Genomic DNA, 57104 nt, shown 5'->3' on the forward strand with positions numbered 1-57104 from the left:
GCAAGCCGGGGCGAGGTCGCAAGCCGGGGCGTGGTCGCAAGCCGGGGCGTGGTCGCAAGCCGGGGCGTGGTCGCAAGCCGGGGCGTGGTCGCGGCCTAGAGCTGGCAGGTGGCCCGGCGGCCCGCGTGTGGCGTGAACTGGGAGCCGCAGCGCGACAGGTGGCCAGAGGGAAAGCAGCAGGTAGCCGGTTTGGCAAACCTAGGCGCCAGCGGCCTGGCTGAGGGGCTGGACTGGCCGCCGGCAGACAGCGCGAGGTGCTCCGAGCACCCCGTTCCTGGACAGGCGGCCCAGGACGACCGTCCTAGGCAGGCGGCCCCGCGCACGCCGATCCCAGGCAAGCGGTCCGGCGAGTGCGGGCGTGGCAGGAGGGGGGGAGGGTGGGGCGGAACCTAGGGGAGTTCCTTGGCGATGACTTTGGAGAGCTCGCGGAGGGCTTTGCCACGGTGGCTGATCGCGTCTTTTTCGGGTGGGGAGAGTTCGGCGTTGGTGCGGTCCTGGCCGTCGCCGAGGAAGACGGGGTCGTAGCCGAAGCCGCCGGCGCCGCGGCGGGCGCGGAGGATCTGGCCGCGCTGTTTGCCTTCGACCAGGTGTTCGCGGCCGTTGGGGAGGACCAGGGCGGCGGCGCAGACGAAGGCGCCGCCGCGCTGCTCGTCGGAAACGTCGGAGATCTGGGCCAGCAGCAGGTCGAGGTTGGCGGGGTCGTCGCCGTGGCGGCCGGACCAACGAGCGCTGAACACGCCGGGCATGCCGTTGAGAGCGTCGACCGCGATGCCGGAGTCGTCGGCGACCGTGGGCAGGCCGGTGCGCTTGGCGCCCTCGCGGGCCTTGATCAGGGCATTTTCGCCGAAGGTCAGGCCGGTTTCGGGGACGTCCGGGTAATCCTCGAAGTCGGTCAGGCCGATCAGCTGGATGCGGTCGGTGCCCAGGGCCTGGTCGAGGATGCGCTGGAGCTCGGCAAGCTTCTTCTTGTTGGCCGTGGCCAGCAGCAGTTTGGCGCTCATGCGGCCAGCGCCTTCCGCTGGGCGGCGGCCAACTCGGCGCAACCGAGGACGCCGAGGTCGAGCAGGGCGTCCATCTGGTCGCGGCGGAACACGCCGTTTTCCCCGGTGCCCTGCACCTCGACGAAGTCGCCGTCGCCGGTGCACACCACGTTCATGTCGACCTCGGCGGCGACGTCTTCCAGATACATCAGGTCGAGGCGGGGCTCGCCGTCGACGATGCCGACGCTGACCGCCTGGATCGAGCGGTGCATGACCTTTTCCACCTTGCCGGCCAGCGACTTGCGGTCGGCCAACCAATTGACCGAGTCGTGGAGCGCGACGTAGGCCCCGGTGATGGCGGCCGTGCGGGTGCCGCCGTCGGCCTGGAGCACGTCGCAGTCGAGCACGATCGAGTTCTCGCCGAGCGCCTTGAGGTCGATGCAGGCCCGCAGGCTGCGACCGATCAGCCGGGAGATCTCGTGGGTGCGGCCGCCGACCTTGCCCTTGATGCTCTCCCGGTCACCACGGGTGTTGGTGGCGCGGGGCAGCATCGAATATTCGGCGGTGACCCAGCCGAGGCCCGAGCCCTTGCGCCAGCGCGGCACCCCCTCGGTGACGCTGGCGGTGCAGAGCACCCGGGTGTTGCCGAACTCGACGAGCACCGACCCCTCCGGGTGGATGCTCCACTTCCGGCTGAGGGTGACAGGGCGTAGCTGGTCGGCCGCTCGGCCGTCGGGTCGTGCCATGGTTCAAACCTTATTGGGTGGGGCTTCGGTTTGCTCCGTCAGGTTGTGCGGCTGTGGATAAGTCAGGGACGGGGGACGGCCGGACGCAGGACCGCCTGCGGCCGCGGCCGGGCGATCGTCAGCCCGAGAGGCAACGCACCGTGTGCCCGCAGGAAGCCGTCGACCGCCTGCTGCCAGCCGAATCCCTCGGCGCGCTCGCGAGCGGCCCGGCGGCGCTCCGGCTCCGGTCGCTCCATCAGCAGGCGGATGCCCGCGGCGAACGCTTCCGGGGTGCCGGGCACGGCCACTCCCGCGCCGCCGACCACCTCGGGCAGCGCGCTGCTCTCGTTGACGACCACCGGCGTACCGCAAGCAAGGGCCTCCAGCGCCGCCAAGCCGAACGTCTCCACCGGGCCCGGTGAAACGACGACATCGGCGCTTGCCATCAGCGCCGCGACCGCGGAGCGGTCGGCGATGTGCCCGGCGAACCGCACCGGGAGCCGGGCCGCCCGGTAGGCGAGCGCCGCCCGGCGCCGGCCGTCACCGGCGACCGCGAGCACCGCCGGTACCTTGCCGTTGCGCAACGCGGCGATCGAGTCGACCGCCAGCTCGGGGCGCTTGGCCGCGGAGAGCCGGCCGCAGAACGCGACGAGCAGCTCGTCGGCGCGGGCATAACGGGCGCGGATGGCCGGGTCACGGCGGGAGGGGTGGAACTCGTCGAGGTCGACGCCGAGCGGCACCTCGACCAGGTTGGGCACGCCGAGCCGGCGGAACTCGGCGGCGGCGAACGCCGTGGTGCAGACGATCGTGTCGAAGTTCTCGGCGGTGCGCCGGTTGAGCCGGTCGGCGACGTGGTCGCGCTTGGGCATGCCCCAGACGCCGAGCAGGGCGGCCAGGCTCTCGTGCGAGACCATCACCGAGCCGACGCCGCGAGCGCGCGCCCAGCCCCCGGTCCAGCGCAGCGAGGAGCGGTCGGAGACCTCGATGCGGTCGGGTTCGAGCGAGTCGAGCAGCTGGGTGAGCTCGCTGCGGCGGGTCATCACGCGGTAGCCGCCGGTGCGCGGCAGGGGCGCGCTGGGCAGCGTGATGATGCGGCCCTGGGAGGTCTGGATGTCGGAGCGCTCACGCCCGGGAACGACGAGGATCGCCTCGTGACCCGCACGCTGGTAGCCCTCGCCCAGGTTACGCAGGGCTGTCCGGAGGCCACCGGTATGCGTCGTCACGAAGTTGGCCAAGCGGACGATGCGCATGCATCAACTCCAAGATCACGATCCGGTGGTGCAACGGCTACGCAGCCCCCGCCCCCCGGTTCAGGCCCTAGAGATCGTACCGGGCGCCAGGTCTGACTACCTCAACCGGGCCGGTAAAGGCCGCGGTGGCCGCATCCACAATAGATGCCTCAGAGAACCACGCAGGTATCAAATGGGTCAGCAAAAGCCGCCCGACATCGGCTTTGGTAGCCGCCTCGCCCGCTTCGCCGCCGGTCAGGTGCAGTCCGGGTGGATTGTCCACACCGTCGAGGTAACTCGCCTCACACAGGAAAAGGTCGGCGCCGGTGGCCAGCCGCAACAGGGCCTCGCACGGCGCGGTGTCCGACGAATAAGCGAGGACGCGGCCGGCGTGCTCCACGCGTACGCCAAAGGTCTCGATCGGATGATTGACCCGGTCCACGGTGATCGTGAACGGCCCGAGCGGGAAAGTGCCCGGCTGCAGACCGTAGAAGGTGTAGACGTCGTCGAGAGGTTCATTCTCCGAGCTGTACGCCGCCGCGATCCGCTCCGAGGCACCGAGCGGGGCGTAGACCGGAATGGGCGGGCGGGCACCGCTCGGGTCGTACCGCCGGACCACGATGTAGGTGCAGGCGTCCAGCATGTGGTCGCAGTGCAGGTGAGTCAGGATGATCGCGTCGATCGCGTTCATGTCGGTGTATCGCTGCATCGCCGACATCGAGCCGGAGCCGAAATCGATGAGAAGTCGGAAACCGCCGGCCTCGACGAGGTAGGCGGAGCAGGCCGCCTCGGGGCCGGGAAAACTGCCGGCACAGCCGAGAACGGTCAGTCGCATGCGGGTCCCTCTGGCTCACGCTGGGTCGTCCACGCCCCGCTGGACCGGTCCGTGCCAGTCTCGTCAGACCAGTCAATCACGGAGCGAAGCGTACTTCGCGACCTGCGCGGGAGATAAACGTCTGATCGATTTGTCGCTAAATCGACAACGTACATCACACCACCCGTGACCTCGGTCATTAGCGCTTTTGCCGTTACGTCCGGTGAGTCGTTCGCGTTGCACAAAGTGATGACTACTGGGACGTACGGGACGGAGGCCGTGTGACTACGGTCGAGAAGAGCCGCGACACGCGAACCGAGGCGGCGGAGATCATGCCGTTCGGCGGCTGGGAGACCGCACCGGCTCCGGCGACGCTCGGGAATCGGCGGACAGTTTTCCGCTTCCCGGCGGCCGACGATCCGGCCCCGGCACCGGCACGGCTGCTCGCGATGGCGCTCTGGTCCGCCGCGCTGGGACTGGCAGGCGTCGGCATCGGCATGCGCGTCCTGGTCAAGATCGTCAACGGCGCGGAGTTCTGGTACGTCCCGACGATGACCTTTTTCGGACTTCTGAGCGTGACGCTTGTCGTCGGATCGTTCCTGTCGATCCACCGCCGCTGGGTGCCGTGGCTGCTGTTGGCGGCAGCCACGGTCCCGCTAGCGGTCGACGTGCTGATCGCGGTCCTCTACTAAGCCCACAACTGGCCTTCGAGGGCCTCTTCCGCGTCGTTGAGAGTGCCGCCGTAGGCGCCGGTCGACAGGTATTTCCAACCGCCGTCGCAGATCACGAAGGCCACGTCGGCGCGGCGGCCGGCCTTGACCGCCTCATGCGCCACCGCGAGGGCCGCGTGCAGGATCGCCCCGCTGGAGAAACCGGCGAAGATGCCCTCCACCTCGACCAACTGCCGGGTGCGCAGGACGGCGTCGCGGGTACCCACCGAGAACCGGCGGGTGAGCACGCTCGCGTCGTACAGCTCGGGAACGTAGCCCTCGTCGATGTTGCGCAAGCCGTAGACCAGCTCGCCGTAGCGCGGCTCGGCGGCGATGATCTGGATGCCCTCGACTTTTTCCTTGAGGAAGCGGCCGGTGCCCATGAGCGTGCCGGTGGTGCCGAGGCCGGCCACGAAGTGGGTGATCGTCGGCAGGTCGTGCAGCAGCTCGGGACCGGTGGTCTCGTAGTGCGCGCGGGCGTTCGCCGGGTTGCCGTACTGGTACAGCATCTTCCAGTCGGGGTGCTCGGCGGCGATCTGCTTGGCGGTGGCCACGGCCTGGTTGGACCCACCGGCGGCGGGCGAGAAGAGGATCTCCGCGCCGTACATCCGGAGGATCTGGATGCGCTCGGCCGACACGTTCTCCGGCATGACGCAGACGAGGCGATAGCCTCGCAGTTTCGCCACCATGGCCAGCGCGATGCCGGTGTTTCCGCTGGTCGGCTCAAGGATGGTGTCGCCCGGCCGGAGATGGCCGGACTCCTCGGCCTCGCGCACCATGAACAGTGCCGCGCGGTCCTTGATGCTGCCTGTCGGATTGCGGTCTTCCAGCTTGGCCCAGAGGCGCACCGGCGGTGCCCCGTCGGGCACCGTCGGCGAGAGGCGGGGCAGGCCGACGAGCGGCGTGCCCCCACATGCGTCAAGCAGGCTCTCGAAACGAGCCATGGTGGTTAGCGCCCCAGCAGAGCGGCGGCGGCCGCGAAGCCGAGGGCACCGCCGGCGACGGCCGGCAGGATGGTGATCGAGTCACCGTCGTTGAGCTTCGCGTCGAGCGCGCCCAGGAACCGGACGTCTTCGTCGTTGATGTAGATGTTGACGAAGCGGTGCAGGTTGCCCTCGGGCGTGATCAGCCGACCCTTGAAGCCGCTGTGCTTGGCGTCCAGGTCGTCGATCAGCGCGGTGAGCGTGTCGCCGGCGCCCTCGACGATCTTCGAGCCGCCGGTGTAGCTGCGCAGAATGGTGGGAACGCGAACTTCGATTGCCATGTCGGTGAATGCTCCTGAGTAAGGGTCGAACAACGGACGAGGATCTACGCGAATGTCGTCAGCGACACTCGTAGACCACCGACACGGGGCTCTGCCCGAACATGTAGGACTGCACGCTCGCACTCACGCGTCTACCTTCGCATCCACGATGTCGACCTTTTCCTCGGTGACTACACCGTCCACGATGCGGAACGACCGGAACTCGTCGACACCCGGGTCGCGCGTGGAAACCAGCACATAGTGTGCCCCGGGCTCACCGGCGAGGTTGATGTCCGTCCGGGACGGGAAGGCCTCGGTGGCCGTGTGCGAGTGGTAGATGACGACCGGTTCCTCGTCGTTGTCGTCCATCTCGCGCCACACCCTGAGGTGTTCCATGGAGTCGAACTGGTAGAACGTCTGCGACCGGGCGGAGTTGTCCATCGGGATGAACCGGGTGGGAGCGTCACTGCCGGCCGGGCCCGCGATCACACCACAGGCCTCGTCGGGGTGGTCCCGCCGAGCGTGGGCGAAGATCGCATCAACGATCGCCCGATCGATAGTCAGCACGCTGTTCACATTACCGTGAGATTTCCGTGCTCCGAGTATGGCCGTGGCCACACTCAGTCGATCTCCGGCAGTGCGTTCAGCAGCGACTCCTGCAGATAGCCGAGGTAGGCGTAGACGCTCAGCTGGAAGACCCGGCTCGAGCCCGGATCCTGCACGACGGCCGTCTCCAACTCCTCGGACAGGTCCGTCTCGGCGGTGATGTCGAGCCGGGTGCCCATCGCGAGGCGCGCGTCGTTGATGGCGCGCAGCCACGCCTCGGCGGCCTCGCCGTCCAGGCGTACCTCACCCTCGTCGCCGTCCGGCAGGGCCGCGAGAATCGCGCCCGCCTGATCGATCTTCCCGGTCTTCAGGTCCCCCTCGGTGTAGAGGCGGAACTCGGCCGAGTCGTCGGGGCGATCCGGATAGATGTCCGGGAAGAGCCGGGACACCACCGGGTCGGTGTGGTCCATCCCGTCGGTCAGCAGGCCGACCACCTCGCCGGCGACCTTGCGCAGCACGCGCACCTCGTCAATGGCGAAGGTGGCCACGCACTGGCTGCCGTTGCGTCGGAACATCTGCCCTCTCCCGCGGATTGCTCAGGCCCGGTCAACCGTCGCCCAGAGACCGTATCCGTGCAGCTGGTTGGCGTCCATCTCCATGCGCTCCCGCGCGCCGGAGGACACCACCGCCTTGCCCTTCGTGTGCACGTCGAGCATCAGCTGCTCGGCACGCTCCTTGCTGTAGCCGAACAACTTCTGGAAAACATAGGTCACGTACGACATGAGATTGACGGGATCGTCCCAGACGATCGTCACCCATGGCCGATCATCGGCGGGGGCTTCCTCGATCTCCGGCGCCTCGAGCGGAGCGACCTGTGGCAACGCCATGCCCCCATGTTGCCACCGGTTTTGCGCGATCGGTGAACCGGAACGCCGAACCGCAGGTCAGGGCGCCGTTAGTAAGGGGCAGGAACGCGCAATAGGGTGAGGGGGTGAACTCCTTCGCCCCCGCGTTGATGACCGACCAGTACGAGCTGACCATGGTCAGCGCCGCGCTGAAGGACGGGACCGCCGACCGCCGCTGCGTGTTCGAGGTCTTCGCCCGCCGGCTGCCCACCGGCCGGCGCTACGGCGTCGTGGCGGGGCCCGGGCGGCTCATGGAGCTCCTGCGCGACTTCCGCTTCCGCGACGAGGACATCGACTTCCTGCGCCGGGCGCAGATCGTCGACGAGAGCACCGCGGCCTGGCTGGCGGCTTATCGATTCACCGGCGACATCGACGGGTACGCCGAGGGAGAGCTCTTCTTCCCGGGGTCCCCGATCATGACGGTCTCGGGCACCTTCGCCGAGTGCGTGATCCTCGAGACGCTCATCCTGTCGGTGCTCAACCACGACTGCGCGATCGCCACCGGGGCGGCCCGCATGGTCACCGCGGCGCGCGGACGCCCGATCATCGAGATGGGCTCCCGGCGTACGCATGAGGACGCCGCCATCGCCGCCGCCCGCGCCGCCTACCTCGCGGGTTTCGCCTCCACCTCGAATCTCGCGGCCGGCATGCGGTACGGCATTCCCACCACCGGAACCTCGGCGCACGCGTTCACGCTGCTGCACGACAACGAGCCGGCCGCCTTCGCCTCGCAGGTGGCGGCGCTCGGGAAGAACACCACGCTGCTGGTCGACACCTACGACATCGCCCAGGGCATCCGCAACGCCATCGCGGTGGCCGGCCCCGACCTGCGCGCCGTCCGGATCGACTCGGGCGACCTGTCGGTGCTGGCCCAGCACTCGCGCGAACTGCTCGACTCGCTGGGCGCGACCGAGACCAAGATCATCGTTTCCGGTGACATGGACGAGTACGCGATCGCCACCCTCGCCGCCGAGCCGGTCGACATGTACGGCGCCGGCACGGCGGTGGTCACCGGTTCCGGGGCGCCCACCGCCGGCCTGGTCTACAAATTGGTCGAGGTCGAGGGCAAACCGGTCGTCAAGCGGTCGGAGAACAAGGCGACGGTCGGTGGCCGCAAGACCGCCGTACGCCGGCACAAGCCGACCGGCACCGCCACCGAGGAGATCATCGTCTCCCAGGGGGTCCCCGACCACATGGCCAACGACCGGCTGCTGCAGCGCTCGTTCGTGGCCGGTGGCGAGGTCGTCGACCGGTCCACGCTTGCCGACTCGCGCGAGCACCTGCGCCAGTGCCTGATCTCGATCCCGTGGGAGGGCCTGAAGCTCTCGGCCGGCGACCCGGCCATCCCCGTCACCATCGTCCCGACCGCATAGGGGTCTTCTCGTGGCACGTGCGCTGATCATCGTCGACGTTCAGAACGACTTCTGTGAGGGTGGCTCGCTCGCGGTCACCGGCGGGGCCGCGGTCGCCGCCTCGATCTCCGAGATCCTGCAAGCCGAGTCCGGCCGCTGGGACCACGTGGTCGCCACCAAGGACTGGCACATCGACCCAGGCAACCACTTCAGCGACCACCCCGACTACCGCGACACCTGGCCGGCGCACTGCGTGGTCGGCTCGGGCGGGGCCGATTTCCACCCGTCGCTGGTCACCGACCGGGTCGAGGAGATCTTCCACAAGGGCGAGCACAAGGCGGCCTACTCCGGCTTCGAGGGGCACGCCCACGACGGCGCCGGGCTCGCCGACTGGCTGCGCGCTCGCGAGGTCACCGAGGTCGACGTGGTGGGCATCGCGACCGACCATTGCGTACGAGCGACCGCACTGGACGCTCGCGCCGCCGGGTTCGGCACCACGGTCCTGCTCGACCTGACCGCGGGCGTGGCTCCCGGCACCACCGAGGCGGCGCTCGAGCAGTTCCGCGGCGCCTCGATTGAGACCACTGGCACACCGAGGGTTTCTTAGCTTTCGCCCCTTTTTCTCCTTGGAAAGCCGTTGGTTTTCTGTCGTACCCGCAGGGCAGGATGTCGGGCGGAGGTCAGGAACCGAATGCTGCTCACGCCTTACCGCGAAACACTCGCGTTGCCCCGGATCAAGTCGCTGCTGGCCGTGGCGACGCTGGCCCGCATCCCGATCGCGGCCAGTGCCGTCGTCCTGACCCTGCACGTGGTCGCCGACCTCGATCAGAACTACGCGGCCGCCGGCCTGGTCGGCGCCGCCTTCACGATCGGCGGCTCGGTCGGCGCACCGGTGATGGGCCGGCTGATCGACCGTCGTGGCCTGCGCCCGGTCCTGGTCCTGACCACGGTGGCCGAGGTGATCTTCTGGTCGGTCGCCCAGGGCGTGCCCTACCCGGCACTGCTGATCATGGCTCTGTTCGGCGGATTCCTGGCGCTGCCCGCCTTCTCGGTGGCTCGCCAGTCGATCGCGGCACTGACCCCCGAGGCCCAGCGTCTGCCCGCCTTCGCCCTCGACTCGATCACCACCGAGCTCTCGTTCATGACGGGCCCCGCCCTGGGCGTGTTGATCGCGACCGGCCCCGGCCCCCGCGTGGCCATGCTGACCATCGGCGGCGGCATCTTCCTGTCCGGCCTCGGCCTGTGGCTGCTCAACCCACCGGTCCGCGCCGAGCACGAAACCCCCGTGGCATCCGGCGAGCGCGTTCCGCGCCGCTCGTGGCTGCGCCCCCGCTTCGTCGCCGTCCTGGCCGTCACGATGGCCGCCACCCTGGTCCTGTCCGGCACCGACGTCGCAGTCGTGGCGGTGCTGCGCGAGAGCGGCGAGGTCGGTTGGACCGGCCCGGTGATGACACTGTGGGCGCTCTACTCACTGCTGGGCGGCTTCGCCTACGGCACGATGCGCCGCCGCCTGCCCGCGGTCAGCCTGCTCGCCCCGATGGCGGTGCTGACCATGGCGGTCGCCCTGGGCGGCGCCCACTGGTGGCTGCTGGCGTTGCTGCTGATCCCGTGCGGCGCCCTGTGCGCCCCCACCATCACGGCAAGCGCCGACGCGGCGAGCCGGATGACCCCGGCCTCAGCCCGAGGCGAGGCCATGGGCTTGCACAACTCGTCACTGACCGTCGGAGTAGCCCTGGGCGGCCCCCTCGCCGGCCTGGCCGCCGACACCTGGTCACCGGTCTGGGGTTTCGTGGCCGTCGGCGGCGTCGGAACACTGATCGCCCTGGCGGTGATCCCTGCCGAGCTGCTCCACCGCCGCTCCGCCCCAGCATCAGAGCCCGCTTCCGCCCCTTCCCCCGACGCCCCGGCCCCCGAGGTCCCGCCCGCCGTCCCCGCCGCCGGCGTCCCGGCCACCGCTGAGGTCCGGGCCACCGCTGACGTCCCGGCCGATGAGGTCCTGGCGTCCGGGACGGCTGGTCCCGCGGCCGTGATCCCCCGCCAAGCGCAGGAATCCCGCCCCAGCCCGGTCAGCCGGCACTGACCAGACCACGACGGCGGGTTCACGCCGCGGGCCGGCTCCGACCAGCCTCGGCGCCGACCCGCGCCACCCCGGCGCGACCTGGACGCGAGCCGGCCGGGCCTCAGCACTAGCCGGCGCAGCACTCGCCAGCACGGGATCGGCGCGACCTCAGCCCCCGCCGGCGCGGCCTCCGTAAGGACCAACACCGCTTTACCGGCGCAGGTCAGGCGGGTCTCAGCACGACCTGACGCGGCCTCATCGGAGCGGGGCCGGCGCTTGTTCGTCCACCGCTCGTAAGCCGGCCACAGCGTGATGCAGCGCAGCGAGGCCGCTCCAGCGTGGGCAGTTCGACCAGGCTGCCACAAGCGCGCGACAGTGCAGGCGAGGCGGCCCCCAGCGTGATACGGCGCGACGAGGCCCGCTCCAAGCGTGAGGCAGGTCGACGAGGCGGGCACAAGCACGCGACAGCGCGGGCGATGCCGCCTCAGCGTGCGGCAAGGCGCCAAGGCCGCCTACACCGTGCGGCAAGGCGCCAAAGCCGCCACACCGTGCGGCAGCGCGCCGTGCCACAAGCCCGCCGTGCCACAAGCCCGGCGTGCCACAAGCCGCCCCGGTCAGCCTCGGTGCGGCGTCTGGTGGGTGTCCGTTGGGGCAGTCGAATCCCGCACGATCGGCAGGCGAAGACGAGGGGTGAGCTTTTCTCGGCCCTGTTGTACGATCGTACTTGTACAAACGTACAAGAAGAGGGTGTGACCGTGTCGTACGTCTATCTGATGGTTGCGATCGCCGTGGAAATCGTGGCTACCAGCCTGATGAAGTCGACCGAGGGATTTACCCGGCTCTGGCCGACTCTGGCCTGCCTGTCGGGCTACGCGATCTCGTTGGTGGCACTTTCCCAGGCGGTGAAGGGCGTGCCGGTCGGCGTGGCCTACGCTCTGTGGTCGGCCCTCGGCACCGCCGCCATCGTCGCGATCGGCGCGGTTTTCCTGGGCGAGCCCATCACGCCCACCAAGGTGGCAGGCATCAGCCTGATCATCGCGGGCGTAGTGACCCTCAACCTCGGCGGTGCCCACTGACCCCCTCCACCGATCCGGCCACCAAAGCGGCAGCGGCAACGGCCACCAAAGCGGCAGCGGGCACCCCGGCACGGCGGACGCGGGATCCACGGGCTCGGCGGGAAGCGCTCGCCAACGCGACGATCGAGGTCATCGCGGAGGTCGGCATCGGGCGGACCACGCACCGGGCGGTCGCAGCGCGGGCCGGCCTTCCGCTCGGGGCGACCACCTACTATTTCCCGACGCTCGACGCGCTTATCGAGGCCGGGCTCCACAAGTACGCGGCTGACCAGGAGGCCGACCTTCGCCGGTGGGCGCAACGGCTTCAGGATGCCCCGGATCTGGCCGCGGCCCTTGTCGAGTTGGTCGACGAATACATGTCGGACCGGCGCCGGGCGCAGATCGAGTTCGAGCTGTGCGTGGCGGCCGGTCGGAACGAGGCCCTGCAACCCCTCGGCCGGGACTGGTTGCAGGGTCTGCACGAGGTCCTGGCCCCGCACGTGGGCGATCAGCCGGCCCACGACATCTCGGCGCTCCTGGACGGCACGATGCTCCACATGCTGACCGCCAACCGCCCGCTGAACGGCCCCGCTCTGCGGTCGGCCATCCGCCGTCTGGCGTCCTGACCGGCATTGCCGGAAACGACAAACGGCCCGCCTACCCCGTTGCGGGGCGGCGGGCCGAGTGCGGAAGAGCTAGTTGTCGCGGTTGGCGGAAGTGTCTTCCCGGTAGGTCGCACCGCCGTCGGCTTCGCTGGTCAGGACCTTGGCGCCGCCCTCGGGCGGGCCGGCCAGCGAGTGGCCCGCGGCCAGCTCCGGGAACTTCGCGTCGAAGGCCGGGCGCTCCGAACGGATGCGCGGCATCCGGTCGAAGTTGCGCAGCGGCGGCGGGGACGAGGTGGCCCACTCCAGCGAGTTGCCGTGGCCCCACGGGTCGTCGACCGTCACCAGCTGACCGACCTTGTAGGACTTCCACACGTTGTAGATGAACGGCAGCGTCGACAGACCGAGGACGAAGGAGCCGAGGGTCGAGAACGTGTTCAGGAAGGTGAAGCCGTCGGACGGCAGGTAGTCGGCGTAACGGCGGGGCATGCCCTTGGTGCCGAGCCAGTGCTGCACCAGGAAGGTGGCGTGGAAGCCGATGAACGTCAGCCAGAAGTGCACCTTGCCGAGCCGGTCGTCGAGCATCCGGCCGAACATCTTCGGGAACCAGAAGTAGATCCCGGAGAAGACCGCGAACACGATCGTGCCGAACAGTACGTAGTGGAAGTGGGCGATCACGAAGTACGAGTCGGACACGTGGAAGTCGATGGGCGGCGCCGCGAGCAGCACGCCGGACAGCCCGCCGAACAGGAACGTGACCAGGAAGCCGATGGCGAACATCATCGGTGTCTCGAAACTGATCTGGCCGCGCCACATGGTGCCGATCCAGACGAAGAACTTCATCCCGGTGGGCACCGCGATCAGGAAGCTCAGGAAGCTGAAGAACGGCAGCAGCACCTGACCGGTGACGAACATGTGGTGCGCCCACACCGACATCGACAGCGCGCCGATCAGCAGCGTCGCGGCGACCAGGCCCTTGTAGCCGAACACCGGCTTGCGACTGAACACCGGGATGACCTCGGTGATGATGCCGAAGAAGGGCAACGCGATGATGTAGACCTCGGGGTGGCCGAAGAACCAGAAGAGGTGCTGCCAGAGCATCGGCCCGCCGGTGTCCACATCGAACACGTGGGCGCCGAGGATGCGGTCGGCGGCGAGGGCGAACAGCGCGGCCGCCAGGAACGGGAAGACCATGATCACCAGAAGGCTGGTGACCAGGATGTTCCAGGTCATGATCGGCATGCGGAACATGGTCATGCCGGGGGCGCGCAGGGTCAGGATCGTGGTGATCATGTTGACGCCACCGAGGATGGTGCCGAGGCCCGAAAGCGCCAGGCCGACCACCCACATGTTGCCGCCGACGCCCGGCGAGTGCAGGCCGTCGCTGAGCGGGGTGTAGGCGAACCAGCCGAAGTCGGCCGCGCCACCCGGGGTGAGGAACCCGCCGATGGTGATCGTGCCGCCGAACAGGTAGAGCCAGTAGGCGAACGAGTTCAGTCGCGGGAACGCCACGTCGGGCGCGCCGATCTGGATCGGCACCACGAAGTTCGCGAACGCGAACACGATGGGCGTCGCGAAGAACAGCAGCATGATCGTGCCGTGCATCGTGAACAGCTGGTTGTACTGCTCCGGCGACAGGAACTGCATGCCCGGCCGGGCCAGCTCCGCGCGCATCAGCAGGGCCATCAGGCCACCGAGCATGAAGAACACGAAGGACGTGATCATGTACATGATCCCGATTTGCTTCGCGTCCGTCGTGCGCAGGATCCGGGCAAGCGCCGAACCCTTGACCTGCCGCCGGACCGGATAGGGCCGGGTCACGATCGGCTTTGGCGCAACGGTCGTCACGAATAGCCTCCGTACGTCTGGTTCGTACCGCTCAGCACACCCAAAGCGAAAGGCGTACCTCGCAGGCAGAATAGTCCCCCACCCGCCCCGCGGCTCCCGGGGGTTGCCCAGAGGTGATCGGCCTCAGGCGGGCGGGACCAACGGTCGGTAATGATCAGCGAAGATCCGCAGGCCGCGCCGACGAAGCATGGGGTCACGCAGGGCCGGCGGCACATCCCAGGTGCGGTCACGCTCGCGGGTGCGGTCACGCACGGCGCCGCAGCGGGGCCGGCGGCGGATCTCGTAGGCCTTGAGCGCCGACGCGACGTCCCCTCCGGAACGTTTCAGTTCCTCGCCGAGCACCACCGCGTCCTCGAAGGACATGGCCGCGCCCTGGGCGAGGGTCGGGGCGGTGGCGTGTGCCGCGTCCCCGACGAGCAGCACCGGGCCGCGGTGCCAGGTGTCGAGCACGACCTCGTCGGTGCGGGCCACCGACACCTTCTCGATCGCACCGAGGATGGCCGGCACCGGGCCGCCGAACGATCCGAAGACGGTGCGCAGGTGGGCGCGCGGATCTTCGGGGTTGGGCGAGTCGGGCGCGGTCTCGTCGGCATAGAAGTAGAGCCGGCGACCGCCCATCGGCATGGCCACGAAGGACGAGCGCCGACCGAGCAACGCGGTCCAGTCGGACAGCGGCGGGCCGCCACTGACCACCGAGCGGTAGACGATCTGACCGGTAGGCGTGGCCGCACCACCGAGCCCGGCCTTGGCGCGGACCGTGGAGCGCCTGCCGTCGGCGCCGATGACCAGGTCGTATTCGGCGACGCTGCCGTCTCCGAACACGACCTTGGCGGCGCCGTCGAAGATCTCCAGGTCTTTGACCACGGTGTCGTAGCGGACCTCGCCGCCGACCCCGGTGAGCAGCACCTGCTGGAGGTCGGCGCGGGACAGCGCCCGGGACTCGCCGACACCGGCCCACAGACCGGCCACGTCGAGCTCGAACAACGAGCGGCCGCGGGAGTCGAGGAAGACCTGCCGGAAGATCAGATCACCGAGGGGGCGCAGCGGGGCGTCGAGACCGAGTTGGCGCAGCGCGCGCGACGCGTTGCCGGGCAGATAGATGCCCGCGCCCGGGAGCATGCTGGCGGGCAGCTCCTCGACGACATCCGGTCGATAGCCGGCGAGCCGCAGCGCCCGAGCAGCGGACAGACCGGCGATCCCGGCCCCCACCACGAGGATGCGCAAGGTCATCGCGCCAAAGCCTCCCAGCGGTCGGACACGCGTCGGAGCCAGAACACTACCCCCAGCCACCGATGCGGGAAACCCTCGATCATCCCCGAGTCCGATTTGTTCAAGACATCGTCACGGCTCGCCCGTAGCGTCGGCGACATGGCACCGATCATCAACGGAATCGGCCTCGCGGTGGCCGACATGGCAACCTCCCTCAATTTCTACAGTCGGCTCGGCCTGGACATCCCGGCCGGGCAGGAAAATGAACCGCACGCCGAAGTGGAACTGCCGGGTGGCATCCGGCTCATGTGGGACACCGAGGCGATGATCTCCTCCTTCGACCCCGGATTCACTCCGGGCGAGAAGAAGTCCGGCAGCAGCCTCGCCTTCCTCTGCGCCGACCCGGCCGAGGTCGACGCACTGCACGCCGACCTGGTCGCGGCCGGTTATCACAGTCACCGCGAGCCCTGGGACGCCGAGTGGGGCCAGCGTTACGCGGTGATCCACGACCCCGACGGTTACACCGTGGATCTCTTCGCCTGGTTCAAGAAATGAGCCGGGTCCAAGAAATGAGCCGGGTCCTCAGACCAGCGAGCTGAGCGGCACCCCGGCCATGGCCCGCACCTCCCGGGCCAGGTGGGCCTGGTCGGCATAGCCGGCGGTGGCGGACACCGAGGCGAACGGCGCACCACCACGGGCCAGCTCGACCGCCCGCTGCAGGCGGAGGATGCGGGTGAGGGTCTTGGGCCCGTAACCGAAACCGGTGGTGCTGCGGCGCAGCAGCTGCCGGTTGCTCAGGCCGCACCGAGCGGCGATCTCGTCGGTCCGCCGGCCGGCCGAGGCCGCGGCGGCCAGCGTGACCAGGACGGGATCGGGCGTGGCCCACCGCCGTCCGGCGGCGGCGACCAGGGCCGCCGACGGATCGTCGGCCTCGGCGAGCGGCCGGACCGCCGACGCCGGCCACAGCGCGTCGAGCGGCACCTGCTGATCGACCAGCTCGGACGCCGGGACGCCGAGAACCGGCGGCCCGGTGCCGGCCCCGAAACGCAGGGCGAACATGCGGCTCCCCGGCGACGGCCGGCCGATCTGCGCGGTCGTGTCGGGGCCGGCCACGAAGACCTGGCCGTCCCGCCAGATGATGTCGAGACAGCCGTCGGGCAGGATGCGGTGCTCCCGCCGGCCCGGCGGAGTCACGCTCCGCCAGGCGATCACGTGCGGCAACGTCGACGCCCGTTCCGAGTACATGCGGACAGCCTCCCATCGGGTATGACAAAAGCATGTCCGACCGGCTGGGCGAATACCGCCGCAAAAGGGATGAGAAGCGCACCCCCGAACCCATCCCGAAAGATCATCCCGACGAGACCGGGCGGAGTCGCTTCGTCATTCAGCAGCACCACGCCCGCGCCCTGCACTGGGACGTCCGCCTCGAACGCGACGGCGTGCTGGTCAGCTTCGCCGTGCCGCGCGGCCTCCCCCGCGACCGCACCCGCAACAACCTGGCCAAGCACACCGAGGACCACCCGCTGCAATACCTGGACTTCGCCGGCGAGATCCCGGCCGGCGAATACGGCGGCGGCCGGATGACGATCTTCGACCACGGCACCTACCAGGCGAAGAAGTGGCGCGACGACGAGATCGAGGTGACTTTCCACGGCGATCGCGTCCAGGGCCGCTACATCTTCTTCCGGACCGGCGGGAACGACTGGATGGTGCGACGGATGGACCCGCCGGAGCCGGGCTGGGAACCGATCCCGGAGACGGTCCCGCCGATGCTCGCCACAACCCGGAAGAGCCTGCCCAAGGACGACGACCGGTGGGCGTACGAGATGGGTTGGGGTGGCCGGCGCGTCATCGCGTACGTCTCCGGCGGTCGCGTACATCTCAAAGGAGCCGGCGGCGAGGATCTGACCGCGTGGTTCCCGGAGATCCGGGCGCTCGGGCCGGCACTCGCGCCGATCGAGGCGGTGCTCGACGGTGAGCTGATGGCGTTCGACGGACCGCGACCCGACGCCGAGCTGCTCGATCGGCGCCGGGAGCCGCGCGACGCCGGGGCCGCGAAGCGCGCCGCCGAGCGGACACCCGTGCAGTTCCTCGCCTACGACCTGCTCTGGTTGGAGGGGCACGGCACCACCGAGATCGAGTACGCGCAACGCCGCGAACTTCTGGACGGCCTCGCGATCAGCGGCGAACACTGGCAGACACCGCCCTTCTTCCCCGGTGGCGGGGAGTTCGCGGTGGCGGCCGCGCGTGCCCAGGGGTTGCCGGCGGTGGTGGCGAAACGCCTCGATTCACGCTATTCGCCAGGCGAGCGGAGCAGATGGTGGCGGCAGATAGCGGTCCAGGAGGCGGATATTTAAAGTTCAGCCCCGGTTCATCCGCGCCGATGGGGGAATTGTGGGCCGGCGCACCGGCAGTCCGCGCCCCGGCAACCGACAGATGCGAGGTTTGCCGGTGCTCGCAGCGGAAAGGGTCTCTGTTTAAATGCACGCCGAGATGTCTGCTGAACTCTGGAACTCCGCCGTCCGTGTCCTCGACATCAACTGGGCCGGTGACCACATGGTCCCGTCCCGCCGGCTGTATCCGCATCAGTGGAGCTGGGACGCCGCCTTCATCGCCATCGGCCTCGCCTATGTGAACCCGACCCGGGCCTGGCGCGACCTGCGCAGCCTGTTCGAGGCGCAGTGGCCGGACGGCCGGGTGCCGCACATCGTCTTCGACCCGGCCACCGCGGAGGCCGATTACTTCCCCGGACCGGCGTTCTGGAACGTTCCGGCCTACGGCAACCGCGCGGCCCGGGGCAGCACCGGCATCGTCCAGCCGCCGATGCACGCGATCGCCGCCTGGGAGGTCTACCGGCACGCGGCCGCGCACGGGGCGAACTGCGCCCACCAGGCCCGCACCGAGCTCCAGTGGCTCTACCCGCGGCTGGTCGCCCAGCAGCGCTACCTGACCACCGACCGCGACCTGGGCCGGGGCGGCCTGGCCAGCATCGTGCACCCGTGGGAGTCGGGTCTGGACAACAGCCCGGCCTGGGACGACTCGATCGCGAACGTGCCCGCCGACCTGGCGCTGCTGTCCCGGTACCGCCGCCGGGACCTGGACGTCTCGGACGCCGCCCACCGCCCCACCGACCTGGACTACGCACGCTATGTGGGTCTCGTGCTCAGCTACCAGGCCGGCGGTTACGCCGACCACGGACTGCTCGACCGGCACGCGTTCGCGGTCGAGTGCCCGGCGTTCAACTCGATCCTCGCCTCGGCCGAGCTGGCCCTCGCGCAGATCGCCGGGGTGCTCGGGCTGACCGCCGCGGCCGGCACCCACCGCGACCGGGCCGGGCAGATCACCGCGGCCATCACGAGGCGGCTGCGGGACTCGGCGACCGGCATGTTCCACGCACTCGACGTGAAGACCGGCAAGCTGAGCGCGGCCAACTGCGCGAGCGGGCTGCTGCCGCTGATGCTCCCCGACCTGCCGGCCGCGATGGTCGAGGCGATCATGGCGCAGTTGCGGTCGCCGCGGTTCGGGCTGCCGGTGCCCAGCTACGACCGCACCGCCGCCGACTTCGACACCATGCGCTACTGGCGCGGGCCGGTCTGGATCAACGTGAACTGGCTGGTCCGGCGGGGTCTGTTGGTGCACGGCTTCCGCGACGAGGCGGAAGACCTGCGCACCGCGATGATCCGGCTGGTCCACCGCAACGGGCATTTCGAGTACTTCCACCCGACGACGGGCGAGGGCCTCGGTGCGCCGGCGTTCAGCTGGACCGCGGCCCTCTCCCTCGACCTGCTCGCCGACCGCTCGGTGCCGGCTTACGCGAAAGCGGGCTAGAACAACACGACCGAGCGGAGTACGCCGCCGGCGTGCATCTTGCCGAACGCCTCCTCGACCTGGTCCAGGGTGATCTCCTCGGAGACGAACGCGTCCAGGTCGAGGCGACCCTGCTGGTAGAGGGCGGTCAGCAGGGGGAAGTCGCGGCTCGGCAGGCAGTCGCCGTACCAGCTCGACTTGAGTGCCCCGCCGCGGCCGAAGACGTCGAGCAGCGGCAGCTCGATGGTCATCTCCGGGGTCGGCACGCCGACCAGCACAACGGTGCCGGCCAAGTCGCGGGCGTAGAAGGCCTGCTTGTAGGTCTCCGGGCGGCCGACCGCCTCGATCACCACGTCGGCGCCGTTGCCTCCGGTCAGGCTCCGGACCGCTTCCACCACGTCCGATTCCCGGGCGTTGACGGTGTGCGTCGCGCCGAACCGCCGCGCCCACTCGAGTTTCTGCTCGTCGGTGTCGACCGCGATGATCGTCGTGGCCCCGGCCAGCGCCGCTCCCACGATCGCCCCGTCGCCCACCCCGCCGCAGCCGATGACCGCGACCGAGTCGCCCCGGGTGACCCCGCCGGTGTTGATCGCCGAGCCGATGCCGGCCATCACGCCGCAGCCCAGCAGCCCCACCGCGGCGGGCCGGGCGTCGGCCGCGACCTTGGTGCACTGACCGGCCGCGACCAGCGTCTTCTCGACGAACGCGCCGATCCCCAGGGCTGGGGACAACTCGGTGCCGTCCTCCAGGGTCATCTTCTGGGTGGCGTTGTGGGTGGCGAAGCAATACCACGGCTTGCCACGCCGGCAGGCCCGGCAGTTGCCGCACACCGCACGCCAGTTGAGCACCACGAAGTCACCGGGCGCCACCTCGGTCACACCCTCGCCGACCGACTCCACCACACCCGCGGCCTCGTGGCCGAGCAGGAACGGGAAGTCGTCGTTGATGCCGCCCTCGCGGTAGTGCAGGTCGGTGTGGCACACCCCGCACGCCTGAACCTTCACGACCGCCTCGCCGGGACCCGGATCGGGCACGACGATCGTTGCCACCTCGACTGGTGCACCTTTCGATCGGGCGATCACGCCCCGCACTCGCTGACTCATCGGACCAGCGTATTAGTCCTGCGGGCGGACCTCGACCGGAGTCTGCAGGAGCGCGTCGCAGAGTTTGATCATCTGGCGGATCTGGGCCGGGCTGAGCCGGTCGAAGATCAGCTGCTGGACGGCCTCGGCGTGGCCCGGCGCGGACTCGACGATCTTGTCGAATCCGCCGTCGGTGAGCACGGCGATCTGCACCCGGCCGTCCTCGGGATCCCGTTCTCGCCGGACCCAGCCCTGAGTTTCGAGCCGGGCCACGACGTGCGAGAGCCGGGACAGCGAGGCGGAGACCAGTTTGGCGAGCCGGCTCATCGGCAGCCGGCGGTCGGCACGCTCGGAGAGGGTGGAGAGCACGATGTAACCCATGTGCGTCAGGCCGGCGTCACGCTGCAGCTGAGCCTCGAGAGCAGCCGGGACCTTGACGAGCACCTCGACGCAGCGGCGCCAGGCCAGCTGCTGATCCTCGGTCAACCATCTCGGCTCGTCCACCATGGTGGAAGGCTATCGGCAATGGCCAGAACTATCTCGTTGGGGCAACGGGATGGCCGCCAAACGGGCACAGCGATCCATGTGAACGTGCGCCTTCGCGTAGTGTGCGGCCCGCGCGGAGCTGGGACCGGCTGGCTGGGGGGCCTCGGCCGGTCCCAGGTCCGTGTCAGTCGCCGCCACTACTTCTGCGGCGCCTCGTCCTTTCCTTCTTCCTCGAGGCGGTCGGCCTCTTCCTTGGTCTTGTGCACCGCGCCCTCGGCGTGCTCCGGCGGGCCGTAGACGGTGTAGAGGACCAGCGGGTTGGGCCCGGTGTTGAGGAAGTTGTGCTTGCGCCCGGCCGGCACGACGACCAGGTCACCCTGCTGAACCTGGCGCTCCTGACCGGAGACGACGGCCTTGCCGACCCCACTGACGAAGGTGAGGATCTGGTCCACTTCGTGAACCTCCTCGCCGATCTCGCCGTCGGCCGGGATGGTCATGACGACGAGCTGAGTGTGCTTGCCGGTCCACAAGACCCGGCGGAAGTCGGGGCTCTGCTCCGCGACGGTGGCGATCGTGAAGTGTTCCATGCCGAACCGATACCCAGGTCAGGTGGTGGGCAATCGTCCCGAGAGCAGCGGAGCGGGCCGGCCGATCAGGTAACCCTGGACGTAGTCGACGCCCAGCTCGCGCAACAGCCGCAGGGTGGGCTCGTCCTGCACGAACTCGGCCACGGTGTGGATCCCGTACGCCTGGCAGACCTGCACCAGCGCGCGCACCAGAACCTGGTCCTGGGTGTTCTCGACGAGATCGACCACGTACTCACCGTCGATCTTGACCAGGTCGATCGGGAAGATCCGCAGGTAGCGGAAGGACGCGTAGCCGGAACCGAAGTCGTCGAGGGCGAGCTCGCAGCCGAGGTCACGGATCGCGTCGGCGAACCGGCGGGCCTCGGTGAGGTTGCCGATCAGCGCGGTCTCGGTGATCTCGAAGGTGAGCTGACCGGGGTTGACCCGGTATTCCTCGATCAGCCGCACGACCTCCTCGGTGAGCCGGGGGTCGCCCACCGACCGGCCGGAGAGGTTGATCTGCAGACAGCGGTCGGGTTCCTCGGCGGCCAGCTGCATGGCCCGCTCGACCACCCACAGGTCGATGTCGTAGACCGCGTCGAGCCGCTCCGCGGTGTCGAGCACCTGGATCGGCGACTGCGGGCCGTCGGCCTCGTCGAGCACCCGCAGCAGCAGCTCGTGCCGGGTGATCGTGTTGCTCTGCAGCTCGAGGATCGGCTGGGCGTAGAGGGTGAACCGGTCGGTGCCGAGCGCGTCGGCGACCCGGCTGCGATAGGAGCCCTGCCGGTCACGCACCGGAACGGGGTGGGCGACCACGGTGAGCGGCCGGTCGGCCTCGCGGGACTGCCGCCAGGCGTGCTCGGCGTCGATCACCACCTCGTGGCTGCCGGCCTCGGCGTCCGGCGTGAACCGCACCAGACCGCCCCAGGCCTTGGCGCGCAGCCAGGTCTCGGGCAGCACGAAGGTCTGCGAACGCAACGCCTCGACAAGCAGTTCGGCCTCGCGGCGGGCCATCGGCCAGGAGGTGCCGGGCAGCAGCAGACCGATCTCGCTGGGACCGACCCGGCCGAGTCGCGCACCCTCCTGCACGACGCCTTCGAGCACGCGGGCGGCGCGGTGCAGCAGGTCGGCGGTGCGGTCGGGGCGTACGGTGTCGCCCGCGCCGTTCCGGTCCGGCTGCACCCGGATGATCAGCACGGCCCCGCCGCCACGACGCTGGGCGCGGTCGATCTCGTCGGTGAACCGTGCCCGGGTGAGCAGGCCGGTCGCCGGGTCGGGGTCGATCAGGGAGGTCTGCACGGTTTCGTCGCGGCGGGCGAGCCGGGCGATCTCGCGGCGGGCGCGCTCGCGCGCGGACACGTCGGTGACGGTGCCGCGGATGCCGCGGACCGTGCCGTCGGGGCTTTTCACCGGTTCGAAGCGGCAGTCCACGTCGAACCAGCCGCCGTCGGCGCGCATCAGCCGGACGGTGGCCCGTTGCGGGGCCCGGGTGGTCCACGTCTGGGTGATCGCGCCGAGCGCTTTCGCGTGGTCGTCGCGGTGCACGTAACGCGCCAGGACCTTGCGGCTGACCTCGTTGTGCTTGGGTTGCCGGCCGAGCATGGCGCGCAGCTGCGCCGACCAGACGATCTGGTCGCCGTTGGCGGTGTAGGAGAACCAGGCGGGGCCCTGGAGGTCGTCGGCGGGCAGGCGGGGCTCGGGAAGAGTGGCAGGGGGCACCATGTGACGACGCTCATCCGGTGCAGCCATCACCCACTCACCTCCCCCAGCCGTGCTCAGCCCCGACCTATTACCACCCGTCACGGGCCAGTGATAACAGGTCTCGACTGCGTCAAAGTTTTGACAGGCCCGCCCCCGGACCCGCTATCTGCAGCTACTCGCCCGATCAGAGTAGGGAATCAACTGATCGGATGACCACTGCGCTGCGTGAATTCGTGGGCGGGTTAACGTCAAAACCATGACAGACAGTTACTGGCAGTGCTGATTGTGGAACCTTGAGCGATTCCTACCCCGAGACCGCGCCAACCATGCACACATAGCTCTATGTCGCACGCACGGAGTAACTAGATCCATTTACGGCGGATATGGTGGCGTTTGGACCAACGCTAGCGAGGGCGAGGCATGGGGATCATTCGGGACATGCAGCGGGTGCACGCCACTCAGGCGGCCGACGCGCAACGGGCGAACACCGCCGCTACGCAGCAGCGTCAACTGATCCGGCGGAACGCTGACCTGGCGATCGCCGCCGCTCAGCAGGCGGCGTCCGACGCGGAACGAAAACGTGAGCACCGGCGGCTCTACGTCGAGGCGCGCACCGCGGACGCGGCGGCGGCCAACGCCGACATCCGGGCCCGGCTCAGCGATCTCGACGCCCTGCTGCTCTCCACCCTGGACGTCGACGACTACATCGAGCTCGACCAGTTCAAGAAGCCGCTGACGGTGCCGCCGTTCGATCCCGGGCCGCTCGCCCGGCCGCTGCCCGAACCGGCCTGGCAGAGCTACGTGCCGCCACAGCCGCGCGGGGTCGGCAAGCTGCTCGGCGGGGACCGGCTCCACCAACAGCAGACGGCGAGCGCCCGGACGGCCTACGAACAGGCGCGGGCCCGCTGGGTGCAGGCCGAGGAGCGGCGCAAACGCCAGCTGGCCCAGCGCAAGCAGGCGTACGAGCAGAGCAAACGGGCGTACGCGGCGAAGATGGCCGCCTACAACGCCGAGGTGGACCGTTTCGCCGCCGCGGTGGCCGGCGCCGACCCGGCCTCGGTGGTCGAGTACTTCGCCATGGTGCTCGGCAATTCGGTCTACCCCGACGACTTCCCGCAGCACTTCCGCCTCGCCTACCTGCCGAAGCAGAAGCACCTGCTCATCGAGTACCACCTGCCGCCGATCGAGGTCATCCCGGTGGTCAAGGAATACCGGTTCGACCGGGTTCGCGACGACCTGTCGCCGATCCCCCGGGACGAGGGCGAGGTGCGGCGCCGCTATCTGGACACCATCGCCCGGGTCACGTTGCGCACCATCCACGAGGTCATCGAGGCCGACCGCGGTGGGCTGGTCCGGCAGGTGTCGTTCAACGGCATCGTCGAGACGATCGACCGGCGCACCGGCCGGTTCGTGGCGCCCTGCCTGGTCTCGGTGCAGACCGACCGGGAGACGTTCGCCGCGATCAAGCTGCGCCGGGTCGACCCGGTCGCCTGTCTCAAGCACCTGCGGGGCGCCCTGTCGAGCACCCCTGACGAGCTCACCGCCGTCGCCCCGAAGATCGATTTCGACCAGGACGCCGACCGGGACTTCACCGAGGAGTTCAACGTGCTCGCCGACATCGACGAGCGGCCCAACCTGGTCACGCTCACCGACGAGCAGTGGGAGCAGCAGATCGCCGACCTCTTCGGGGTGATGGGTCTGATGATGGGTGAGCCGACGCGTACGCCGGTGGGCTCCCGCTGGACGGCCACCGATCCGCGCCCGATCTTCGGCGGCACCGTGGTGCTGCACGCGGTGCGCGGTCCGGCGGCCGGGGCCGGGGCGGTGCACGCGCTGGCCGGTGCGGTCACGGCGGCCGGCGCGACCAAGGGCATCCTGGTCTCGCTGGGCGGCATCGACCCGGAGGCGTACGAGGCACTTGCCGGTCGCCCGCTCGAGTTGATCGACGGCGCCGGCCTGGTCGCGCTGCTGGCCGGCCACTGCCGCGTCAAGGCCCGGATCGAGCTCGCCGGTGCCCCCCGGCGGCAGGGCCGGCCCGGCTAAGATCCGCGGCGTGACCGATCCAGTCCGGCCGATCTATCCCTACTTCGCCCCGCCACCGGCCCGGGAGACCAACGGTCTCGCGATCGCGTCGCTGGCGGTCGGCCTCACCCCGCTGTTTCCGGTCTCCGCGGGTCTCGGGATCGCCGCGCTCGTGCAGATCCGGCGCACCGGGCAGGCCGGCCGGGGCCTCGCGATCGCCGGCCTGGTCGCCGCCGGTGCCTGGTTTCTGATCATCGTGCTGTCGGTCGCGCTGGGTGTCGTCCTCGGTCTGCGGGGCGGCCTCGGCAAGGACTTCGCGGACCAAGCCGCCCCGCCCGCACCGCGCACGTTCCTGCTGGGCGACTGTCTCAACGACCTGAACGGCGCTCTCGACACAGTGCCGTGCGGGACGCCGCACGACGGCGAGGTGTTCGCGAACTTCGACCTGGCGGCCGGCTCCTACCCCGGGCACGACTCGGTCATGGCGCAGTCGAAGAGCCGGTGCGGCGGCGAGCTCGCCGTCTATCTGGAGGGCTACTACTACCACCAGAGCACGGTCGACTACATCTGGCTCTACCCGGCCGAGTCCTCGTGGTCGCGCAGCCGCACGGTCACCTGCATCGCCTGGAGTCCGGCCGGCCGGATGACCGGCTCGATCCGCGGCTGATCACCGAGCAGGGCGGGCAGCATGGTGGCCAGCAGGGCCCGGTCGCTCGCCCGGCCCGGCTGATATTCGGTGATGCCCAGCCCGGCCAGTGGGAACCGTCCGGTGAGCGAGCGCACCGCGGCCACCAGTTCGTCGGCGGTCATGCCCCGCGGTTCCGGCGAGCCGACCGAGCTGAAGGCCGTCGGATCCAGCACGTCGAGGTCGATGTGGACGTAGACGGCAGCCGCCTCGCCGGTGAAGTCCGACAAGTCGGAGATGCGGTTCGCCGCAATGTAGTCCTTCTCCGCCGGGTCCAGCGCCCGCACCCCGGCCAGCACCACCTGCGACGGTTTCAGCACCCGCGTCGGCAGCAGTGCCGCCGGCCCGTCCCCGAGCAGAGTGCGCAGCACCATGCCGTGGAACGCGCCGGACGGCGAGGTGTCCGGGGTGTTCAGATCGGCGTGCGCGTCGAACCACACCACGACGAGACCGTCCCCGTAACGGGCCAGGGCCGCCTCGATCGGCGCGATCTCGACGCCGCAGTCGCCGCCGACAGTGATCACCGGGCTCGCCGGATCGGCTTCCGGCAACGCCGCGCGGATCGCCGCCAGATTGCGGGCGAGCAGCCCGGTCGAGGACGGCTCGTCGGGGATCGGCACGCGCAGCCGGCGGTCCCCCGGCACCAGCGCGGCCAGCTCAGCGGCCCCAACCGTCAGCCGCCGCGCGGTCGGTGAGCCCGAACCCTGCCACTGCCCCACCTCGAGAACGGTGCGGCGGGGCACCGGCATGATCGCCAGCTCCTCGACGCGTTGCCAGACCGGACGCATCGCGGCCGCCGGCTCCCGCGCGAAGATGCTGCCGCGGATGCGCACGAACACACAGTTGCCGACCCGTTCGAGGACGGCCTGCCGGCGCATGTCGCTTTCCCACTGCTCCGGCCCGTGGTAGCTGTCGCCGTCGCACTCGATGGCCAGCCGCCGCCCGTCCGGCGCGTTGAGCACGAAATCGATCCGGTAGGCCCCGATCCGGAACTGGGGCACCGGCCGGAAACCCCGCGCGGTCAGGCGTTTGTACACGTCCCGCTCGAAGTCGCTCTCGCAGAGCGCGAGATCCTTCGGAAGATCGACATCAAAGACATTGCTCGCGTACGTCAACAGCAGCGCCCGCGCGTCGTCGGCGAGCAGGGAGGACGACCGCACCGAGTGGAAGATCCAGAGCTGGTCCCGGGCCCGGGAGGCGGCCACGTTGATCCGCCGGTGGTATTCCCGCTTGGTGAAGGCCGCGACCTTGGCATCGTTGTCGGACACCACCATGGATACGAACACGACGTCGCGCTCGTCGCCCTGGAACGTGTAGGCGTCCCCGACCCGCAACCGCCGGGCCTGCATCTCGTCCTCGCCGATCTCCGCCCGCAGCAGAGTCGACAGATAGCCGGCCTGGCCACTGGTGCTGAGCAGGGAGATCACGCCGAGCGTCTTACCGGCGTAGGCCGGGTTCCGGACGATCGCCGCGACCTGGGCGACGAGCGCCGCCGCCTCGGCCACGTTCACGTCGCCGAAGCCGGAGAGGGCCTGCCGCACACCGTCACCCAGGAAGACGGTGCGGATCGGCTCGAACGACGGCCGGTCCGCCCGCAACGGCATGATCTTGCCGTCGTAGTAGTGCCGCGACGAGAACTCGATGATCTGCGGCACGCAGCGGAAATGCTCGGTCAGCAGGATCCGCTGCGGCGAGCGCCGCACCGCGTGGTCGTAGAGCGACGACTCCGGGTCGAAGTGCTCGGCCGACGGTACGTCGGCAAGATGGCTGTGGATCAGCCCGGCCACCGACCCGACAAAGCCGAGCTGCGGCCCGATCTGCTGATCGTCACCGACCACCACGGCCCGCTCGGCCAGCGACAACACCGGCAGGGAGAACAGGTCGGCCTGGGACGCCTCGTCGACGATCACGACATCGAAGTGGGCCCCACCGGCGAACTGCTCGATCGCCCGGTCCACCGACATGACCCACACCGGCACGGCCTCGACCGCCGACTCCATGTGCCGCTGGGCGTGCGCCTGCCAGGCCGCCGCCGTCCGTCCCGTCCCCTTGCCGATCTTGCGCAGCGCCGTGGTCCAGTCGGCGAGCGCGGCCTTGCGCCGGTCGTCGAGACTCCGCGCCACCTCCAGCCACGCACTGGCGACGACCAGGTCGGCGGTGCGGCGCCGAATCTTGTCGCGGGCGCTCTCCACCCGTTTGGAAAGCACCGCCGGATCGACGCTGCCGATCACCTCGTCGAACCACGTCTGCGCCCGCCGCCACTGCCACGCCTGCAGGCAGGCCTGGCCGGAAACCGCCGGTACCCGCCCGCCGTCGATCGCCGCGGCCCACTCCGGCGCCTCCTCGGCAAGCCGGTCCCGCAGGTCGGCGACACGTTGCGCGGCCGGGCGCAGCGCCGTCGACCGGCGAACCTCAGCCAGCCGCTCGTCCCAGCCGGAGAGCGTCGACCAGGCGTCCGCGAGCATCGGCCACGGCGCGAGCCGCGCCGCCACCTCGGCCTCCGCCGCGACCAACGCATCGAGCTCCCCGATCGCCGGCGCCTCGGCCAGCAGCACATCCACCTCGGCGAGCATCGCCGGGTCAAGATCAAGTTCGTGCTGCGGTACGAGGTGAGCAAGCCGTTCCGCAAGCGCCGGCCAATGCCGTACATCCCAATCCAGCGACTGCCCCGCCTCGGCCAGCAGCACGCCCGCCCAGATCTCCGGATCACCCATCCCGCCCGCGGCGTCAGCGGGTGCGCCGCCGCCCACCGGCAGCGGGACGGCCAGCCGATCGATCCACTCCGCCCAGTGCCGGCCGAGACGCCGGCGGGCCTGCTGGCGGCGGATCCAGGCGGCGACGAGGTCGACGTCCTCGGCGGCGCGCAGCGGCTCGCCGTCGACTCGGATCTCGTCGGCCAGTCGCCACAGCGGGGCCTGCAGCAGACGACTCAGGGAGCGGCCGGCCTGGAAGCGCTGCCGGATCTCGGCCAGCTGGGCGAGCAGGCGTTTGGGCTCGTGGGCGTGGTTCTCGGGGACCAGCACGCGGTGGCCGGCCAGTTCCCGGGTCAGCGCGGCCAACTCGGCCAACAGGGTCTCGGTGGCCGTGACGTGGTCGGACCAGACCGCGCGCCAGTGCGGGTCGTTCAGCAGCCGCCCGAGACGGTCCGTCCAAGCGCCCTCCCGGCGGCGCAGCCAGGTCAGGGCGTCGCGCACGTCCGCTCGTACGGCGTCGAGGTCCACCCCTCGTACCTCATCGATCGCCAGACCCGCGGCACCCAGCGCGACCACCCGGCCGGCCAGCGCGTCCCGCTCCTCGCGGCGCCGCCGGAGCTCCGCCGAACCGGGCAGGTCGCCGGTTTCCGGCAGGGGCCGCAAAGCGGCCCGCCGATCCGCCGGCGACCGGTCGGCGGCCAGTTCGAGCAGCGTGCCGAACTCCTCGGCGGTAAGCGGCGGGCCGGTGTGAACGGCGTCGGGCAGACCACCGTGCATGGACGCCCGCTCCCGCAACCACGCACCGACCTCGACAGGTGTCAGCGGCGCGCCGTCGATCGGATAGGTGACCGCCTCGTTCTCGGCGATCGCCCGCAGGCCCCCCAGCGCCGTCGCGAGCTCGCGTTCCGCCTCCTCGAGGAGACCGGTCAGCCGATGCACGCGGCGCGCCTCGGCCTCCTGGTCGAGGGTCGCGGCGCGGTCGGCCAGCTCACGCGCCGCCAACTGCAGCTGCACCAGCTGATCGGTGGTGCGGCCGAGCACCGCCAGGCACAGCGAGCGGATCTCCGCCGGCAGGCCGTCCCGCAGGACCCGCAGCGGATCCTCCTTCTGCGCCACCACCAGGACCCGCTTGCCGTTCGCCATCAGGTGGCAGATCAGGTTGCGGATCGTGTGCGTCTTGCCGGTGCCCGGCGGCCCCTGAACAGCCACGTTGCGGTGCTGGGCGAGCCGGCGGGCGATCGACTCCTGGGCCTCGTTGGTGGGCAGCGGCATGAGCAGTCGCTCGCCGACCCGCTGCCACTCCGCCGGACGGTCGTCGGGCATCCGCAGCTTCGACGGCTCGTGCGCGACGATCGCGGACAGGGCGCCGACGCTCGTCGTGTCGCCGGCCAGCAGCCGATCGCGCAGGTTCTCCAGGAAGCCCCGCAACAGCCGCTGCTTCGGCCGGGCGAACAGGACACCGACGTCGGCGATGTGCGGCTGGGTGGTCTCCACCCGCCCGTCCGTGACGAGCCGGTCGTAGCCGAGCCGGCCGAGCGCCCGTTCGAACAGCTCCCGCCGCTCGAACTCGTCCCACAGGTCGATCTCGAGCGTGCCGGCCGGCCCGGCCAGCGCCAGCAGCTGGCCGAGGTAACGCTCGTCGAGCCCGGCCAGCGCGTCCGTCTGCAGCCGCGACGGTCCCGCCGGCGACACCGTGACCAGCGAACTGTCCGGCTCGTAGGAGATCAGCACCGGAGTGGCGATCAACGGATAACGAACCCGCTCGCCGTTGATCGTGGTGTCGAGAAGCCCATGCCCCCAGACCAGCTCGGTGGTCGCCGCCGACATGTCGAGCTGGTGCATGAGGTCGAACAGTTGCCGGTGAAGCACGCGCGTCTTCTCGACCTCACCGGTCGCGTAGGCCCAGGGCCGCCACACGTGATCGCGCCAGCTCTCGAACTCGTCCGCCGCGGTGGCCGGCGCCCCGCCCGGCTCCGCGCCGCTGTCCCGGCTGCCGGCGTCCGGGCCTGCGGGGTTCGGGCTTGCGGGGTTCGGGCTTGCGGGGTTCGGGCTTGCGGGGTTCGGGCTTGCGGGGTTCGGGCTTGCGGTGCCCAGCGCTGCGGGGTTCGCGTCGGCGGTGTCCGGGTCGGCGTCGGGTTTCGGCTCGGTCGTGGCTGTCACGTCGCCGCGCAGCCGACGGCGCAGAGCGGCCGGAACCGCCACCGGCGGCGGCCGGCTGGGCAGGCCGACGCGCAGCCACGAGGTGCCGTCCGGGGCCGGGCCCGCCTGACACGCCGGATGGTCGGGAAGTGCGTCCAGCCGGTGGGCGTCCTTGGGCACGGTGCGTGCCGGGCGTTCCATCTGGGCGCGGACGGCGAGAAGGTAGTCGGCGACCGCGACGGCCCGATCCCGGATCGTCGTGGGCGACTCAAGCTCAGCCATCCGCCAAATTCTAGGCGGCCCTGTCTCGCCCCGCCGGGCGCGGACCCGCGGGTCGCGCACCGCCCTTAACCTGGGGTCCGGCGACCCACCCGTTAAGGTGGCGCGGCTGAACCTCACGGGAGAGCGGAACGACGTTGACCGAGCAAAACCCCGGCACCCCCGACGACGAGCCGCGACCCCCGGCGCCGCGGTCGACGACGGCCGGCGACGATCCACCGGCGGCCGTCGATCCGTGGAAGGGGATGACGGGCTCGTGGACGCATCCGGCGCCGAGCCAGTGGACGCCACCCGCCGACCAGCCCGACCCGTGGGCGACGCCGCATCCCGGCGCCGGACCGGACCCCTGGCCCCCGTCGCAGCCCGGCGCGCAGCCGGGCGCGCAGCCGAATCCGTGGGCGATGCCGCAGCCGGGAGCCATCCCGCCACCGGGGGCCCATCAGCCGCCGCCCGGTTATCCGCCGCCCGGTTATCCGCCGCCCGGTTATCCGCAGATGCCGCCGGGCTACGGGCCGCCGGTCGGTCACTACCCGTACGCCCAGGCCGCCTACGGCGCGCAAAGCTATGCGCAACTGCCGGCCGCCTTCTATGCCGGGCCCAACGATCCGCTGGTCAGCTCGGACTTCTCGGGCTGGTGGAACAAGAGCTTCCGACTACTGCGGGCGGCGTGGCGGCCGATCGCGGTGCTGCAGATCGTTTCGGCGATTCCGCAAATCGTCTTCCTGGTGCTGTTGGACATCCGGACCAACGACCTCGTCACGACGCTGAACAGCAACGCGGAACCGACCACGGCCGAGCTTCGGGCGCTGTTCGACCCGTACCTCGGTCTGCTCCTGCCGCTCTTGATCGCGCTTCTCGTCGGCCTGGTCAGCACGTTGGCCTCGCTGCAACTGCTGATTCAGCAGGCGACCGGGCAGCCGCTGTCGATCGGGACGGCCCTGCGGGCCGCGGTGCGGCGGGCGCCGGCGCTCATCGGGTGGTGCGTTCCGGCGATGTTGATGGTCGGCGTCGGTCTGCTGTTCTGCCTGCTGCCGGGCATCTATCTGGCATTTGTCTTCGCGGTGCTGTCGACGGTGGTGCTGCTGGAACGGGGCAACGCGATCGGCCGGGTCTTCGCGCTCTTCCACGCCGATTTCGGCGCCTCGCTGGCTCGGGTGGTGGTCGCCGGCGGGATCGCGTTCGCCCTGAACACCCTCGCCGACATCATCACCCGCCCGATCGCCGCGACGGCGGGGGCGTCGACCACCACGTCGATCGTCACCCAGACCATCGCCGGGCTGATCGCGGTCGTCGGCGCGACGCTCACCATCGCCATGATGCTCACCGCTTACGCCGATATGCGCGCCCGGCACGAGCCCTTCTCCACTGCCTATTTGCAGCCGCAGACTCGCTGATCCGCACGGGATCAGTGGGGGCGGCCGGCGCGGGCCGCTGACTCGACTCGGTCCAGGTTGGTCTCCAGGGCCTGGAGTCCCTGGTCGAGGGATCGCCGCAGGGCGCGGCTGCCGGGGAGGCGGCGGTCGGTCATCCACTGCTCGATGTCGGCGAGCAGCCAGATCTTGCCCTGCGCCAGGGTGGCGACCGGGGTGGGGAAGTCGGCGCGGGCGGCCAGCTGGTAGACCCGCTGCCGGCTGACGCCAAGCATTTCGCGCACCTCGTGGGCACCGGCCAGGCGGATGGGCTGCTTCCTCATGCACATGACTATAGTCGCACGACAAGTATCACGCGTCATGACTTCGTTCGGCAGTTCCGACAGCACCCTCGCCCCAGCCGCCCCGTCGCCCCAACAGACTCCGGAAGGTGTGCATGCACAGCACATCCGCTTCGGTCGTGGTCATCACGGGCGCCATGGCCGCCGGGAAGTCGACCATCGCACACGGTCTCGCGGAGCGATTCCCCCGAGCGGCGCACGTCCGTGGAGACACCTTCCGCCGGATGATCGTCTCCGGTCGGGCGGAACTCGAGCCCGACGAGACCGCGGCGGCGACCGCGCAAGTGTGGCTGCGGCTACCGACTCGCGGCAACGGTCGCCGGTGGCTTGACACCTCGGAGCAGCCGCCCGAGCACACCATCGCGGAGGTTCTGGCGAGGATGTCGGAAGCTCGGATCACCTGACCGGGCAACGCCGACGGCACCGCGCACGCGTCGTTCGGCCGGGCCGGGCCGGGTCAGGCCTCCTCGGGGTCTCGGCCCACCGCTGAGCGGCCGCCGTCGACCGGGATGACGGCGCCGTTGACAAAGGTGGCCTGGGCCGAGAGCAGGAACGCCACCACGTCGGCCACCTCGGTGGGGCGGCCCAGCCGGCCGAGCGGTTGCAGTCGGCGGATCTCCTGTGCGAAACGGTCCCGCTCCTCGCCGGGCAGGGCGGCCAGATGCGCCGCCGAGCGGTCGGTGGCGATCGAGCCCAGGGCGACGGCATTCACGCGTACGCCGAAAGGGCCGTAGTCAACCGCAAGCGCGCGCGTCACGCCTTCGACGGCGGCTTTCGCCGTCGCGTACGCGAAGGCACCCCGCACCGCACGTTGTGCCTGATGCGACGAGACGTTGACGATGGCTCCGCCGCCGGACGCCAGGAAACGGCGGACCGCTGTCGCGCAACCCACCACGACCGGATCCAGATTCCGGCCGATCAGGTCGATGACCTCGGGCGCGGGCGTGTCGTGCAGCCAGGCGTCCCGGAAGATCGCGGCGTTGTTGACCCAGCCGGCCAGGGGCGCGATGTCCGCGGCGACCTCGGCCGCCTCGGCCGCGATCGATTCGTCGGCGGCGTCCCCGGTGAGCAGGTGGACGGCCGGATGAGCGCGGATCCAGTCGAGACCGGCGTCGTCGAACTCGACGATCACTACCGTGTCGCCGCCGGCGGCGAGACGTTCGGCTATCGCGCGTCCGACTCCGCGGCCGCCGCCGGTGACCACATGGGATCGCATGCCTGTCAGGTGTGGCGGCCGGGGCGCCGGGGGTCGCGGCGCCGGGGTGGGGCCGACCGCGCGATCGTCGGGCGGCTGGCCGGCGGGAACCCGTTCACCCGGTGTTCCCGGCTCGCCCGGTCGGTGGCGCGAGCTTCGTACTCATCGTGGTCTTTCGCCATGATCCTGGTCGTTCCCCGCGGCGAATGCGGCAAACCGTGGCCTGCCCGCCGGCGGGGAAGGCCGGTCAGGGGAACTGCATGCGGCGTGGGCGCGGAATGACGGGCGGCGGGAGCGGCAGGTCGTCGAGGTGACTCCAGAGCAGGTGGCCGTTGTCGGTCGACTTGATCTCACCGAGGCTGGCCCGGAGCAGACCGAGGTGCGGCGCACCGGCGAAACCGGCGATCACCACCTCGGGCTTCGGATCGATGTTCGCGATCGCCGCGCAGATCTTGGCAACTTCGCGCTCGTCGACGGCGTCGAGGGGGAGCGGAGCCTCGACCTGGGAACGGCGCCAGGGCGGTCCGAAGCGGCGGAGCAACTCGCGGACGAGCCGGCCGAACGAACGGCCGACCTCGATGTCCCGCATGGAAGTCTGGGCGGACTGGCCGTAGCACCACGGCACCACGACGTGTCCGTTGATCGCAACGAGCTGGTAAACGGATTTCGGCACACTGATGATCTCGGCCCCGGGAAGCGTGCCGAGGAACAGCACCAATTCCTCATAGGGAAGCGGCCAACGCGGATTGGAGAGAACTCGTTCCATGGTCTGCGTCATCGCGGGGTGGGCGTTGACCTCACGGTCGATCGCGGTGCTCAACGCCTCGGGAACCCGGGTCCACAGTTCACCGGCCACCTTGTCGCCGAACTGTTCGACCACCCACTCGCTCGGACCGACCAGAACGTCTGGGCGCATTCGTTACCACCACCGTCCGTGTCGCGGGCGTTACTGCTGGCTTAGAAGAGTTCCACTTCCGGTGATCGACTGGAAGAGTCCGCTTCGCACATCGCAGAAACGCTCATGAATGAAATAGAGCGCGACGATCAGAACAGAGCCACGACGATGGAGCTGCAGGTCGCAAGCGTTCGAAACATGCAACTTGCACGGCGAACCGCACGTGCAAGTTGCATGCCAGCTTCCCATTTCGACCCGCGATCGAAGTCAATCACCCACATATTTCGAGGTGATGACCATCGCGCAAACATCCACCCGCGGCGGCCGGTAAATAGCCCGCCACCAGCCTGAAGACATTGATGAAACCAACACTCCCGGGGATTGGGAACGCTCCCATGTCCATCCTCGAGATCCACAGCAGGCAGAGGCCCGCCCACCAGCCAAGATCCGGCCGAAAACGGCCGGCGCGGCCGCTACAAGACAGCTGTCAGATTTCCGTCACCGGCCCGCCGGACGGCCGCTTCGCGCCTTACGCCCCTTTCCGCATAAAGCTCGATGGCACCGTCCACATGCCACTCCGCTTTCAAGATCGTCCATTTGCCGGGACGCGAGGATCACGAAGCAATTGCCGGACGGCCCGCTCGGCGAAGCCGGCCACGTCGGGATCCCGGCCGCCGACGTCGGGCAACTCCGCCGGCCCGGTGGCCCCCGCCTGCGAAGAGTCCGGCCGGGAGCGCGCTAACGTGCCGGAGTGAGTGCGAATACGCCGGCCTTCGAAGCGGCGCGGGTGATCGACGCGGTGCTGCGTGACCTGCGCGGCGGCGGCCATCGCGGGATCGTGGTCGACTCGCCGCCGGGGGCCGGCAAGTCGACGCTGGTGGTGCGGGCGGCCGGCGAGCTGGCCGCGACCGGGGCACCGCTGATGATCGTGGCGCAGACCAACGAGCAGGTCGACGACCTGATCGAACGCCTCGGCGCGCGGTCCCCGGAGGTCACGGTGGGCCGGTTGTCGGCGGTCGACTACGAGCCGTCCGACCGGGTCAAAGATCACCCGGCGTGCCGGGTGGGCGCGAAGGTCGCGGATCTGCGCGGGCCGGCGGTCACCATCGGTACGGCGGCCAAGTGGGCCACCGTGGCCGATGGCGTGTGGCCGTGGGCGATCGTCGACGAGGCGTACCAGATGAGGTCGGACGCACTGCTGCGAGTGGCCTCGCGGTTCGAGCGCGCCCTGTTCGTGGGTGACCCCGGGCAGCTGGACCCGTTCTCGACAGTCGAGGTCGACCGCTGGACCGGGCTGTCCTGGGATCCGATGCAGAGCGCCGTCGCGGTCCTGCTGCGGCACAACCCCGACCTGCCGGTGCACCGCCTGCCGGTGTCGTGGCGGCTGCCGCACTCGGCCGCGGGCGTGATCGCGGAGGCGTTCTACCCGTTCACCGGTTTCCGGTCAGGAACCGGACCGGGCGACCGCACCCTGACCTTCACCCCCGGCGGGGACCGACTCGACCAGGTGCTCGACGACGCCGCGGCGACCGGCTGGGGGCTGCACCGGCTGGCGCGACGGTTCACCATCCGCACCGATGCCGAGGCGGCCGCGGCCTGCGCCGCCCTCGCCGCCCGCGCGTTGGCGCGGGCCGGCGCGACCGTCTCGGAGGCCGGCGAGCGGCCGCTGACCGCGCACCGGATCGCGATCGGGGCGGCGCACCGCGATCAGGCGGCGGCGATCCGGGCACACCTTCCGGCCGAGGCCGCCGGAGTCACGGTCGACACCGCGAATCGCCTGCAGGGCCGGGAGTACGACCTGACGATCGTGCTGCACCCGTTGTCCGGGCGGCGCGACGCGACCGCGTTCCACCTGGAGTCGGGGCGGCTGTGCGTGCTGACCTCGCGGCATCGGCACGCGTGTGTGGTGGTGGCCCGGGACGGCATCGCGGAGCTGCTGGACGAGCATCCGTCGAGTGAGCCGGTGCATCTCAACGTGCCCGTCAAGTTTCCGGACGGCTGGGAGGCGAACCAGGCGATCCTCTCGCACCTGAATCGATGACTGTCGCTAATCCGACAACAGACCGCTACTGTGAGTGAATGGCGGTCTTCACGACGGCGGGGTCCATGCGCGACGATGCCTACCGTCCCATCCTGCGACCACGCCGCGGTGAACTGGCGGCCCTCAGTCACTTGGCGCCCGGCGACGCCGCCCGGGTCATGCCGATCCTCGAACTGGAACCGGGACCGGACGTCATCTCGCTGATCCGGCAGCTGCCCCCACGTACCGGGGCGATCGCCGTCGACTTCGGCGGGCTGCCCGAGCACCCCGGTCTCGCGGCACCTTCGATCGATCTCGCCGAACAGCTGGCCGAGCTGGGCGTGGCCATGTTGCCGGTGCTCCGCCCGGACGAAAGCAGTCGTCGCCTGATCGCCCACGGCCTGGCCGCCCGGATGCACCTGCGCCGGGCGGTGCTGCGGCTTCAGCCGCACGTCGACGCCGGGAATCCGGCGGCGGCGACCGCGGTCACCGAGCGCCTGCTGCGCGGCTCGGGACTCGACGTGCAGGAGATCGACCTGCTCATCGATCTCGCCGAGACGGCCTGCGCGGCGCACGCGGACGTGGTCGAACAGCGATGCCGGCGGGTGCTGCGCTGGGCGCGCGAGCGGCCGTGGCGATCGGTGAGCGTGGCGTCCGGCGCGATGCCCGCGAACCTCGACGACCTGCCCACCGACCGGCCGGTCACGGTGGGGCGACTCGACGCGCGGGTGTGGGCGCGGCTGGGCGAACCCGGGATCGGGTACGCGGATTACGGCGTGACCTCGCCGGTTCGCCGTTACGGAGTGCAGCGGCATCGGCAGTTGCCGACCCTGCGCTACACCGCCCCGCACGACTGGTGGATCTATCGCTGGTCGCGTCGTGGCGGACGCAGCGACGATCGCTGCCAGGATCTGTGCCGCACGCTCGTGCACTCGCCCCAGTGGCCGGCCCAGGGAGCCCAGTTCTCCTGGGGTGACGCCGAGATCGCCAGGCGCGCGCGGACGGCCCGGGGCGGCGGCAGCTCGGCCAGCTGGATGTCGTGGAGCACCTCGCACCACATCGCCCAGGTGCTCTCGACGCTCTGAGTTTTGTCGTACGCTTGTTCTAATGTCACTGACAGCCGCGTTGAGCTACGCCCGGCATGGCATTCCGGTCCTGCCGGTGCACACGCCTGACCCGCGCGGCGATTGTTCCTGCGACAGGGGGGCCGCATGCGATCGACCCGGCAAGCATCCCCGGCTGCGGCACGGCCTGACCGACGCCAGCACCGACCCGCGCCTGATCGAGATGTGGTGGGCGCGCTGGCCGGCGGCGAACGTCGGGCTGCGCACCGGCGTCGCGATGGATGTGGCCGACATCGACTCCGCCGCCGGCTGGCACGGCCTGACCCATCTGCTGGGCGGTTCGCTGCCGGCCGGCCCCCGGGTCCGCACCGGCAGTGGCGGGTGGCATCTGTGGTTCCGGCCGACCGGCTTCGGCAACCGCGTGCACCTGCTCCCCGGCCTCGATTGGCGGGGTGCGGGTGGCTATGTCGTGGCCCCGCCGTCGCGGCACGCGGCCGGCGTCGACTACCGCTGGGTGCGCCGTCCGGGCGACGAGTTGCCGGCCGGCCCCGGCGCCCTGCTCGCGCTGATCGAGGGTCCACCACCGCCAGCCGCACGGCACCGGCCGATCGCCCATCCCGACCGCTACGCCGAGGCCGTCCTCGCGGCTTCGGTCGAGCGGGTGGCGGCCGCCCCGGCGGGTTGCCGCAACGACACGCTCAACCGGGCCGCGTTCGCGCTGGGCCGGTTCGTCGGCGCCGGTCTGCTCGATCAGGGCGACGTGGTCCGGGAGCTGGAGGCAGCCGCCCGCCGGGCCGGGCTCGGCCGCGTCGAGGTGCGGCGCACCGTCCGGTCCGGGTTGACGGCCGGGCGGCGCACGCCGGTCGATCCCTCTGCTCCACTATTGAGGGCATGACCGATCGACGAGGCTTGAAGCCTTACGACGTGGAGGTCGCGGTGGCGGCCGGCCGGGACGAGACGTGGGAGGCCGTCACCCAGCCGGCCGTGCTGCACCAGTGGTTCGGGTGGGACTACGACGGGCTCGACGCGGAGATCCGGCAGATCTTCGTGGACCAGGCGGCGCTGCTCGCCCCCGAGCGGATGGGCTGGGCCGACGGTTCCTACCTGGAGGTCAGCGGCGACGACGAGCGGTCGACGGTGCGGGTGATCCGGGACGGTGCCGGCCCGGCCGGTCCCGACCGGTACGACGCGATCGAGGAGGGCTGGCGGGCGTTCCTGATCCAGCTGCGGTTCCTGTTCGAACGGCGGCCGGTCGGCCGGCGGCGCACGCTCTATCTGACCGGGGAGACCACCGGGCGGCAGGCGCTGGCCCTGGCCGAGGGGGCCGAGTGGCAGCGGTTCGGGCCGCGGGTGGCCTGGACCGTCGACGGGGCCGGTCTCCTGGTCGTGGTGGCCGGGCGGCTGCCGCTCGACGACCGCGACGCGGGGCGGATGGAGGTGACGGTCTCGACCTACGGGCTGGATGACGTGGCCTTCGAGTCGTTGCGCGAGGAGTGGACGAAGCGGTGGGCGCCGGCCGCCGAGCGGGCCGAGGTGATCACGGCCGCCGACGCGGCGCCGGACAACTGAGGCCGCCGCGATCGGGCGGCTGACAACAGGTGAACGGGGGGTTCGTTCGGAGGTGGCCGAGCCGGTAGCCTGTCGAGGCTGAAGCGGCCGGGGGGCGACGTGCTGCGGGGAGACTTGGTCGAGAAAGCTGCGAGTGGGGTGCTGGACAGCCCGGCTCGCCTGTGTGCGGTCGGGCGTCTCGGGCTCGGTCCGCGAGCCGACGTGGCCTTCGACCGGATCGCCGTCCTGGTGGAGCGGCTGATCGACGCCCCGGTCTCGCTGGTCACGGTGATCACCGCCGACCGGCAGTTCCTGCCCGGCCAGGTCGGGATGCCGGAGCCGTTCGCCGCCGACCGCGAGATGCCGATCACCCATTCGCTCAGCCGGCATGTCGTCCAGGCCGGCCGCATGCTTGTCGTCGAGGACATCCGGGCCGATCCGGCCATGCGGGACAACCCGGCGGTGCACGACGTCGGGGCGATCTCGTTCGCCGGGGTGCCGCTGACCGACTCGGACGGCCAGGTGCTCGGCACCCTTGCCGTGATGGACCGCGAGCCGCGCACCTGGACGGCGAGCGAGATCGCGCTGCTCGTCGATCTCGGCGAGGTCTGCTCGTCGGAGCTGCGGCTGCGGATCGCCCGGGAGATCGCCGACGAGGCCCGCCGGGCCGCCGAGTCGGCCCATGACCAGCTCACTCTGCTCGGCGAGTTGACCGAGACGCTGTCCGCCACGATGGACATCGACGAGGCCCTCGGCCGGCTCGGCCGGATGGTGGCGGGCCGGCTTGCCGACTGGTGCGTGGTCGCGCTGGCCGAGCCGTCCGGCGCCGTACGGCACGTGTCGGCGGCCCACTTCGATCCGGCGTACGCCGAGGACGCCGAGCGCCTCGCCCGCCTTGCCGCCGACGCGCCCCGCGACATGAAAGCCATGCTCGCGGCCGTGCAGCGGGCGGCCGGCCCGGTCCGCCGGGATGCGGCCGACCCGGCCTCACTGCGCCGGCGGACGAGCACCGGGGAGATCGCCGAGATCGCCGAGCGGCTCGGGTTCGATTCCTACCTGATCACGCCGATCACCGCGCCGGTCGGCCGCCGCAGCGTCGGCGCGCTCATGCTGGTCAACGGAGCCGGCCGCGGGGTGTTCGGCGCGGCCGAGGAGGGCACGGCGGTCGAGATCGGGCGCCGGGCCGGCCAGGCCGTCGACAACAGCCGGCTGTACGGGCGGCAGCGGCACGTCGCCGAGGTCCTGCAGCACAGCATGCTCCCCCAGCTCCCCGACATTCCGGGCATCGAGCTGCACGCTCGCTATCTGCCGGCGCAGATCGGCGCGGCCGTGGGCGGCGACTGGTACGACGCTTTCGTGCAGCCGGACGGCAGCGTGATGCTTGCCGTCGGCGACGTCTCGGGGCACGACATCGAGGCGGCGGCGACCATGGGCCAGGTCCGCAATCTGGTGCGGGGTGACGCGTACGGTCGCGACGACGAGCCGGGACCGCTGCTGTCCCAACTCGATCGGGCGCTGCACGGCCTGAGCATGCCGGCGGCGGCGACGGCGGTGCTGGTGCGACTCCGCCCGGACGAGTCCGGATATGAGCTGACATTCGCCAATGCCGGCCACCCTCCGCCGGTCCTCCTGCGCCCGGACGGCGAGGTGGAGGTCTGGTGGGAGGACCCGGAGCCGCTGCTGGGCCTGGTCCCGCGGGACGATCGCAGCACCCATCGCCGGCGGGTGCTGCCCGGTTCGACGCTTCTGCTCTACACCGACGGCCTGGTGGAGCAACCGGCGGCCCTGATCGACGAGGGCATCCGGCGGATCCGGACGGTGCTCGAGGATGGCGCCGCCATGCCGTTGGACGACCTCTGCGGGCAGATCCTCGGCACCGTGACCCGCCGCGACGACGACATCGCGGTGCTGGTCATCCGTCTGAGCTGAGGGCGGGCGGGCCGCCGTGGGTCCACGGTGTCTCGGCCGGGTCGGGGAGCGCCGCCCCCGGCCGGTAACCCTCGCTCAACGTGGTGAGCAGCAGTTTCTCACCCACCGCCGGGACCGTTCCGGGCTCCGCCACCAGCTTGCGGCCCATCCCGCCGGACAGTTCCAGGAGGACGTCGTGGCCGGCCGGGGTCGCGGTGATCGAGACGACCTTCGCCTTCTGGGCCGGCCGCGCGGGCGACGTCAGGGTCGCGCCCGCCTCGACCCGGATGGTCTCCGCGGTCGCGACCATGATGCGCGGACGCAGCACCGGGCGTTTGCCGGTGTCGTCCACCCGGTCCGGGGCGGCCAGCGTCACCACGCCGCCGAAGGCCACGCCGGCCAGGCGGTACTCGGCCATCACCAGCGGGTCGTCGAAGGCGCGCTGCACCGCGTACCGCGCGGCCGCGTTCTCCAGGCGCTGCAGGCGGGCGGCGGCGGCCACCGCGCCGTCGCGGCGGGGCTGCGGCGGACCTCCCTCGGCCAGATGCTCCACGAACGACGAGTACGAATCCCGGTCGCTGTCCCAGCGGGCGGCCACCCGATCACCCGGGGGCAGGGTGCGCAGCCGGTCGAGAATCCGCCACATCTGCTGCCAGGTCGGCAGCAGCAGCTCGTGCAGGACGGTCGCCAGGGCCGGGTCTCCGTCGGCGATCAGCGGCGCCAGCACCCGGTTGTCGAACTCCGGGTCGGTGGCGGGCCCGGCCACCGGGCCGTTCTCGGCCTCGCGAGCGGCTTGCGCCCCCGCTTCGATCCACGCGAGCAGGGACCCGAGGTGGTTGTCCTCGGCGCCGCTCTGCCCGGTCGCCCAGTGCAGGCCGAGCGCCTGCACCGCGTTGAGCAGGAGCGACGAGCCCGGCACCTCGGCGGCGCCGGCCAGGAACGTCAGCCACTGGCCGAGCAGCGGGACGGTCGGCGGCACCGGATAGTCGCCGTCGACGCGCCGGAAGCGGGTCGAGCGGCCGAACAGCCGCAGGAAGTCGATGCCGCCCGGGTTCGGCACCCACACCTGCGGCGCGTCGACGTAGCGGTGGCGCACGTCCCGGCCGCGGTCGACCGCCACCGCCTCGGTCTGATCGGCGAACGACATCAGGTAGGGCACCAGTTCGGCGCTCAACGCGTCGGCGAAGGCGAAGCGCTCGTCCCGGTTGCGCGGCTGCGCCACGACCAGCAGCCGGGGCTTTGCGGGCGAGTCGCCGAACATCGCCGCGAGCGGGGCGTTGGCCTCCCCCGCCATCGCGAGCGGGATCAGCACGAACGGGTGATCGTGCAGATGAAGATGCCGGACGGTGGCGATCGGTTGCGCCCGGCCGGCCGCGAAGGCCTGGGCCCGGGCGAGCGCCACGAGCGTCAAGAAAGGGCCTCCTCGCGCAAGCGGGCCGCCGTGCGCAACAGAGCCGCGGCCTCGGCCTGGTCCGGGGTCGGCGTCGCCGTGCCGGTCGCCAGTTCGAGAGCCTGCGCCACCGTCTCCACGCCGCCCAGCGACTCCCGCACCGAGCGGCCGAGCGAAGCGGTCGTGCCCGCTGCCTCGTGCCGGCAGAACACCGACATCTCGCATGTCGAGAGGCACTCGGGGACATAGCGCGCGGAGACCGACGCCAGCGACTCGACAAGGGCCGCGGGCGACAGGGCGACGTCGAAGGACACCGCCGGCGGCAACGAGTCGATCAACTCGGTCACCGAGGAGAGGCGGGACAGCTGCCGCTTGAGGGTGGAGAGCTGCTTGCGAACGTCCACGACGACGGCTTCCGGCGTGAGCGAGAAGTTCGACGGGCAGACCAGGATCACCTCGTGGCTCACCCGGTCGTCGCCCAGGAGCCGGCGCAGCGCCAGCACGTAGACCGCCGCCTGGACCGCGGCACCGGCGACCTTTGCCGCGTCGGCCTGGCCGTCGACGATCGCGAACGACTTGATCTCGACGACCCGCAGGCGGCCCTCGCTCTGGAAGGCGATCAGGTCGGGCTCCAGGAACACCGTCTGACCGGCCACCGACAGGGTCAGCAGCGGGTGGTCGACAAGCGCCGACGTGGCCGAGGTCAGCAACTCGCGGGTGCGCGCGTGGCGAGCGGTGAGCGTGGCGTCGTCGTCCGCGCCGAGATCCTGGTAGCCGACCACCCCGACGTCGAGCACCGACCGCAGCAGTTCGCAGTCGTCGGCCTTGAGCATCGCCTCGAAGGCGTTGCCGCGGGCCAGCGCGAATCGGGACTGACCGAAGCTTCCGGGGAAGCCGACCCGGGCCGCCAGCGCCACCTTGTCGACGCCGGCCGCGTCCAGCACCGAGCGCCGCGAGCAACCCGGATTGCCGGTCAGGGCCGCGATGGTTCGCGCGTTGTGCCGTTTCGCCGGCTCGGGACCGCGCAGTTGAGCTATCCGATTCACCCGGCTCCTCGCTGGTGGGGCAGGTCGGCGACACCGAAGAGCTGCTGGCGGTCGGCCAGGCGGGACGCCCGGGCGACCGCGTCCTCGCGGATCACGGACTCCGCCGCGAGCAGTTCGGCAAGCGCGGGCGCGGCGAGCGCCGCACGCGCCGCGTCAGCAAGATCAACGGCTTCGACCCCATCCGGTACGCGTTCCGCCAGCGACCGCACGAGCTGGGCCGCGGCCCGGCCCGACCGGCGCATCGCCGCGAACTCGGCCACTCGGATGATCATGGCCAGTTCGTCGGCCCGGCGCCGCCCGGGGGTGACGAGGCGCTGCTCGATCGGCCACTGCGCAAGCGCCACCAGACCGGGCAGCGCGACCAGGTCGGGCCCGAGCGCCGCACACAATCCGGGCACGCGGGCACGAGTCAGCGAAGCCGGCGTCAGATCGCCGTCGAACAGCGCGGCGTGCACGTCGACCACGAGCCGGGCCCCGGCTGGCGCGCCGAGCAGGAGCAGCGCACGACGGGCCTGCTCGGCGGTGGTCGGCAACGTGCTCAGATGCTTCACCGGGCCGCTCTCGGATCGGGGGTCTGGCGGTTGACTCTAGATCTTCCTACACCGGGACGACAATGTGGGGACGATCGCGACGTTTCACCCGCGATAGCGATTAACGTTCGCATATCGGACGCCGGGCGCAACGCGCGCTACGTTCAGACTTATGCCGAAGGCCATCTGGAACGACGAAGTTATCGCCGAGAGCGACGACACCGTGGTTGTCGAGGGCAACTACTACTTCCCGCGCGACTCCGTGCGCGACGAGGTGTTGCTCCCGTCCGAGACCCACACCGTCTGCCCCTGGAAGGGCAAGGCTTCCTACTACACCCTCTCGTCGAACGGGCAGCTGGCCCCGGACGCGGTCTGGTTCTACCCGGAGCCCAAGCCGGACGCCAAGGCCGTACGTGACCGATTGGCCTTCGGCAAGAAAGACGTCCGAGTAGAAGCCTGACCAACTGTGGGGCCCGCTCACGCGATGCGCGGGTGGGCCTCCTCGATCGCGGACACCTCGAGATAGTCGAGCATGTCCCGCTGCTCCGCCGGGCCGAGCGCACCGAACGCCTCGTACGCCGACGCCCGCGAGTGCTCCGTCTCCGCCGCCAGCAGCGCGATGATGCCCGACCAGGCAAGCGAGACCCGGTCGAAGAGCCGTGCCGTGCGCAGCGACGACAACCGGCTCAGCATCGCCACCTTGGTCGCCGCGTCGTCGTCGTGCGGGATCCGGTCGGACAGCTCGAACAGCGCCTTGCCCCGATAGGGGTGCTCCGCCTCGACCATCCGCGCCAGATCGGCGTTGCTCATCCGGTCGACCGCCGGGGCCGGACCGCGCTTGGGCAGCTGGGGCAAATCAGCGGGCACGGCTGTCCCTTCCGCTCTCGAATCCATTGCCGGGCGACTGCTGCGGCAGGGTTGGCACGTTCTCGAACGAGGGGAACGGCATCACCGGCATGGCCGGCTGCGGCGGCTCGGCGGGGATCAGCGAATCGAGCACCGCGCGACCCGCCTCGGTGTCGGCTCCCACGGTCTCGTCGACCGCCGTCCGCACCTGCCGCACCAGCGTCGCCTGAGCACGACGCATGGTCCGCAGGATCTCATCCGAGAGAGTCGCTCCGCTCAACCGCGAGGCGCCGTCGTCGAGCCGCAAACCGGTCACGACACCCGACCCGGTCACCGTCACCGTGACCACGCCGTCGTCACCGGTCGCGGACGCGCTGAGCGCCGCGAGCCGATCCGCGAGATTTCCACCCGGCACAGTTTGTCCTCCGTTGCCGACTTTCGGGCTGTTGGCGTCCTATGAGATCACGGGTAGGCGACGACGGCATCCGTACCCGGGCCGCGTCGCCCCGGCACCACCCGCCTCGGCGACCACCGTAGCCTCAAGGCAATACATTGATTGTCGCTGCCGACGGGGAATGAGGGTGTCGTGGACCGGACCACCGAGGAAAGCGCCACCGAGTGGCGCTCGCCGATGGTCGATGTCTCCGGCATGTCCCTCGATGAGCTGGGCGCTCAGGAGGGTGACTCGACATTGGCCCGGGCGTTGCGCCGGCTGGCCGACGAGCTCGACGAGCCGGGCGAGCCGATCGCCGGCTTCAACTCGGCCCTGTGACAGTTGAGAACCTTTCGGCTGACCGACACCGCTTTCACCGCACTCGCCGCCGGCCGCCCGTCCGCCGCCACCGTCGGGGTCCTGCGCCGGGCCCAGGCCAGCCGTCACCTCCTCGAGCTGAGCGAGATCCGCAAGCTGGGCGGCCCCGTCCCCGAGCCGATCGAACTGTTCGACCCGATGGCCGCGCTGCACACCGCCGTGACCCGGACCGCCCTGCGAGCGGGGCAAACTCCCCCACCGCCCCGGCGGGCCGCCACCCATCACCTGAGCGCCTCGCACCGGGGACACACCCTGCGGGTCCGCCTCGAGGACACCGACCCGCTCCGCGCCGAACTCGGCCTGACGCCATCCGGCCGGTTGACCACGGACGAGGTGGCCGAGTGGCAACGCCTGCTCTCCTCGGCCTGGGAGCTCCTGACGACCCGCCATCGGGAAGCGGCCGAGATCATGGCCGCGACCCTGCGTGTGCTCGTGCCGGTGGAGCCCGACCCGGGTGCGAGCGGCCTGTCCGCCACCTCGGCGGTGGCGTTCGGCGCGGTGGCGATCTCGACCCCGGGCGATCCCCGCTCGTTCGCGGTGGGCCTGCTGCACGAATGCCAGCACAGCCTCCTGAACGCCACCTTCACCCTGTTCGACCTGGTCAACCCCGGTGGTGCACGAGTCTGCTCGCCCTGGCGTGACGACCCGCGCCCGCTGTCGGGCCTGCTGCACGGCGCCTACGCCTACCAATCCGTCGCCCGCTTCTGGCACGTCGAGTCGCGGCGCCGGATTCCCCGGCAGCGGCCGGGTCACGCGGCCCTACCCGGGCTCTCCCCGGCGCGTCAGGATTCGGCTGCTCACCTTTCCGCCGTCGGCTCGACCGCTCGCACCGATGGCCCGGTCGAGGTTTCCGGGCCGGACGAGACGGGACCGCACGGGCCGGCGGCGGGAAGTGGTGGGGGTCTCGCCCCCGAAGCTCAGTCGCGAGACGGCGGGGCGGCGGAGCTTCGGGGGCGGCTGGCCGAATTCGAGTTCGCGCGCTGGCGAGGGGCCGTCCTGTCGGCCGCCGACACCCTGCTGAGCAGTGCCCATCTCACCGCGGCCGGCACCCGGTTCGTCGGCGCGATGCGGGCCGAGGTCGCCGGCCTGCCGGTGGGTTCGGTGCACCCTCGGGTGGCTCGGCTGGCCGCCGGCGCCAACGCCGAGCATCGCGCCCGGTGGCGGCTGCGAAATCTGGCCGTCCCGGCTCACACCCTGGCCGAGCTGGTGTCCGCCTGGCGGGCGGGCCGCCCCGCGCCGGTGCCGGCGGAGTCCGAGCTGAGGGCGGACAGCGGACGCCGGCTGGAGAGCAGCGGCCGGCTCCGGCTGGTGCACGAAGCGCTGAACGACCGCCCGGCCGCCGCGGGCCTACGGCCCGGGGATGCCGCCTACCTGGACGGAGACGGCGGGACTGCGCTCGTCGCGTACATCGAGGAGGTTGAGCTCGGTGCTCCTGATCTTGATTGTTGGGCCGGCATCTCGGCGCTGTCGCCGCAGGTGGCGTTGAGGGAGCGACCGGAGGTGGTGCGAGCCGTCTGGATTAAACTAATAAAGAGCGAAAAAGTCGGACTGACGGCTTTGGCCGCCTGGGTCGGTGGATCGCTCATGTCGTCCTGACGCCGCCCGATGGAAGGCGCGGAGGTGAGGCATGAGTTCCGGCAAGATCCTGGAGCGGTTCCGTCGCGGTGTCGACCGTTCGATGATCTTCGCGTCACTCATGGTGCTGGCGTGGCCGATGGTGTTCCTGCGGCTCACCGACGACGACGGAAACGTGACCGACTGGCTGCTGCCGAGCGCGATCGTGCTGTTCCTCGGCCTCGGCGTCATCAAGCTCACCGAGCGCTGGCCGCTCGCCCAGTACGCCCCGGCCTCCGCCGCCGTCGTGATGGCCGCGATCCTGCACGCCGGCGACAGTCCGGACAGCTACGGCTTGACCTGGCTGATCATCGTGGTGGCCGGCACCATCCTGGTGCGGCAGTTCCTCGGCACGCACACCAACGAGAGCCTGATGCGCGACCTCACCCGGCAGCGCGCGATCCTGGCCCGGCAGGCCTACCGTGACCCGCTCACCGGGCTCGGCAACCGGGCGATGTTCATGGATCACGCGCACGACGCCCTGACCGACGCCGACGGCACCATGACCGCCGTGATCCTGCTCGACCTCGACGGATTCAAGGGCGTCAACGACACCTACGGCCACGCCGCCGGCGACGAACTGCTGCGGGTCGCGGCCGAGCGCCTCAACGCCAACGTGCGCGCCAACGACACCGTCTCCCGGCTGGGCGGCGACGAGTTCGTGGTGCTGCTCCCCCGCCTCGCCGACGACCTGATCGCCGACACCGTCACCAACCGCATCCTGCGTGACCTGCTGCAACCGCTCGTCGTCGAGGGCACCGTGCTGACCATCCGGGCCAGCGCCGGCATCGCGATCACCCGTGGCGGCCACGACGTGGACGGCATCCTGCGCGAGGCCGACGAGGCGCTCTACCACGCCAAGGCCGACGGCAAGGGGGTCGCCCGCCGGTTCGATCCGGCCCGGTTCGCCGAGGCCGAGAAGCGCCGCCGGGCCGAACACGAACTGCACCGGGCCCTCGCCGAGAAGCAGTTCGAGGTGTACTACCAGCCGATCGTCGACCTCGACGGCGAGCACACCGTCGGTGTCGAGGCCCTCGTGCGCTGGCAGCACCCGACGCTCGGCCTGCTGCCGCCGGCCGAGTTCCTCGACCTCGCCGAAGACCTCGGCCTGCTGCCCGAGCTGGGCGGCTGGATCCTGGAACAGGCGTGCGCGCAGGCGGTCGAGTGGCAGCGCGACAACCCGGATTTCGAGCTCAACGTCAACCTCTCGGTCTCCCAGCTGGCCAACCCGGACCTGACCGAGGAGGTCCGGGACGTGCTGGCCCGCACCGGCATGCCCGCCCACCGGCTGGTGCTCGAGCTGACCGAGACGATGGCGCTGACCGACCTCACCGCGTCGGCACGGGTGCTGACCTCGTTGAAGACGCTCGGCGTGCGGATCGCGCTCGACGACTTCGGCACCGGCTTCTCGTCACTGAGCCACCTGGGCGCGCTGCCGGTCGACGTGGTCAAGATCGACCGGTCGTTCGTGCAGGCGATGCCGGCCGGCTCGGGTGACGCGTCGGTGGCCGAGGCGGTCCTGCAGATCGCTCGGACGTTCGGGCTGTCCCCGGTGGCCGAGGGGGTCGAGGACGCCGGGCAGGCGGCCCGGCTGCGGGAACTGAACTGCGCGCACGCGCAGGGCTACCACTTCGCCCGGCCGATGCCGGCGGCCGGCATCACCGAGCTGCTGCTGGCCAGGACCTCATAGCGGCGGCAGGTCGAGGTCGGTCTCCAGCCGGTCGCCGGCGGCGACGCGAGCCAGGATCGGATGAGCTTCCCCGTACGCCTTGACGAGTGCCGCCGTGGCCTGGTGCCGGGCCTCCTCGTCGCCGCCGTCGAGCACCGCGTTCCACCCGCAGGCCAGGGTGTCGGGGTGCTCGGAACCGCGCACCAGGGCGGACCGCTGCCAGGTGTCGGCCGCGATCTGCTGGGCCTCCTGCCGCTCGCCCAGCCCGAACAAGTCGTTGGCGTAGCCGTTCGCGCAGGCCAGCGTGAACGGGTGATCGGAGCCGACGCTGCGCCGCAGCCCGTGCAGGGCCTCCTGGTCGATCCGGCGCGCCTCGGCCGGTCGGCCGCCCGCCCGCACCACGCCGGCCAGCCCGGCCGAGGCGGCGAGCGTGAACGGATGGTCGTCGCCGAGCACCGCGTGATAGCGGATGACCGCGCGTTCGAGCAGCTCGTGGGCCCGGTCGAGGTCACCTCCGGCGGTGGCCGCGTTGGCCAGCGTCACCACCGCGGCGAGCGTCTCCACATGCAGGTCGCCGAACCGGCGGCGAGTCAGCGACACGGTCGTCTCGGCTCGGGTCAGGCCGTCGGCGAGACCCCGGCGGCGGGCCGCCATGGCCGAGACCCGGGCCGCCCACAGCGCGAACGGGTGGTCCTCCGGGATGTCGCCGCGCACGGCGGCCAGCACCTCGTCGGCGCCCGCGTAGTCGCCCAGGCCGAACAGGTCGAACGCGAGCCCGGCCCGCGACGACAGGATCTCCGGGTGACCGTCGGCGAGGATCGCCTGCCGCTGCCGCAGGGTCTGCTCGTCGAGGGTGCGGGCGCCCCGGAAGTCGCCGAGCAGGCGCAGGTCGGCGGCCAGGTTGTTGGCGCAGCGCAGGGCGGTCGGGAAGGCCTCGCCGAACAGCCGCCGATAGCGCACCAGGTTGTCGCCGTCGAGCTGACGGGCCTGCCCGAAGTGACCGCGGATGCGCAGGTCGGCGCCGACCGAGTTGGCGGTGGCCAGGGTGGTCTCGTCGTCGCCGCCGAGCGCCTCCCGCTGGGCGCGCAGGGTCTGCTCGTTGAGCACCCGGGCCTCGGCCGTGCGGCCCACCGCCCGCAGCGCGTTGGCCAGGTGGAACGAGGCGAGCATAGTCTGCTCGTCGTGCTCGCCGAGGGTGTCGCGCCAGCGGGCGAAGGCGGCCGCGGCCAGCGCGCGGCTGGAGTCGTAGTCGCCGGCCGCGTAGTGGTGCCGCACGCAGTTGATGACCAGCTGGCGGATCTCCTCGGTGCCGGCACCCAGCACATCGGAGTGCACGAGGTGCGGGCTCAGCTCGGCATAGCGGGGGTGGCTGCCCGGGTCGTCCGGGTCGCCCGGGTCGGCCGCTGCCAGCATGCCCTGCACCGTGGCGAGCAGCATGGCGTGCCGTTCCGAGGTGAGGCCCTGCCCCAGCATGCCGCGCACCAGCGGGTGCACGATCAGGTGCTCGCCGGGCGGATCGAGCTCGGCCAGCCCGTAGCGGCCGATCAGGCGCAGCGCCGCCTTGAGCCGGCGCTCGATGCCGACGGTGCGGGCCAGCTCGGCCGGCAGCGGCAGCATCCGGGCGCCCCAGAGCAGCCGCCAGGACACGGGTGCGCTGCCGAGGAACGCGCTGAGCTCGAGAAGTCGGTAGGCGGCCGGGGCATGCGCGCGCAACGCGTCGGCGGCCAGGCCCCAGGCCACCCGGATCGGGTTCGGGAAGGCCAGCTCCGCGGCCACCGACTCGAACCGGCTCAGGTATTCGGCGACCGGCCAGCCGGTCGCCGCGCGCACCGCGGCGGAGAGGTCGAGGGCCATCGGGACGTCGGCCAGGCGGCTCGCCAACCGCTCGGCGTCGGGCCCGGTCAGTTCGGGCGTACGCCGGCGGAGCAGGTCGACGCTGTCCGCCCGGTCGAAGACGCCGACCGGCACCGACTGCGCCACCTCGGCCGGCCAGCGCGGGTTGCGGCTGGTGATCAGCACGTGCCCGGCACCACTCGGCAGATAGGACTTGATCTCCTCGGGCCGGTTGGCGTCCTCGAAGACCACCAGCCAGTTGCGGAACGGCTCGCCCCGGCTCAGCGCGTCGCGGACCGCGGCCAGCGTGCGGTTCATGTCGCCGGTCTCGGCCAGCCCCAGCCGCTGGGCCAAGCCGATCAGTGCGGCCCGGGTGCCGGCCGACTGCTCCGCGGGGATCCACCACACCAGGTCGTACGTCTCCGCGTAGCGATAGACATATTCCACCGCCAACTGGGTACGTCCCGTCCCGCCCAGCGGATGTTCCTCGCCGGGTAACAGGACGACCGGTCCGGTCGCCAGCCGGCCCCGCAATCGGGCCAGCAGGTCCTCGCGACCCACGAAGCGAGGATTACGCGGCGGCAGACCGCCCAGGATCGGCACACCACGCTCCTCACGTGTTTGGTGTTGCCGATTACCGTACGTGGAACCATGACGACTGTGGAAGAAGGACCCGTTGCCTGACGAGATCGTGACGAATCTCGGCCGCGCCGCCGACACCACCACGGTGGCCCTCAAAGGCGAGGTCGACGTGCTCACCGTCGATCAGGTCCGGGTGGCGCTCGAGGAGTCGCTCGCCGGCCGGCCGCGGGAAATCGTGGTCGACATGAGCGAGCTGACCTTCATCGACTCCACCGGCCTGGGCGCGCTGATCTTCGGTTTCCAGCGCGCCCGGGACGCGGGCATCCGGTTCCGGCTCGCCCGACCGACCCGGACCGTCCATCAGATCCTGTTGCTCAGCGGCCTGCTCGAAGTGGTCGAGGTCACGCTTTGAGCGGCGCGGCCGCCAGGCCGATACCCGGCGCGATCGGCCGGAGCCGCTTGCCGGCGAAGAGCATCAGGCTGAGCAGGCTGGCCAGGATGGCGAGCGCCCCCGCGCCGTACCAGGCGGCGTTGTAACTGCCGAGCTGGTCGCGCAGCAGGCCGGCGGCGGTGGCCGCGATCGCCGCACCGAACTGGTGCGAGGCGAACACCCAGCCGAAGACGACCGGGCCGGACGCGCCGAAGTATTCCCGGCACAGGGTCACGGTCGGCGGCACGGTGGCCACCCAGTCGAGACCGTAGAACAGGATGAACACCACCATGCTGGGGTGCGCGGTGGCCGCGAACAGCGACGGCAGCACCAGCAGCGAGAGGCCACGGCCGAAGTAGTAGACGGCGAGCAGCACCCGGCTGTCGACCCGGTCGGTGAGCCAGCCCGAGACGATCGTGCCGGCGATGTCGAAGAAGCCGACGAGGGCGAGCAGACCGGCCGCCGTGGTCTCGGCCATCCCGTGGTCGTGCGCGGCCGGGATGAAGTGCGTGCCGACCAGCCCGTTGGTGGTCGCCCCGCAGATCGCGAAACCGCCGGCGAGCAGCCAGAACGGCCGGGTCCGGGCGGCCTGACCGAGCGCGCGCAGGGCGGTGCGGGCGGCCCCGGCGGGGGCGATCGGCTCGGGCTGCTCGTACTCGCCGCCATAGGCGCCGAGGCCCATCTCGGCCGGGTGGTCGCGCAGGCGCCACCAGACGAGGGGTACGACCGACAGCGCCACCGCCGCCACGGTCAGGGCCGCGAACCGCCAGCCGGCTCCCTCGGTCAGCCGGGCCAGGACCGGCAGGAAGACCAGGTTGCCGGCCGCTCCCCCGGCCGTCAGCACGCCGGTGACCAGGCCCCGATGCTTGACGAACCAGCGGTTGGTGATGACCGCGACGAAGCCGAGTGCCATCGATCCGGTGCCGAGCCCGACAAGTACGCCCCAGCAGAGGATCAGCTGCCAGCTCTGCCGCATGAAGACGGTCAGGCCGGAGCCGGCCGACACCAGCACGAGTGCGGCCATGATCACCCGACGGATGCCGAACTTCTCCATCAGGGCCGCGGCGAACGGCGCGGTCAGGCCGTAGAGCAGCAGGTTCACCGAGACCGCGGCCGAGATCGTGCCGAGCGACCAGCCGAACTCGTCGTGCAGCGGACGGATCATGACGGACGGCGTGGCGCGGAAACCAGCCGCGCCGACCAGGGCCACGAAGGCGATGCCGGCGACAAACCAGGCCGGATGAATGCGGTACGTCTTCTGCACGCCACTGATCCTGCTGGCCGACGACCGTTCGGGCGAGTGGCCGGAAGGCCATCATGCGCAAGAATTGGGCCATGAGCCACTACCCGACGGAGACGGCCGGATCCGCCCCGGACCGGCCCGACCGCCGCCACCTGATCGCTGAGCTCGTCCTCGACGGTGTGGTCAGCTTCGACCTCGGCACCCCGCCGCAGGTCTTCAACGCCGCCCGCCGCGCCGACCTCGAGCGCCTCTACCGGGTGCGTGTCTGCGGCACCGGCCCGACCCGCAGCACCGGCGGCTTCACCGTGGTGCCCGATCACGGCCTCGACGAGTTGGCCCGCGCCGACACCGTGATCGTTCCGGGGATCGGCCGGGGTGGCCCGGTGACCGACGGCTCGCTGGACCCGGACGTCAAGGACGCACTGCGGGCCGCCCACGAGCGCGGCGCCCGGATCGTCTCGATCTGCACCGGCGCCTCGGTGCTGGCCGCCGCCGGGCTGCTCGACGGCCGTCCGGCCGCCACCCACTGGGCCTGGGCCGGCCGGATCGCCCCGCTCTATCCGCGGGTCCGGTGGAACTTCGACGTCCTGTTCGTCGACGACGGCGACATCCTCACCTCGGCCGGGGTGGGCGCCGGCGTCGACCTCTGCCTGCACATCGTGCGCAACGACCACGGCGCCGAGGCGGCCAACCGGGCCGCCCGGCGCTGCGTGGTGCCGCCGTTCCGGCAGGGTGGCCAGGCGCAGTACATCGAACGCCCGGTGCCGCACAGCGTCGGCCTCAGCACCGAGCCGACCCGGAACTGGGCGCTCGACCGGCTGGCCGAGCCGGTCAGCCTGGAGGAGATGGCGGCGCACGCGCGGGTGAGCGTGCGCACGTTCACCCGGCGGTTCCGCGACGAGACCGGGATGAGCCCGCGTCAGTGGCTGCTGCGGCAGCGGGTCGCCCATGCTCAGCTGCTGCTGGAGTCGACCGATCTGGGAGTCGAGACGGTGGCCCGCCGCTCCGGGCTGGGGAGCGGCACAGCGCTGCGTCAACACATGCAGTCGACGATCGGGGTGGCCCCGAGCACGTACCGCAAGACGTTCCGCCCGATGCAATCCGCGTCACTGTGACTCAGTAATACGCCCCGACATCCGATGTGAGAGACAAGACCGATTTGTCTCCCTGAGGATGTAATGGACCAGACGTTCCGCCCGCTGCTCGACGCACTGAAGCAGATCGGTGTCGATTCGCGCGCCGTCGACTCGGCCGCGGAGGAAGCGCAGCGCAGTGGCCGCTCGGTGCGCGCCGTCCTGATCAACGACAACGTCGTCACCGAGGAGCAGCTGACCGCGGCCGCGGCCCAGGCGTTCGGCATCAACACGCTCGACCTGAACGGCTACACCCCCGACCCCCAGGCGCTCAAGCGCATCCCGCTCTCGGTCGTGCTGCGGCACCGCGTGCTCGGCCTGTCGATGTCCGACGGCGAACTGGTCGTCGGCGTCACCGACCCGGGCGACGTGGTGGCCCTCGACGACGTGCGCGCCGCCACCGGCATGAACCTGCGGCCCGTGGTGGTGGCCCGCTCCGAGGTCCGCCGGATCATCGAGCGGCTCCAGCGCGAGTCGAGCGATCTCGCCGACATCGCCGACGACGAGGATTCGGATCAGGCCGGGATGGCCGCCCAGGCGGCCGCCTCGGACGACGCGCCGATCGTCCGGTACGTCAACAACCTGATCGAGCAAGCGGTCGTCAACCGCGCCTCCGACCTGCATCTGGAGCCGGGCGAGGACGACATGCGGGTGCGGTACCGGATCGACGGCGTGCTGCACGAGGTGGACGTGATCCCGCGCGGGGTGATGGCCGCACTCATCTCCCGCATCAAGATCATGTCGGGCGTCGACATCACCGAGAAGCGGGTGCCGCAGAACGGCCGCATCACCGCGCTGATCCGCGACCGGACGGTCGACCTGCGTACCGCCACGCTGCCCACGGTCTGGGGCGAGAAGATCGTCCTACGGGTGCTCGACACCGGCGGCATCGACCTCGACATGGGGAAACTGGGTTTCACCAAGCACAACCTCGACCGGTTCGCCGGGGCGTTCTCCAAACCGCACGGCATGGTGCTGGTCACCGGTCCGACCGGGTCCGGCAAGTCGACCACGCTCTACGCCACGCTGGGCCGGATCTCCAAGCCGGAGATCAACGTGATCACGGTCGAGGACCCGGTCGAATATCGCCTGCGCGGGGTCAACCAGGTCCAGGTGAACGTCAAGGCCGGGCTGACCTTCGCGGCCGTGCTGCCGGCCATCCTGCGTTCCGACCCGGACGTGGTGCTGATCGGTGAGATCCGGGACAGCCACACCGCGCAGATCGCGGTGGAGGCGTCGCTGACCGGCCACCTCGTGCTCTCCACGCTGCACACCAACGACGCGCCCGGCGCGGTCACCCGCCTCACCGAGATGGGCATCGAGCCGTTCCTGGTCGGCTCGTCGCTCGACTGCGTGCTCGCCCAGCGACTCTCCCGGCGGCTCTGCGACTGGTGCAAGGAGGCCTACCAACCGTCCGAGGCGGAACTGGTGGGCGCCCACTGGCCGTTCGAGGACCTGGTCGTGCCGGAGGCGCTCTACCGCCCGGTGGGCTGCCGGAACTGCGCCAACACCGGCTACCGGGGCCGGCTCGCGATCCACGAGGTGATGCCGATCTCGCCGGAGATCGAGTCGCTGACGATCCGGCGCGCCTCCTCCAACGAGATCCGCGAGGTGGCCCTCGACCAGGGGATGTACGACCTGCGGTCGGACGGGTTGGCCAAGGCGGCGGGCGGCCTGACCTCGATCCGTGAGGTGTCCCGGGTGGCGATCTAGCTTACCGACGCTTGGAGCACTTCACCCGATTCCGCCGAAATGCCTCCTAAAGAGGCAGGTAGCGGTGCCGAATTTAGAAGCACGAACGTTCCGCGAGACAGATTGCCGGTGCGATGTACACGACCGACCAAATGGTTACGCCGCAGCAGACGGCCGCCAAAGCGCCGCCCGCCCCCGCATCGGGTGATCTCGCCGTGCTCAACCAGATGCTCGTCACCCTGGTCGAGTCGAAGGGCTCCGACCTGCACCTGACCGTCGGCACCCCGCCGATGATCCGGGTGCACGGCTCGCTGCGCCCGCTGCCCGGGTACGGCAACCTCAACTCGTCGGACACCGCCCTGCTGGCCCGCGCCGCGATCACCGTCGAGCAGTGGCAGACCTTCCAGGCCAAGCAGGAGCTCGACTTCGCGCACAGCATCGTGGGCGTCTCCCGGTTCCGCGGCAACCTCTACGTGCAGCGCAACTCGTGCGGCGCGGTCTTCCGGGCCATCCCGCACGAGATCAAGCCGCTGGACGAGCTGGGCATGCCCGAGACGGTGGCCCGCTTCGCCCACCTGCCCCGTGGCCTGGTGCTGGTCACCGGCCCCACCGGCTCCGGCAAGACCACGACGCTCGCCTCGATCCTCGACCTCGCCAACCGCAGCCGCGCCAACCACATCATCACCATCGAGGACCCCATCGAGTTCCTCCACCCGCACAAACGCAGCGTGGTCAACCAGCGCGAGGTGGGCTCGGACACCGAGGACTTCTCGAGCGCGCTCAAGCACGCGCTGCGGCAGGACCCGGACATCATCCTGGTCGGCGAGCTGCGCGACCTGGAGACGACGGCGACCGCGCTGACCGCGGCCGAGACCGGTCACCTGGTGCTGGCCACCCTGCACACGCAGAGCGCCACGCAGACCATCGACCGCGTCATCGACATCTTCCCGCCGCATCAGCAGCTGCAGATCCGGGCTCAGCTGGCGGCGTCCCTGCAGGGCGTGGTCACCCAGGCCCTGGCCCCCAAGGCGGACGGCAAGGGCCGCGCGGTGATCGCCGAGATCCTGACCGCGACCCCGGCCATCCGAGCCCTGATCCGCGAGGGGAAGTCGCACCAGATCCCCTCGTTCATGCAGGCCGGTGGCAGCGAGGGCATGCTCGCGTTCGACCAGCATCTGGCCGAGAAGGTGCGGGAGGGCGTGGTGAC

At 70.8% G+C, this 57104-nt stretch carries 52 protein-coding genes and 1 pseudogene (1 of these 53 running past the window's edge); 26 read left to right on the forward strand and 27 right to left on the reverse strand.

The window, feature by feature from the left end:
- Positions 1–389 precede the first annotated feature (389 nt).
- From rdgB to Afe05nite_RS07505, 4 genes are all read right to left on the reverse strand, one after another.
- Positions 390–1001: an RdgB/HAM1 family non-canonical purine NTP pyrophosphatase gene (rdgB, locus tag Afe05nite_RS07490; RefSeq protein ID WP_203816254.1), complete on the reverse strand. Its 612-nt coding sequence runs from the start codon at positions 999–1001 to the stop codon at positions 390–392.
- Positions 998–1726, reverse strand: a complete 729-nt coding sequence (gene rph / locus Afe05nite_RS07495; protein ID WP_203816255.1) for a ribonuclease PH — start codon at positions 1724–1726, stop codon at positions 998–1000. The genes rdgB and rph overlap by 4 nt, the downstream gene beginning before the upstream one ends.
- Before the next feature lie 62 nt (positions 1727–1788).
- Positions 1789–2955 carry a glycosyltransferase gene (locus Afe05nite_RS07500; RefSeq protein ID WP_203816256.1) on the reverse strand — a complete coding sequence of 389 codons (1167 nt, stop codon included), beginning with the start codon at positions 2953–2955 and terminating at the stop codon, positions 1789–1791.
- A gap of 67 nt (positions 2956–3022) precedes the next feature.
- A complete protein-coding gene (locus Afe05nite_RS07505; protein WP_203816257.1) occupies positions 3023–3769 on the reverse strand; it encodes an MBL fold metallo-hydrolase in 747 nt (248 codons plus the stop codon).
- Positions 3770–4029: 260 nt separating this feature from the next.
- Here Afe05nite_RS07505 and Afe05nite_RS07510 point away from each other — a divergent pair, with 260 nt between their 5' ends.
- Positions 4030–4440, forward strand: coding sequence for a hypothetical protein (locus Afe05nite_RS07510; RefSeq protein WP_203816258.1), 411 nt, complete (start codon positions 4030–4032; stop codon positions 4438–4440).
- Here Afe05nite_RS07510 and Afe05nite_RS07515 read toward each other — a convergent pair.
- The 5 genes and pseudogenes from Afe05nite_RS07515 to clpS form a co-directional block, all read right to left on the reverse strand.
- Complete coding sequence (locus Afe05nite_RS07515; RefSeq protein ID WP_203816259.1) at positions 4437–5402, reverse strand: PLP-dependent cysteine synthase family protein; 966 nt, start codon at positions 5400–5402, stop codon at positions 4437–4439. The two genes, Afe05nite_RS07510 and Afe05nite_RS07515, sit on opposite strands and share 4 nt — an antisense overlap.
- 5 nt (positions 5403–5407) lie before the next feature.
- Positions 5408–5722, reverse strand: coding sequence for a MoaD/ThiS family protein (locus Afe05nite_RS07520; protein WP_203816260.1), 315 nt, complete (start codon positions 5720–5722; stop codon positions 5408–5410).
- Positions 5723–5780: 58 nt separating this feature from the next.
- Positions 5781–6268, reverse strand: a pseudogene (locus Afe05nite_RS07525) (M67 family metallopeptidase).
- A 53-nt stretch (positions 6269–6321) separates the two neighbouring features.
- Entirely contained in the window at positions 6322–6822 is a 501-nt protein-coding gene (locus Afe05nite_RS07530; protein ID WP_203816262.1) for a DUF2017 domain-containing protein, read from the reverse strand.
- Positions 6823–6843: 21 nt separating this feature from the next.
- Positions 6844–7134: an ATP-dependent Clp protease adapter ClpS gene (gene clpS, locus Afe05nite_RS07535; RefSeq protein WP_203816263.1), complete on the reverse strand. Its 291-nt coding sequence runs from the start codon at positions 7132–7134 to the stop codon at positions 6844–6846.
- Between the two features lie 104 nt (positions 7135–7238).
- Between clpS and Afe05nite_RS07540 the strand changes: the two genes are divergently transcribed.
- From Afe05nite_RS07540 to Afe05nite_RS44895, 5 genes are all read left to right on the forward strand, one after another.
- Positions 7239–8525 carry a nicotinate phosphoribosyltransferase gene (locus Afe05nite_RS07540; protein ID WP_203816264.1) on the forward strand — a complete coding sequence of 429 codons (1287 nt, stop codon included), beginning with the start codon at positions 7239–7241 and terminating at the stop codon, positions 8523–8525.
- Between the two features lie 10 nt (positions 8526–8535).
- The gene (locus tag Afe05nite_RS07545) at positions 8536–9111 is read left to right on the forward strand and encodes an isochorismatase family protein (RefSeq protein ID WP_203816265.1); all 576 of its coding nucleotides are present in this window, start codon (positions 8536–8538) and stop codon (positions 9109–9111) included.
- 84 nt (positions 9112–9195) lie between these two features.
- Positions 9196–10584 (forward strand): MFS transporter, encoded by a 1389-nt coding sequence (locus Afe05nite_RS07550; protein WP_203816266.1) that lies wholly within the window; start codon positions 9196–9198, stop codon positions 10582–10584.
- Between the two features lie 728 nt (positions 10585–11312).
- A complete protein-coding gene (locus tag Afe05nite_RS07555) occupies positions 11313–11639 on the forward strand; it encodes a DMT family transporter (RefSeq protein ID WP_438867752.1) in 327 nt (108 codons plus the stop codon).
- Between the two features lie 122 nt (positions 11640–11761).
- Positions 11762–12244, forward strand: a complete 483-nt coding sequence (locus tag Afe05nite_RS44895; protein ID WP_344222952.1) for a TetR/AcrR family transcriptional regulator — start codon at positions 11762–11764, stop codon at positions 12242–12244.
- 69 nt (positions 12245–12313) lie between these two features.
- On the opposite strand, the gene ctaD is transcribed toward Afe05nite_RS44895, so the two are convergent.
- A complete protein-coding gene (gene ctaD / locus Afe05nite_RS07565) occupies positions 12314–14068 on the reverse strand; it encodes an aa3-type cytochrome oxidase subunit I (protein WP_203816267.1) in 1755 nt (584 codons plus the stop codon).
- Between the two features lie 123 nt (positions 14069–14191).
- Positions 14192–15298, reverse strand: a complete 1107-nt coding sequence (locus Afe05nite_RS07570; RefSeq protein WP_438867754.1) for an FAD-dependent monooxygenase — start codon at positions 15296–15298, stop codon at positions 14192–14194.
- 138 nt (positions 15299–15436) lie between these two features.
- On the opposite strand from Afe05nite_RS07570, the gene Afe05nite_RS07575 reads away from it, so the two are divergent.
- Positions 15437–15832, forward strand: a complete 396-nt coding sequence (locus tag Afe05nite_RS07575) for a VOC family protein (RefSeq protein ID WP_203816268.1) — start codon at positions 15437–15439, stop codon at positions 15830–15832.
- Between the two features lie 27 nt (positions 15833–15859).
- On the opposite strand, the gene Afe05nite_RS07580 is transcribed toward Afe05nite_RS07575, so the two are convergent.
- The gene (locus tag Afe05nite_RS07580) at positions 15860–16522 is read right to left on the reverse strand and encodes a helix-turn-helix domain-containing protein (protein ID WP_203816269.1); all 663 of its coding nucleotides are present in this window, start codon (positions 16520–16522) and stop codon (positions 15860–15862) included.
- Between the two features lie 32 nt (positions 16523–16554).
- Here Afe05nite_RS07580 and Afe05nite_RS07585 point away from each other — a divergent pair, with 32 nt between their 5' ends.
- Positions 16555–17634 carry a DNA polymerase ligase N-terminal domain-containing protein gene (locus Afe05nite_RS07585; RefSeq protein ID WP_203816270.1) on the forward strand — a complete coding sequence of 360 codons (1080 nt, stop codon included), beginning with the start codon at positions 16555–16557 and terminating at the stop codon, positions 17632–17634.
- 136 nt (positions 17635–17770) lie between these two features.
- Positions 17771–19105, forward strand: a complete 1335-nt coding sequence (locus Afe05nite_RS07590) for an MGH1-like glycoside hydrolase domain-containing protein (RefSeq protein WP_239117630.1) — start codon at positions 17771–17773, stop codon at positions 19103–19105.
- Here Afe05nite_RS07590 and Afe05nite_RS07595 read toward each other — a convergent pair.
- The 4 genes from Afe05nite_RS07595 to Afe05nite_RS07610 form a co-directional block, all read right to left on the reverse strand.
- Positions 19102–20187, reverse strand: a complete 1086-nt coding sequence (locus tag Afe05nite_RS07595; RefSeq protein ID WP_203816272.1) for an S-(hydroxymethyl)mycothiol dehydrogenase — start codon at positions 20185–20187, stop codon at positions 19102–19104. The two genes, Afe05nite_RS07590 and Afe05nite_RS07595, sit on opposite strands and share 4 nt — an antisense overlap.
- 12 nt (positions 20188–20199) lie before the next feature.
- Positions 20200–20673, reverse strand: coding sequence for a MarR family winged helix-turn-helix transcriptional regulator (locus tag Afe05nite_RS07600; protein WP_203816273.1), 474 nt, complete (start codon positions 20671–20673; stop codon positions 20200–20202).
- A gap of 176 nt (positions 20674–20849) precedes the next feature.
- A complete protein-coding gene (locus tag Afe05nite_RS07605) occupies positions 20850–21239 on the reverse strand; it encodes a cupin domain-containing protein (RefSeq protein ID WP_203816274.1) in 390 nt (129 codons plus the stop codon).
- Between the two features lie 18 nt (positions 21240–21257).
- Positions 21258–22940 carry an EAL domain-containing protein gene (locus tag Afe05nite_RS07610; protein ID WP_239117631.1) on the reverse strand — a complete coding sequence of 561 codons (1683 nt, stop codon included), beginning with the start codon at positions 22938–22940 and terminating at the stop codon, positions 21258–21260.
- A 399-nt stretch (positions 22941–23339) separates the two neighbouring features.
- Between Afe05nite_RS07610 and Afe05nite_RS07615 the strand changes: the two genes are divergently transcribed.
- Both Afe05nite_RS07615 and Afe05nite_RS07620 read left to right on the forward strand, forming a co-directional pair.
- Positions 23340–24962, forward strand: coding sequence for a restriction endonuclease (locus Afe05nite_RS07615; RefSeq protein WP_203816276.1), 1623 nt, complete (start codon positions 23340–23342; stop codon positions 24960–24962).
- Between the two features lie 10 nt (positions 24963–24972).
- The gene (locus Afe05nite_RS07620; protein ID WP_203816277.1) at positions 24973–25608 is read left to right on the forward strand and encodes a DUF4190 domain-containing protein; all 636 of its coding nucleotides are present in this window, start codon (positions 24973–24975) and stop codon (positions 25606–25608) included.
- Here Afe05nite_RS07620 and Afe05nite_RS07625 read toward each other — a convergent pair.
- On the reverse strand, positions 25515–30740 hold the full coding sequence (locus Afe05nite_RS07625) for an arginase family protein (RefSeq protein WP_239117632.1): 5226 nt from the start codon (positions 30738–30740) through the stop codon (positions 25515–25517). The genes Afe05nite_RS07620 and Afe05nite_RS07625 overlap by 94 nt on opposite strands.
- A gap of 134 nt (positions 30741–30874) precedes the next feature.
- Between Afe05nite_RS07625 and Afe05nite_RS07630 the strand changes: the two genes are divergently transcribed.
- Entirely contained in the window at positions 30875–32131 is a 1257-nt protein-coding gene (locus Afe05nite_RS07630) for a hypothetical protein (protein WP_203816278.1), read from the forward strand.
- 11 nt (positions 32132–32142) lie between these two features.
- Here Afe05nite_RS07630 and Afe05nite_RS44820 read toward each other — a convergent pair whose 3' ends face one another.
- Positions 32143–32430 carry a helix-turn-helix transcriptional regulator gene (locus tag Afe05nite_RS44820; RefSeq protein ID WP_203816279.1) on the reverse strand — a complete coding sequence of 96 codons (288 nt, stop codon included), beginning with the start codon at positions 32428–32430 and terminating at the stop codon, positions 32143–32145.
- Positions 32431–32543: 113 nt separating this feature from the next.
- Here Afe05nite_RS44820 and Afe05nite_RS07640 point away from each other — a divergent pair, with 113 nt between their 5' ends.
- Positions 32544–32852: an AAA family ATPase gene (locus tag Afe05nite_RS07640; RefSeq protein WP_203816280.1), complete on the forward strand. Its 309-nt coding sequence runs from the start codon at positions 32544–32546 to the stop codon at positions 32850–32852.
- Between the two features lie 53 nt (positions 32853–32905).
- Here Afe05nite_RS07640 and Afe05nite_RS07645 read toward each other — a convergent pair whose 3' ends face one another.
- On the reverse strand, positions 32906–33664 hold the full coding sequence (locus Afe05nite_RS07645) for an SDR family NAD(P)-dependent oxidoreductase (protein WP_203816281.1): 759 nt from the start codon (positions 33662–33664) through the stop codon (positions 32906–32908).
- 226 nt (positions 33665–33890) lie between these two features.
- Positions 33891–34559, reverse strand: coding sequence for a hypothetical protein (locus Afe05nite_RS07650; protein ID WP_203816282.1), 669 nt, complete (start codon positions 34557–34559; stop codon positions 33891–33893).
- A 730-nt stretch (positions 34560–35289) separates the two neighbouring features.
- On the opposite strand from Afe05nite_RS07650, the gene Afe05nite_RS07655 reads away from it, so the two are divergent.
- The 5 genes from Afe05nite_RS07655 (at position 35290) to Afe05nite_RS07675 (ending at position 41099) form a co-directional block, all read left to right on the forward strand.
- Complete coding sequence (locus Afe05nite_RS07655) at positions 35290–36579, forward strand: AAA family ATPase (RefSeq protein ID WP_203816283.1); 1290 nt, start codon at positions 35290–35292, stop codon at positions 36577–36579.
- A gap of 38 nt (positions 36580–36617) precedes the next feature.
- Positions 36618–37643: a beta family protein gene (locus Afe05nite_RS07660; RefSeq protein ID WP_239117633.1), complete on the forward strand. Its 1026-nt coding sequence runs from the start codon at positions 36618–36620 to the stop codon at positions 37641–37643.
- A gap of 22 nt (positions 37644–37665) precedes the next feature.
- Positions 37666–38517, forward strand: a complete 852-nt coding sequence (locus tag Afe05nite_RS07665) for a bifunctional DNA primase/polymerase (RefSeq protein WP_203816284.1) — start codon at positions 37666–37668, stop codon at positions 38515–38517.
- On the forward strand, positions 38514–39191 hold the full coding sequence (locus Afe05nite_RS07670) for an activator of HSP90 ATPase (protein WP_203816285.1): 678 nt from the start codon (positions 38514–38516) through the stop codon (positions 39189–39191). Before Afe05nite_RS07665 ends, Afe05nite_RS07670 begins: the two co-directional genes overlap by 4 nt.
- 114 nt (positions 39192–39305) lie before the next feature.
- Positions 39306–41099, forward strand: coding sequence for a SpoIIE family protein phosphatase (locus tag Afe05nite_RS07675; protein WP_239117634.1), 1794 nt, complete (start codon positions 39306–39308; stop codon positions 41097–41099).
- Here Afe05nite_RS07675 and Afe05nite_RS07680 read toward each other — a convergent pair.
- Genes Afe05nite_RS07680 through Afe05nite_RS07690 form a run of 3 tightly spaced genes read right to left on the reverse strand, consistent with a single transcriptional unit; the run spans position 41083 to position 44065 of the window.
- Entirely contained in the window at positions 41083–42489 is a 1407-nt protein-coding gene (locus Afe05nite_RS07680) for a hypothetical protein (RefSeq protein ID WP_203816287.1), read from the reverse strand. The genes Afe05nite_RS07675 and Afe05nite_RS07680 overlap by 17 nt on opposite strands.
- Entirely contained in the window at positions 42486–43514 is a 1029-nt protein-coding gene (locus Afe05nite_RS07685; RefSeq protein WP_203816288.1) for a hypothetical protein, read from the reverse strand. Before Afe05nite_RS07685 ends, Afe05nite_RS07680 begins: the two co-directional genes overlap by 4 nt.
- Positions 43511–44065: a hypothetical protein gene (locus Afe05nite_RS07690; protein ID WP_203816289.1), complete on the reverse strand. Its 555-nt coding sequence runs from the start codon at positions 44063–44065 to the stop codon at positions 43511–43513. Before Afe05nite_RS07690 ends, Afe05nite_RS07685 begins: the two co-directional genes overlap by 4 nt.
- Before the next feature lie 151 nt (positions 44066–44216).
- Between Afe05nite_RS07690 and Afe05nite_RS07695 the strand changes: the two genes are divergently transcribed.
- A complete protein-coding gene (locus Afe05nite_RS07695) occupies positions 44217–44504 on the forward strand; it encodes a DUF427 domain-containing protein (protein ID WP_203816290.1) in 288 nt (95 codons plus the stop codon).
- A 17-nt stretch (positions 44505–44521) separates the two neighbouring features.
- Here Afe05nite_RS07695 and Afe05nite_RS07700 read toward each other — a convergent pair whose 3' ends face one another.
- Complete coding sequence (locus Afe05nite_RS07700) at positions 44522–44911, reverse strand: hypothetical protein (RefSeq protein WP_239117635.1); 390 nt, start codon at positions 44909–44911, stop codon at positions 44522–44524.
- The gene (locus tag Afe05nite_RS07705; RefSeq protein WP_203816291.1) at positions 44901–45305 is read right to left on the reverse strand and encodes a YbaB/EbfC family nucleoid-associated protein; all 405 of its coding nucleotides are present in this window, start codon (positions 45303–45305) and stop codon (positions 44901–44903) included. The genes Afe05nite_RS07700 and Afe05nite_RS07705 overlap by 11 nt, the downstream gene beginning before the upstream one ends.
- A 171-nt stretch (positions 45306–45476) precedes the next feature.
- Between Afe05nite_RS07705 and fxsA the strand changes: the two genes are divergently transcribed.
- The 3 genes from fxsA to Afe05nite_RS07720 are packed head-to-tail and all read left to right on the forward strand — an operon-like array spanning position 45477 to position 49005.
- A complete protein-coding gene (gene fxsA, locus Afe05nite_RS07710; protein WP_239117636.1) occupies positions 45477–45662 on the forward strand; it encodes an FxSxx-COOH cyclophane-containing RiPP peptide in 186 nt (61 codons plus the stop codon).
- 3 nt (positions 45663–45665) lie between these two features.
- Entirely contained in the window at positions 45666–47297 is a 1632-nt protein-coding gene (locus Afe05nite_RS07715; protein WP_203816292.1) for an aKG-HExxH-type peptide beta-hydroxylase, read from the forward strand.
- A gap of 31 nt (positions 47298–47328) precedes the next feature.
- A complete protein-coding gene (locus Afe05nite_RS07720; RefSeq protein ID WP_203816293.1) occupies positions 47329–49005 on the forward strand; it encodes a putative bifunctional diguanylate cyclase/phosphodiesterase in 1677 nt (558 codons plus the stop codon).
- On the opposite strand, the gene fxsT is transcribed toward Afe05nite_RS07720, so the two are convergent.
- Positions 49000–51420 (reverse strand): FxSxx-COOH system tetratricopeptide repeat protein, encoded by a 2421-nt coding sequence (fxsT, locus tag Afe05nite_RS07725; protein WP_203816294.1) that lies wholly within the window; start codon positions 51418–51420, stop codon positions 49000–49002. The genes Afe05nite_RS07720 and fxsT overlap by 6 nt on opposite strands.
- Positions 51421–51493: 73 nt before the next feature.
- Between fxsT and Afe05nite_RS07730 the strand changes: the two genes are divergently transcribed.
- Positions 51494–51811: an STAS domain-containing protein gene (locus tag Afe05nite_RS07730; RefSeq protein WP_203816295.1), complete on the forward strand. Its 318-nt coding sequence runs from the start codon at positions 51494–51496 to the stop codon at positions 51809–51811.
- Here the strand turns inward: Afe05nite_RS07730 and Afe05nite_RS07735 are convergent.
- Complete coding sequence (locus Afe05nite_RS07735; protein ID WP_203816296.1) at positions 51801–53093, reverse strand: MFS transporter; 1293 nt, start codon at positions 53091–53093, stop codon at positions 51801–51803. The genes Afe05nite_RS07730 and Afe05nite_RS07735 overlap by 11 nt on opposite strands.
- A gap of 71 nt (positions 53094–53164) precedes the next feature.
- On the opposite strand from Afe05nite_RS07735, the gene Afe05nite_RS07740 reads away from it, so the two are divergent.
- The 3 genes from Afe05nite_RS07740 to Afe05nite_RS07750 all read left to right on the forward strand — a co-directional run.
- Positions 53165–54187 (forward strand): GlxA family transcriptional regulator, encoded by a 1023-nt coding sequence (locus Afe05nite_RS07740; protein WP_203816297.1) that lies wholly within the window; start codon positions 53165–53167, stop codon positions 54185–54187.
- A gap of 63 nt (positions 54188–54250) precedes the next feature.
- Entirely contained in the window at positions 54251–55918 is a 1668-nt protein-coding gene (locus Afe05nite_RS07745) for a GspE/PulE family protein (protein ID WP_203816298.1), read from the forward strand.
- A 131-nt stretch (positions 55919–56049) separates the two neighbouring features.
- Positions 56050–57104, forward strand: partial view of a type IV pilus twitching motility protein PilT gene (locus tag Afe05nite_RS07750; protein ID WP_203816299.1) — the 5' portion only. It continues 67 nt past the right edge of the window; 1055 of the gene's 1122 nt are visible here — the first part of the coding sequence; the start codon lies at positions 56050–56052; the stop codon falls past the right edge of the window.

The organism is Paractinoplanes ferrugineus, from assembly GCF_016862195.1.
GTDB classification, from domain to species: Bacteria; Actinomycetota; Actinomycetes; order Mycobacteriales; family Micromonosporaceae; genus Actinoplanes; species Actinoplanes ferrugineus.

Bases quoted from the DNA above. Each gene is read 5' to 3' on its own strand.
- Afe05nite_RS07665 (WP_203816284.1), top strand. From the start codon at position 37,666: ATGTCACTGACAGCCGCGTTGAGCTACGCCCGGCATGGCATTCCGGTC.
- Afe05nite_RS07740 (WP_203816297.1), top strand. From the start codon at position 53,165: ATGAGCCACTACCCGACGGAGACGGCCGGATCCGCCCCGGACCGGCCC.
- Afe05nite_RS07575 (WP_203816268.1), top strand. From the start codon at position 15,437: ATGGCACCGATCATCAACGGAATCGGCCTCGCGGTGGCCGACATGGCA.
- Afe05nite_RS07590 (WP_239117630.1), top strand. From the start codon at position 17,771: ATGTCTGCTGAACTCTGGAACTCCGCCGTCCGTGTCCTCGACATCAAC.
- Afe05nite_RS07600 (WP_203816273.1), bottom strand. From the start codon at position 20,673: ATGGTGGACGAGCCGAGATGGTTGACCGAGGATCAGCAGCTGGCCTGG.
- rdgB (WP_203816254.1), bottom strand. From the start codon at position 1,001: ATGAGCGCCAAACTGCTGCTGGCCACGGCCAACAAGAAGAAGCTTGCC.
- Afe05nite_RS07570 (WP_438867754.1), bottom strand. From the start codon at position 15,298: ATGACCTTGCGCATCCTCGTGGTGGGGGCCGGGATCGCCGGTCTGTCC.
- Afe05nite_RS07650 (WP_203816282.1), bottom strand. From the start codon at position 34,559: ATGCGCCCAGACGTTCTGGTCGGTCCGAGCGAGTGGGTGGTCGAACAG.
- Afe05nite_RS07505 (WP_203816257.1), bottom strand. From the start codon at position 3,769: ATGCGACTGACCGTTCTCGGCTGTGCCGGCAGTTTTCCCGGCCCCGAG.
- clpS (WP_203816263.1), bottom strand. From the start codon at position 7,134: ATGGCGTTGCCACAGGTCGCTCCGCTCGAGGCGCCGGAGATCGAGGAA.
- Afe05nite_RS07660 (WP_239117633.1), top strand. From the start codon at position 36,618: ATGGCGGTCTTCACGACGGCGGGGTCCATGCGCGACGATGCCTACCGT.
- Afe05nite_RS44820 (WP_203816279.1), bottom strand. From the start codon at position 32,430: ATGAGGAAGCAGCCCATCCGCCTGGCCGGTGCCCACGAGGTGCGCGAA.
- Afe05nite_RS07585 (WP_203816270.1), top strand. From the start codon at position 16,555: ATGTCCGACCGGCTGGGCGAATACCGCCGCAAAAGGGATGAGAAGCGC.
- Afe05nite_RS07720 (WP_203816293.1), top strand. From the start codon at position 47,329: ATGAGTTCCGGCAAGATCCTGGAGCGGTTCCGTCGCGGTGTCGACCGT.
- Afe05nite_RS07500 (WP_203816256.1), bottom strand. From the start codon at position 2,955: ATGCGCATCGTCCGCTTGGCCAACTTCGTGACGACGCATACCGGTGGC.
- Afe05nite_RS07595 (WP_203816272.1), bottom strand. From the start codon at position 20,187: ATGAGTCAGCGAGTGCGGGGCGTGATCGCCCGATCGAAAGGTGCACCA.
- rph (WP_203816255.1), bottom strand. From the start codon at position 1,726: ATGGCACGACCCGACGGCCGAGCGGCCGACCAGCTACGCCCTGTCACC.
- Afe05nite_RS07695 (WP_203816290.1), top strand. From the start codon at position 44,217: ATGCCGAAGGCCATCTGGAACGACGAAGTTATCGCCGAGAGCGACGAC.
- Afe05nite_RS07625 (WP_239117632.1), bottom strand. From the start codon at position 30,740: ATGGCTGAGCTTGAGTCGCCCACGACGATCCGGGATCGGGCCGTCGCG.
- Afe05nite_RS07745 (WP_203816298.1), top strand. From the start codon at position 54,251: ATGGACCAGACGTTCCGCCCGCTGCTCGACGCACTGAAGCAGATCGGT.
- Afe05nite_RS07550 (WP_203816266.1), top strand. From the start codon at position 9,196: ATGCTGCTCACGCCTTACCGCGAAACACTCGCGTTGCCCCGGATCAAG.
- Afe05nite_RS07640 (WP_203816280.1), top strand. From the start codon at position 32,544: ATGCACAGCACATCCGCTTCGGTCGTGGTCATCACGGGCGCCATGGCC.
- Afe05nite_RS07515 (WP_203816259.1), bottom strand. From the start codon at position 5,402: ATGGCTCGTTTCGAGAGCCTGCTTGACGCATGTGGGGGCACGCCGCTC.
- Afe05nite_RS07605 (WP_203816274.1), bottom strand. From the start codon at position 21,239: ATGGAACACTTCACGATCGCCACCGTCGCGGAGCAGAGCCCCGACTTC.
- Afe05nite_RS07615 (WP_203816276.1), top strand. From the start codon at position 23,340: ATGGGGATCATTCGGGACATGCAGCGGGTGCACGCCACTCAGGCGGCC.
- Afe05nite_RS07520 (WP_203816260.1), bottom strand. From the start codon at position 5,722: ATGGCAATCGAAGTTCGCGTTCCCACCATTCTGCGCAGCTACACCGGC.
- Afe05nite_RS07645 (WP_203816281.1), bottom strand. From the start codon at position 33,664: ATGCGATCCCATGTGGTCACCGGCGGCGGCCGCGGAGTCGGACGCGCG.
- Afe05nite_RS07580 (WP_203816269.1), bottom strand. From the start codon at position 16,522: ATGTACTCGGAACGGGCGTCGACGTTGCCGCACGTGATCGCCTGGCGG.
- Afe05nite_RS07670 (WP_203816285.1), top strand. From the start codon at position 38,514: ATGACCGATCGACGAGGCTTGAAGCCTTACGACGTGGAGGTCGCGGTG.
- Afe05nite_RS07530 (WP_203816262.1), bottom strand. From the start codon at position 6,822: ATGTTCCGACGCAACGGCAGCCAGTGCGTGGCCACCTTCGCCATTGAC.
- Afe05nite_RS07610 (WP_239117631.1), bottom strand. From the start codon at position 22,940: ATGGTGCCCCCTGCCACTCTTCCCGAGCCCCGCCTGCCCGCCGACGAC.